The organism is Psychrobacter aestuarii (assembly GCF_904846035.1).
Lineage (GTDB): Bacteria > Pseudomonadota > Gammaproteobacteria > Pseudomonadales > Moraxellaceae > Psychrobacter > Psychrobacter aestuarii.
In genome coordinates, this window is sequence record NZ_CAJGYT010000001.1 from 2533946 (window position 1) to 2591616 (window position 57671).

Here is a 57671-nt window from a genome sequence, read left to right on the forward strand (position 1 = left end):
CAAGAAGGGCTGCCATTTAATCGTTTGGACACCGCTTATGTAAACACCATCGCGGTGGATGACGAGCCGATGTATCCAGGCGACTTGGGCATCGAGCGCAAAATCCGCGCCCTGATTCGCTACAATGCGCTTGCTATGGTAATGCGCGCCAACAAAAACGACGATGATTTGGGTGGTCACTTAGCCTCATTCGCCTCTAGTGCAACCTTATATGAGACAGGCTTTAACCATTTCTTCCGCGCTGCAAGCGACCACTTCGGTGGTGACATGATTTATTACCAAGGTCACTCAGCCCCTGGTATCTACGCCCGTTCTTATTTAGAAGGTCGTCTGACCGAAGATCAGCTCGACAACTTCCGCCGCGAAGTGGGCGGCAAGGGTCTATCAAGCTATCCGCATCCCTACCTGATGCCAGACTACTGGCAGTTCCCAACGGTCTCTATGGGTCTCGGTCCGATCATGTCGATCTACCATGCCCACGTCCACCGTTATATGGAAAACCGCAAACTGCTCGAAAAAGAAGACCGTAAAATCTGGGCATTCTTAGGCGATGGCGAAACCGATGAGCCAGAAAGCTTGGGTGCAATCTCACTGGCTGGTCGTGAAAAGCTAGACAACCTAATTTGGGTCATCAACTGTAACTTGCAGCGCCTTGACGGTCCTGTACGTGGTAACGGCAAAATCATTCAAGAGCTTGAGTCGGTATTCCGCGGTGCTGGCTGGCGCGTGATTAAAGTCATCTGGGGCGGCAACTGGGACAGTCTGCTTGCCAATGACGATACGGGCGTACTTAAGCATCGTATGGAAGAGGTCGTTGATGGTGAGTACCAGCTGTATGAAGCGCGTTCGCCTGAATTTATTCGTAAAGAGTTCTTTGGTAAATACCCAGAGCTTGAAGAAATGGCAGAGTCATTGACTGATGAAGACATCTCTCGTCTGAACCGTGGCGGTCATGACCCAAGAAAAGTCTATGCTGCCTTTAGTGAAGCGATGAAAACCAAAGGTCAGCCAACCGTAATCCTAGTCAAAACGGTTAAAGGCTATGGTCTGTCTGAGCAAGCACAATCGGTCAACAAAGCCCACCAAATCAAAAAGCTGGATCAAGAAGCCTTGATGTACTTCCGTGATCGCTTTGATTTGCCGTTTACCGATGAGCAACTAGACACCCTTCCGTTCTATCGTCCAGACGAAGATTCGGCAGAGATGAAATACCTAAAAGGTCGCCGTGAAGCCTTGGGTGGTCACATGCCAAATCGCCGCAGCGGGCACATTCCATTAAACATCCCTGAGCTGTCTATCTTTGATCGTGTATTAAAGGGCAGCAATGGTAAAGAGCAATCAACGACTATGGTGTTCGTACGCCTACTGTCAGCGATGCTAAAAAATAAAGACATCCAAGACCGCGTCGTGCCCATCGTTCCTGATGAAGCGCGTACCTTTGGTCTAGAAGGTATGTTCCGTCAGCTGGGTATTTACTCAGCAGCAGGTCAGACCTATACGCCTGAAGACAGCGAAGCCTTGATGGGTTATAAAGAAGCCATCGACGGTCACATGCTAGAAGAAGGCATCAACGAAGCAGGCGCGATGAGTACTTGGATTGCGCTAGCGACCAGCTACTCGGTCAATGCCTTACCGATGATTCCGATGTACATCTACTACTCAATGTTCGGTTTCCAGCGTATTGGTGACTTGGCGTGGGCGGCAGGTGACTGTCAGGCACAAGGCTTCTTACTTGGCGCAACCGCTGGTCGTACTACCCTAAACGGTGAAGGCTTGCAGCACCAAGATGGTCATTCGCAGATTCTGTTCAACGTTGTACCAAACTGCGTCACCTATGACCCATGCTACGGCTATGAACTAGCAGTCGTTGTGCATGATGGTTTGCGCCGTATGTATGGCGAAGGCGAGCGCGTATACTACTACCTTACCTTGATGAACGAAAACTACGATCAGCCTGCAATGCCAGAAGGCGCGGAAGAAGGCATCAAGCGTGGTATGTATCTGCTAGAAGACAATGGCTCAACCCAAGTACAGCTACTGGGTTCAGGCGTTATCTTACGCGAAGTACAAAAAGCGGCACGTATCCTAAAAGAAGAGTTTAACATCACCTCAAACGTCTGGAGTGTCACCAGCTTTAACGAGTTGACCCGTGACGGTATGGCGTGTGATGACTACAACCGCCTGCACCCCATGGAAGAAGAGCGTGTGCCTTGGGTCACCGAGCAGCTTGCGCCGCACGAAGGTATCGTGGTTGCCGCGACCGACTATATGCGCAACTACTCAGAGCAAATCCGTGCTTGGCTGCCTGACAACCGTCCATACACCACACTAGGTACTGACGGCTATGGTCGCTCGGACTCTCGTGAGCAGCTACGCAGCTTCTTTAACGTTGACGCAGCACACATCGTGGTCGCTACGCTAAAACGCTTGGCAGATGAAGGCGAAGTGGAAATGCGTTTGGTGAAAGATGCCATCTCAAGCTTTGAGATTGATGTGGATCATCCACCAGCATGGCAGCAGCAGCCTCATTATGACCACTTCCCAGATGCTCCAGCACCAGCACCTGAAAAGGTCAATCCAAATCCAGTACCTGAGTTTGTTGGCGAAGATGACGACGAAATCAGCAGTGAGGGTCGCGCCGAAGATCAAGCCGATGCTGCACTACTTAATGACGACGACATCAAAGAATAACCACAAATTAGGAGAAAATCATGGAAGTTAAAGCCCCCGATTTGGGCGTAGACAGTGCCGAAGTCAGCGAAATCATGGTCGCGGTCGGTGATGTCATCGAAAAAGACGACAACATCGTCTTGCTAGAGTCAGACAAAGCATCGGTCGAAGTACCCACTACTGCTGCTGGTAAAGTCACCAAAATCAGTGTCAGCGTTGGCGATCAAGTCAGCGAAGGCACCGTGCTGATTGAAGTAGACAGCGCGGACGCTAGCGATGACGCGGGTTCTGATGACAGCGCTGAAGACGCTGCTGAACCAGAACAAGCGGATGACAGTGCAGAAGAAGACACGGTAGAGGAAGAAGCGGCGGATGACGCAAGCGAAGGCGCATCAACCACTCATGCACTACCAGACCTTGGTGTTGACGAAGCGCAAGTGGCTGAAATCATGGTCAGCGTTGGTGATACTGTAGAAGCGGACGAATCACTATTACTGATTGAATCAGACAAAGCCTCAGTCGAAGTGCCTGCACCAGAGGCTGGCGTGATTGAAAAAATCTTGGTCAGCGCAGGTGATATGGTCGCCAATGGTCAAGACTTTATCGTGATTAAAGCGGCAGGCAGCGCGAAAGCAAAACCAAAAGCGGACACCGCGAAAAAAGAAGACAAGCCTGCACCAAAAGCAGACAGCAAGCCTGAAGCAAAAGCGCAACCAGCGCCAACGGGTGAGCCAAAGCAAGCACCAGCGCCAAGCACCAGTACTGCACCAGCAGGTAAAAAGCTAAGCGAAGCGGAAGTCAACGAAAAACTGACTGACGTATATGCAGGTCCTGCCGTACGTAAGCTGGCGCGTCAGCTTGGTGTCGACATCACGCAAGTGAGCGGCTCAGCACCGAATGAGCGTATTTTAAAAGAAGATTTGTTCGCCTACGTCAAAACCCGTCTGACCACCCAGCAAGCCGCGCCAGCGAGCGCACCTGCTGCTGCGGGCGCAAGCTTGCCAAAGCTGCCTGATATGAGCAACCAAGAGATTTGGGGTGAGACAGAAGTCCAAGACCTAAGCCGCCTACAAAAAGTCTCTATCCCGCAGCTGAACTACAATACCTTGCTACCGCAGGTAACGCAGTTCGATATGGCGGACATCACCGAGACCGAAGCGCTACGCGGCGAGCTCAAAGGTGGTATGAAAGCGCAAGGTATTGGCTTGACCATTCTTGCCTTTATCGTCAAAGCGACCGCATATGCGCTGACACAGCACCCACGCTTTAACAGTCATCTTAGCGATGACAATACGCAAATCATCGTGCGTAAGAGTGTGAATATGGGTATTGCGGTTGCGACTGATGACGGTCTGATTGTGCCTGTGATTAAAAACGCACAAGACAAAGGCATCAAGCAGCTGGCGATTGAAATCGGTGAATTGGCTGTTAAAGCACGTGATAAGAAACTGGGTGCCAAAGACTTGCAAGGCGCAAGCTTTACCATCTCAAGCCAAGGTGTCTTGGGCGGTACGGCATTCACGCCACTGGTTAACTGGCCACAAGTCGGTATCCTAGGCGCGTCAGAAGCGACCATGCAACCAAAATGGAACGCTAAAACGCAAAGCTTTGAGCCACGTTTGATGCTGCCATTGTCATTGTCGTATGACCACCGCGTGATTAATGGTGCGGATGCTGCGGTATTTACCCGTTATATCGCAACCTTACTGGCAGACCCACGCCGTATCCTGCTATAAGCCATATTGACGCTGCCTGATTGGGCAATCAAGCGCACGCAGCTTACACAACGGTCACGAAAAAGACTGCCTAAGGGCGGTCTTTTTTTATGTGGTGTTCTCGTGACAGGCATCAGATATCACGGGCAATGATAAAAAAGTGGCATAAAAAAAGTACCCATCAAATGACGGGTACCTTTATGAGCCAAAGGTTGTTGTTATTGCTGTTTTTCTTATTGTCTTAGCGTATGACCACAATCAGTGATAATACGGAATTAGAACTGCTTTACAAAGGCAACGCCGTACGCCCACGGGCTGATATCGACTTCACCGATGTCCATGCCATTTAGAGAGGCGTCTGTTTTGATGTCCATGTAGCGGGCATCGATGCGGAAAGACTCGGTTGGCGCGTATGGGAAATCAATACCCACGTGACCTGCAACGCCGACACTGTCATCAAACTCTAAATCTGCACCGTTAGAGACACGCTCTTTAAAGAAAGTGGTGTAGTTGACACCCACACCGACAAATGGCTTGACGTTCATTGGCATCATGTCGTTATCAAAGTGATACTGTAGTGACAATGTTGGTGGTAGGTGCTGCGTCTTACCAGTTAAGACGGTATTGCCAGTAGGGTCTTTGAGTTCAAAGTCATGATGAAAGGGCATAGCGGCAAGCAGCTCAACGCCGACATTGTCTGCGACGAAGTATTCACCGCTGATGGTAGGGCGAATGTCGTCATCAACATCAACAGAAAGCGTATCATTTAGCAGTTTGCCATTGTCGCTTTTTGGGTCAACCATGTGTGCGCCAGCCGCCACCGTCCACGTACCTGCAGGAACAGCAAAAGCAGAGGTCATGCCAAGGGCGGTGATGACAGCTAGAGTGATTGATTGTAATGTCATGGGGTGCTTCCTCACTATCGTAAATGATACTCGGCAAGCGCAGCGCTTTGCCCGAGCAATATACGAATCAATAAACATATGATGATTCGCTTACGAGTGATTATAATATAAATCCCATACAGTTAGTAGTGAGTTAGATAGAAATGAGCAATATTTTTATAGCAAAGAGACAACGCGCTTGGATTTTTAATATTTTTATACTGTTTTTCTTTTTATCTGCTTTTGGAGTAGAATTGACGTTCATATGATAAATGGCGATGGTTATGGCAGGTTATTGTAGCAATTCGCCAAGGCGCTGTGCGCTCGCACGCTCAATGGCTAAAATCGTACAAACAGATGGGATATGCCCAGAATGCGGCTGTGCCTTGATACCCATACCTGAGCCGATCAACAGCTCGCATATGGAGCGTCGCGTGTTGATGCTTGGGCTGAGTGTGACAGGATTGTTGCTACTGCTCTTGGCGTATATGCACTATACTTATGTGGCTTAGGGCGAGTCCGTCATCAACGCGACTCGACAATACGTGACCATCAGATTGGGGGCGACAGATTCAGTGAACACACACAAGATAGGCTCAACGCAGGATAGGCATGTTATCTGACTCCATACAACACGTGCGGCGTATGGTCTATGATGTCCTACAAAACGATGACCACGATACGGCGCTCAGCCGCTATGTGGATTACTTTCTGATTTTTTTAATCATGACCAACGTGGCGGCGGTGATTGCTGAGTCGGTAGATGAGTGGTATTACCCGCATCAGACGTATTTTACGTGGTTTGAAAACTTCTCCATCATTATCTTTTCTATTGAATACTTGTTGCGCTTTTGGAGTGTGGCTGAAGCCAAACCAAAAGACACCACGTGGCGTCAGCGCTTTGACTGGGTGCGCAGTCCTTCGGCCTTGGTCGATTTGATTGCCATTGCACCTGCCTTCTTTAACTTCTTTGTCACCATTGATTTGCGCTTTTTGCGTATTTTGCGCCTGTTTCGTATTTTAAAGCTGACCCGTTATTTTGCGTCGATGCGTATTTTGCTGGTGGTCATCAGTAAAGAGCGCGGCTCTTTTCAGGCGGTGATTTTTATTTTAATCATCATGATTGTGACGGCGTCGAGCGGTATTTATTTGGTTGAAAACCACGCGCAGCCTGAAGAGTTTGAGTCGATTCCCAAGGCGATGTGGTGGGCGGTGGTGACGCTGACCACCGTCGGTTATGGTGATGTGATACCCGTGACCATGGCGGGCAAGATATTGGGCGCGGTGATTACCATATTGGGCGTGGGTTTGGCGGCACTGCCTGCGGGTATTTTGGCAACAGGGCTTGCCAATGAGCTTAGCCAGCGACGTGAGGAGTTGGAGCAGCATTTTCGTGAGCAGCTGATTGATGGCGATTTTGACTTGGTACAAAACCAGCGCATGGTGGACAAAATCCGTCGCGAGCTGGGTCTGGATAGGGCGCAGGCGCAGGACATTGTGCTGCAAGTCCTACGCGAGCAAGAACTAGAGCGCCGCGAAAAAGAGGTCAATAAGAAAAACTTCTGCCCCCATTGCGGCGAGCCTTTAGAGTAGGGCGACTGTCTTAAACGCTCGGCAAGGTGCGTGCCAGCTCATACGCCACTTGTTCGGCGGCGGCGTCCAGCGCATGGTCACTCAGTGGTAGACTCTGCGCGGTCAGATACCAGCCGTCAATCTCACGGTGCAAACTTGCCACCCATAGCGATTGACAGTCTTTGGGCAGCTGCTTGAGGTTAATGTCTATCAAGTGGTTGCCTTCATCATCGCCTACGTGCAGCTCGCCTGCGTTGACGCCAGAAAAAGGCTGTCCATGATACGAGCTGACGAGTAAAGCAAGGTGCTTGATGTGCTTGGGCACGCTGGTCAAATATAGGCGAATCTGTTCTTGGTCAAAAGGCGCGTGGTACATTGCCTGCTCGCCACGGTCTTTGCCGTTTAGGCTGTCGCCTTGATGGCGCACCGACTCTGCCTTGTCGCGCAGCTGTTTAAACCACACCATCTCTTGGAGCTGACACTGCGCGTCGTACATGGCGCAGGCAATATCGATATCAATCATCCCTTGGTTTTGTTTAAAACGCTTTAATAATCCTTTGCTCTCTACCTTGTCGGCGTCATAATTCATGGCAAACAGTAGCAATTCTCTGTTCATACCGAGGGCGGTCAGATTGTCTGAAACCAAATTGGGGTCAGTGGCGATAGGCATAGTGGTCCTTATTATAATGGGGTCGATAAAGAGGCTGAGTCAGGCGTAGTCTTGAAGTGATGCCCGTTTAAGTGTCTGCGTCATTGAGTGACGGCGCATCGAGTACAGCGCGGTGCAATACCGTGGGTTTGACATCCAACAGTCCTTTGCCAAAGCCGCGCAGCCACCACACCAGCTGCAAAGTCATATTGACCGTCGCGCGAATGCGTAAGCTGCCGTCGTCCTCAACCGTGACTTGTTGGTCTTCGCTCAGCTTGCTTTCTGTCAAGCTCTTACCCGCCTGCGCTGTAAAATGCAGCTCGATAGGTATGTTTTTGCCATGATTGGGCAGTGATTTGCTGAGCTGTGAATGTGGAAAGCCCATCACCCCTGCGTCCAGATAACTGTCCAGCTCAAAGTCTTTGGGCGTCTTGGCCGCCGCTTCGAGCACTTCGACCGCCAAAAAACGATGCAAGGCAAAGGTGCGAATCACCTCGTCGGGGTCATCGGTACGCGTCGCCAATAAATAAATCACCACCCCGCGCTGAATGATGGCAATGGGATTTAAGACATAATCGCTGGGGTGCGGCTGATTGCTGCGCGTGTAGCTGGCGCGGATTTGCAGTTGATAAAACAGGGCGTGATAAATGTTGTCTTTGCTTTGCAAGTCAATATGCGGCGCGATTAGCGGCTGTGTGGCAGGCTCTATACGCACTCTATCGAGCCACGAGTGTGTGACCTTGCTGTTTTTGAGCTGTCTGCGCGCCAAGTCAAACCACGGGAACAGCTCATCTAAAATGGCAGGGGGCAACAGCTGCGTTAGGTTGGCCTCGACCATGTTAAAAGCGACTGCTTGTGATAAATTCATATGCGGCAAGCTCTGTAACGGCGCGTCGTCCTTCCAGCGCCAGCCTTGCGGGTTGGCATTGTTTTTTTCGATAGGAAAGCGCTTCGCCAAAGCGTTTAGGTCGCGCTGCACGGTACGCAAACTGATGTCAAATCCTGCCAATGCCAGCTGCTCATAAATGTGCGACGTGCCGACCCAGCGATTGCGCTGCAATTGTGACAAGACTTGCCATTGGCGCGCGGTGGTGGCAGCACCGTGGCGACTGGCTTTGTCGGTACTGTTGTCGGTCTTAGAGGCAAAATCAGCAGAATTGGACGCAGTCATGAAGATAACCTATAAAGATGCGGTGGACAGTGGTCAGATGACCATGGCGGGTACAAGGGCGCAAAAAGCGTTTGGTTATCATCGCAGAAAAGCGCGTGAGCGTCTAGGGAGGATTGTGGGTGCGTCGCGGCAATGCGTCGCTTGTCATGCTAAGGGTGTTCAAATATATGTCAGGGAGCATCGATGCGGGGCAAAAAGACGCAGCAATAAAAAACGAACGCCAGCCTAAGCGGTTAAGGTTTGCTTGGACTGGCGCAAGTTGGTTGTACGGTGTTCAAGGATATATGAGGGGAAGCGTATAAACACGGATACCCACATACCTTTTGAACCGTTTTTTTATTTCACCTTATAGCGTGCTTTGGTTGTTGTGGTGCTGGTTTCACCTTCTGATGGCACGGTCGCCTCTGGTACATCGCCTTTACTGGGCTTTTTCTTACGCTTCTTCTTTGCGGGTGCTTCTGTGGCAGCAGCAGGTTCAGCTTCGGCGGCGGCGGTCGGCTCTTGATTTTGCTCCCACAGCATGAGGCGGCGCAAGATTTTGCCGAACAAGGTGTTTTTGTGGTAGCGCTTTTTTTTGTTTAAAGTATCAATCGGTAAGCCTGTCATCAAGGTGAGTGCCTCGCGCAGGCTATTGACGCCATAAATGACAAAGCGCTGCTCACTGACCGCCTCGATGATGTCATCACGCAGCATCAGCTGTTTGGCATTGGCCATCGGAATGATAACGCCTTGCTCTCCTGTCAATCCTTGCTCGCGGCAGGCATCAAAAAAGCCTGCAATCTTTGAATTAATACCGCCGACTGCTTGGATTTCGCCGAGCTGGTTCATAGAGCCTGTGATGGCAAAGGACTGATTGATGGGCACATCAGCAAGGGCAGAGAGCAGGGCGCACGCCTCGCTCACGGTAGCGCTGTCGCCGTCGATATGCGCATAGCTTTGCTCAAAGGCGAGTGAGGCGCTAAAGTTTAGGGTATGGTGCTGGCTGAACAGCGCACGCAAGTAGCTGGTCATAATCAGCATGCCTTTAGCGTGGATGCTGCCGCCCAAGTCCACATCACGCTCGATGTCTAAAATCTCGCCTGCGCCGACATTGGGCTGAATCACAGCGGTCAAGCGGGCAGGCATGCCAAATTCGCTATCGGCGTAGCTGACCACGGTGAGCGCATTGACTTGCCCGACCGCCACGCCTTGAGTATTGATGAGCTGCTGCCCGTTTTTTAACTCATCCCAGTACAAATCACGCAAATAGCCTGAGCGCTCGTCCATATCGTCAATCGCTTGGGTGACGTGATTGGCGTCCACGACGGTTTTGCCCGCTAAGCGCGCATGGCGGTTGGACTCGTGGAGTAGCTTAATCAAACGGTCGCTGTGCAAGGTTAGGCGGTCTTGGTCTTCTGCTTGCAGGCTTAGATGCTCGAGCAATGTCGCTTGCGCGCTTTTATCAAATGGGTAGAGATGGGCATGATGGATGATGTCCGCCATTTTGGCGACCAGTGCCAGCTCGTGCGCGTCGGTACGTGACACGTCGTCATGAAAGTCGGCGCGTACCTTAAACACCGCGTCAAATTCAGGCTCTAATTCTAACAGCTCGTAATACAAATCGGCTTCACCGAGCAGTATCACTTTGACATCAAGGTCAATGGGTGCAGGTGCCAGTGACAAACTGCCCGTCAAGGTCAGCATCTGCTCAAGGCTGGACAGACGGATTTGCCGCGCTTGCAAGGCGCGTTTGAGCCCTTGCCAAGCATAGGGATGCTCTAGGACGTGGCTCGCCTCTAAGAGCAAAAAGCCGCCGTTGGCGCGGTGCAATGCGCCTGAGCGTATCATGCTGACGTCGGTGGTGACCGTACCGAGCTGGGTGATTTGCTCGACATGCCCAAGCAAGTTTAAATGCGTGGGCAAATCCTCGAACACCACAGGCGCACCGCTATCGGGCGTGTGACTGACCATCACATTGACCGCATAGCGGCTTGGCGTGGTCGCAAGCATCGAAGCGACAAACTCTTCATCGTCGGCATTGACGATGCGCTCAACATGACTGACCATGTCTTTGAACATAGCGTCCAAATGAGCAATGACGCTTGCCTGCGCGGCAAAATGCTGACGTAAGGGCGCAAAAACAGGGGTCAGCGTGCGCTCAGCGATGCTGCGGTGCAAGGCTTCAATCGCGTCATTTGCCTCATCTTCGAGCTGCTCTAAAGTAATGGTCAGCTGATTGAGGCGTTTTTGCATGTGATTTTTTTGTGCAAAGTTGCGGCGCTGTTGCCCATCATTGCTGCTCTCAGGCGCTTTGTTGTCTGGTGTATTGTCATCATCGCTTGGCAACTGGCTGGGATGCACAAAGACCGCTTTGTTGTCTGAGGGGCGAAAGGTCAGCGCAAGGTTGTATTCTAAGCCTTCAGCACTTAATGCGTCATAGGCGCTGCTTTCTTTTTGGTGCGCGCTGTTTTTAATCGCTTCGATTTCGCTTTGATAATGGTCGCTACGAAAACGCTGGCTGAGGCGTTTTTTGGTGGTCTGCCATAAGGCTTCAACAAAGCCTTGTAACACCAGACCTTCACCTGCTGGCAAGGATAAGGCAATCGGCGCGCGCGGGTCATCAAAATTATGCACATATACCCAATCGTTTGGGGTTGGCGCAGTTTTGGCGCTGCGTTTTAACAGGCGGCTGATGATGGTGCGCTTGCCCAGTCCATTTTCGCCTGCGGCAAACACGTGATAGCCATTGGCATTGATATCCAGCGCCGTTTTTAGCGCTTTTAATGCACGCTCTTGACCAAAGCCGATGTCCAGCTCTGGGGCAGTGCTGGTGTCTTTTGGTAAGTGGCGTGTGTGGCTGTAGCGCTTTAGCTGGTCGACCGTCAGGCGGCAGTGTGCTTGGACACGTGCCAGATTAACCTCAGGAGTGATGTCCGCTGGCGTCAACAAAGGGGTGGCCGAAGCGGGAGAATTGGGCATGGTTTTTGTCATAAGTGTGGGGTCGATATCGCTCGTTGGTGTCAGATTAGCCGCCATTATCGGGCATGGTACGCTAGCATCTCAATGGATAATGATAGGCCGATAGTACAAGATGCCCGATAATCGCGCAATCTGCAACTATTCAACATCGAGGCTGCATGATAAAATAGTCGGTTCACATGCCAAATTTGGTATTTTTTTGTCTGTCAGCATCAGCCGTAGCGTCTATTACCATGACTCATTTTGACCAAAAGCCCTTGTCCGTTCCGACCATCAGCCCAGACGGGTTTGCCAAATTAGGCAACCAGTTGCCAGCATTGACCCAGATACTCGCGCAAGCGGTGGCAGAGTTGGGGCTTGAATTGAGTGACGCGCAGCTGCGTGCCTTATTGCTGTATTTAGACCAGCTGCTATTGTGGACCAAGGCGTATAACCTAACGGCGATTACTGAGCCAAAAGAAGCACTGATTAAGCATATTATTGATTGCTTGGCGATTTTGCCGCATTTGCCCAAAGGCAGCCTTCTGGATATCGGTACAGGAGCAGGTCTGCCTGCGGTGATTATTGCCATTTGTCAGCCTGAGCGCCTGTGTACCGCGCTCGACAGTAACCAAAAAAAGATACGCTTTATTAAGCAAGTGGCAAGCCAGCTGGGTTTAAACAATTTAACGCCCATCGCCAGCCGTATTGAAGCGCACGATGGCAGCTATGAGGTGGTGACCTCGCGCGCCTTTGCCAGTCTTGATGATTTTGTGGCGGTGGCAAGCATACGTTTGGCGGCAGGCGGCTATTTGTCAGCCATGAAAGGCAAAGCGCCAACCGATGAGGAGCTGCAAAGCTTGTCTGGCGCATGGGACATCAAAACCATTCCTTTGACCGTACCAAGATTGCATGACAGTCGGCATTTGATTGAATTATCAGCGAAAAATGACTAAGCTTAGGCATCAAAGCGGTAGGGTGCATCGTCGACCCATGCGGTAAGACGTGCACGCAATACGCATATAGACTGCGCAAAATAAGCGTCAAAGTGGTACTATCAGCGACGACAACACAATACAATACGCCCCAAGCGCCTTTGGCTGCTGGCACGGTATTCGATTAATCAACTTGAGTGAGTGTATGGAAATCCTAGCAATTGCGAATCAAAAAGGTGGGGTTGGTAAAACCACAACGGCGGTCAACCTCGCCGCAAGCCTTAGCGCGAAACGCAAGCGTGTACTGCTGATTGATTTAGACCCGCAAGGCAATGCCACCACAGGCACAGGGCTGCACAAAAACGAGCTGGCATTGACTGCCGCTGACGTGCTGCTCGATGGGGTATCGATTGCCGAAGCCACGGTGATGAGTCCTGCAGGCTTTGATGTGGTCGGTGCCAATAAAGAGCTTGCGGGTATGGACATCACCTTGATGGGACAAGAAAACAGCCATACCTTGCTGGCAGATGCGCTCGATGTGTTGATGGAAGATCAGCAAAACAGCAAGAAAAAAGGCTATGACTATATCGTCATGGACTGCGCGCCGAGTCTGAACCTATTGACCATTAATGCTTTAGTCGCCACCGATGGCGTCATCATCCCCATGCAGTGCGAATACTACGCGCTAGAGGGCTTGGCGGATTTGTCACAGACCATTGAGCGCTTGACGGAACTGAATCCCAAACTGCACATCAAAGGGGTGGTGCGTACCTTGTTCGATGCGCGTAATACCCTAGCCAATGATGTGTCGCAAGAGCTTGAGGCGCATTTTGGTGATATCATGTACCGCACGCACATTCCTAGAAATGTGCGTTTGGCAGAAGCCCCTGCGCATGGCATGCCTGTACTGGCGTTTGAAAAAAACTCCAAAGGCGCACAAGCGTATTTACAGCTGGCGGCTGAGGTGATTAAGCAAAGCCGTGCTGCCAAAAAGCAAGCATAACGGCTTACTCTAGGTCGCCTTATCGGTGATCTGACACCAAGCGCGACGTACCGCGCAGTTTTTTATCATTTGGCTTTTATTTTTGCGTTAGAGGATAGGTAATCATGGCGAAAAAACGAGGATTGGCTGCCAATCGAGGTTTAGATGCCTTATTAGGGTCAATTAAGAAAGAAAAGCAAATTACCGCCTCTGCCTTACAAGACGATACCGATGCTGCTGAAACGGCAGCCGCCATTGCTGCGCCAAAAAGTGCGGCACGTACCCCGCGTAGCCCGCGCCAAGCCAGCAAAGTCAAAAATGCGGCGATAGCACAAGAGGGCAGCGAAGACCAAATCAGCTTGGTACAGATTGATGTGACCCGCTTGCAGGCGGGTAAATACCAGCCGCGCCGCGACATGAGCGAGACGGCACTCTCTGAGCTGGCATCCTCCATTCGTCAGCATGGCGTCATGCAGCCCATCGTCATCCGTCCGTTACTTGCTCGTGAAGACAAAAGCAGTGACGAAGTTACGCACGAGATTATCGCAGGTGAGCGCCGCTGGCGCGCTGCAAAACTGGCGGGCAAAACAGAAATCCCAGCGATTGAGCGCGCACTCTCTGATGAGTTGGCGATTGCGCTGGCACTGATTGAAAACATTCAGCGCGAAGACTTGTCCGTCATCGAGCAAGCCGCCGCCTTACAGCGCTTTCATACCGAGTTTGGCATGAGTCATGCGATGATTGCCGAAGTGGTGGGTAAAGCGCGTACCACGGTGTCAAACTTGCTGCGTTTAAACCAGCTACACGACACGGTCAAAGACCACTTGGCGACGGGCGAGCTGGACATGGGACACGCGCGCCCGCTGTTGTCATTATCTGCCGAGCAGCAGCCGATTATTGCCAAAAAAATCATCGACGGCGGCATGACCGTACGCGATGCTGAAAAACTGGTCAAATCCATTCTGACGCCCAATGAAGATAAGCCCAAAATTGCGCCCAATCAAAATGCAGAAGTGGCGCGCCTCACGCAGCAGCTGACCGAAGCGCTCGGCGCAGAAGTCAAGCTCAAGCACAAACGCGGCGGCAAGGGCAGTGTCGAGATATTCTTCCAAAACAACGATGAGCTGACCGCCTTAATCGCACAACTGGGCGCTTCGGTATAAGTCATCGTCTACTGAGACAGGCTGCCCTGTGCAAGATGGGTACGCCTTTAGCAGCATCGGTACTGTCTACCTTTCGCTGCTGATTTTCTATTTTTATTCAATCTGAGTCTTTTATGAGCCAAGCTGATGTATCATCGCCTCCTATGACGCCGCCAGCAAAGCATAAAACACTACTGCGCTTGCTGGGCTATCTCAAGCCCTACTGGTGGGCGCTGGTGCTTATCATTGTGGGTTTTGCCATCAATGCGGGTACTGAGATTTGGATTGCCAAGCTGCTCCAGTACATCACCGACGCCATTAACCAAGGCGACCAAAGCAAACAGAACCTGTTTCCGCTGTTGATTATTGCGCTGTTTTTTGTGCGCGGTGTGGGCAGCTTTTTGGGTAATTATTATTCCGCTCTGGTATCGCGCAACTTGGTCTATGAGCTGCGCGTGCAGGTATTTAATAAGCTGCTGCGCCTGCCGAGTGCCTTTTATTTACAAAACCCTGCAGGTACGATTTCATCCAAGCTGATCTTTGATGTCGAGCAGGTGACGGCTGCCAGTACCGAGTCGATGAAGACGCTATTGCGAGACGGCTTGACGGTACTTGGTTTGATTGGTTTTTTATTTTATAGCAACTGGCGTTTGACGCTGATTTTATTTGTGGTGTTGCCGCCGATTTTGTGGCTGATACGCATCGCGTCTAAACGTTATTTAAAATTGTCCAAGGGCATTCAAGAGACCATGGGCGATGTCAGTCACATCACCAATGAGGTGATTGGCGGCTATCAGGTGGTCAAAAACTACGGCGGACAAGCCTATGAAGCTGCCCGGTTTGATAGCGCCTCACAAAAGAACTTGCGCCAAGGTATGAAGGTGGTGGTCACCAACAGCATCAACACACCCGCCGTTCAGCTATTAATGGCAATGGCGATGTCGGTGGTAGTGTGGCTGGCACTGCGCCCCTCGGTAATCAACAACATCTCCGCAGGCGAGTTTATCTCGTATATCGCTGCGGCAGGTCTGCTCAGCAAACCCGTACGCTCGCTGACCGACGTCAATCAAAAGCTGCAAAAAGGCATCGCCGCAGGGGAGTCTATTTTTGCGCTGCTCGACGAGCCAGAAGAGCGCGACTCAGGCACTCAGCGCCCAAGCATCGCTGGGGAGATTGTGTTTGATAAGGTGGGCTTGGTCTATCCTGATGACACCACCGCGCTGCAAGAGTTTAGCCTGTCGATACGCGCAGGTGAGACCATTGCCTTGGTCGGGCGCAGTGGGGCGGGCAAGTCAACCTTGGTCAATTTGCTGACGCGCAGTTTAAATGCTTCCTCAGGGCGCATCTTAATAGATGGGCTGCCGATTGATGACATCACGCTTGACAGCTTGCGTGCGCAAATTGCGATGGTCAATCAGCAAGTGGTGCTGTTTAACACCACGGTGCGCAATAACATTGCTTATGGCAGCTTGATGGAAAAATCACAAAGAGAGGTTGAAGCGGCGGCAAAAGACGCCTTTGCCCATGATTTTATTATGGACATGCCCGCAGGCTACGACAGCCAGATTGGTGCAGAGGGGTTGCAGCTCTCAGGCGGTCAGCGTCAGCGCTTATCTATCGCGCGCGCGCTGCTCAAAGACGCGCCGATTTTAATCCTCGATGAGGCGACCAGTGCGCTGGACAATGAGTCGGAGTTTTATATCCAAAAGGCACTCGATAATGTGATGCAAGACCGTACCACGTTGGTCATTGCGCACCGCTTGACCACCATTGAGTCGGCAGACCGTATCGCAGTGATGGACAAAGGGCGCATCGTTGAGCTGGGTACGCATCAGGAATTGATGGCGCAGCAAGGTCACTACGCGCAGATGTATGCCCGCGACTTTGTATAGTAGAGCCATAGGAGCGGGTGCTTATGAGTCTTGAGACCACCATCACACGCGCATGGCAACGACAGGCCGCTTGGTTGTGGTTTTTATTGCCGCTCAGCTGGCTGTATGCCGCGATATTGCACGTGCGCCAATGGCTGTATAAAAGTGGCATCAAAAAAAGCTACCGCGCGCCCATACCAGTATTGGTGATTGGTAACATCACGGTGGGCGGCAGTGGTAAGACGCCATTGATTATCCGTTTGGTGCATCATTTGCAGCAGCAGGGTATTGAGGTTGGGGTCATCAGTCGCGGCTATGGCGGTGATACCAGCGCCATGCCCGCACTCGTCACGCCAACCAGCAGCCCTGATACAGTCGGCGACGAGCCGTGCTTGATTGTCGGTATGACAGGCGTACCGATGGCGGTCTGCCCAAATCGTCAGCAGGCGATAGAGACGTTATTGACCGCCGTGCCGACACTGCAGCTTATCATCGCGGACGATGGCTTGCAGCATTATGCCTTAGCGCGTGATATGGAATGGATTGTGGTCGATAGTGCGCGTGGCTTTGGCAATCGCCAGCTGTTGCCAACTGGTTTTTTGCGCGAGCCGTTATCGCGGTTAAAGGGCGCGGTCGTGATGCAGCATCATAAGCCTGATGCGCCGCCCAGTCCTGAGATAGGCGCAGCGCTTAGCATGTATTTGCAGCCCGATGCCTTGCAGCCACTCATCGCGCTTGGCGACAGCACCGCGACGCTTTCGCCGCCACAAGCGAGCGATACCGTACATGCGGTCAGTGGTATTGGCTATCCGCAGCGCTTTTTTGATACGTTGAGTGATTTGGGCTTTGAGACAGTGGCGCACCCTTATCCTGACCACCATCCGTTTCGTTTAGAAGAATTGCTCGCTTACGACACGTATCCGATTGTGGTCACAGCAAAGGATGCGATAAAGATTCGCCCGTTATTGCTCGCGGCATTAGAAACGGCACCTGCTAACAGTAGCGTGCATCACTTGGCACAAAGGCTTTGGGTATTGCCCGTCAATGCGGTATTAAGTGCGCAAAGCTACCAGACCTTACATCAGCAGCTATCTGCGCTTAAGGTGCTGCCAAAATAATGACAAACGGCATGATGCCGTGCGAAAAAACACCGCCATACCATTGATACGCCAATGCGCGCATGAAAAGGAGTCATCCATGTCCACGGCATATACAGAAAGCAAAACCCATATCGTCATTCCCGCACGCTATCAAAGCACCCGCTTACCGGGTAAGCCTTTATTGAACATTCATGGCAAGCCAATGATACTGTGGGTTGCAGAAAAGGCGCGCGCGGCTGATTTCGCCGATGATATGTGTATTGCTACCGATGATGCGCGTATCGCTACCGTGTGCCGTGACGCAGGGTTTGAGGTCGTCATGACTGATGCCAGTCACGCCTCAGGCACTGACCGTCTGGCAGAAGTGGCAAAAATAAAAGGCTGGGGCGCAGATGATATTGTGATTAACATGCAAGGCGATGAGCCCCTTGTACCACCAAGCTTACTCGCGCAGGTCAAAGACTTGCTGGTTAGTGATGAAGGCAGCGTGATGGCGACTTTATACGAGCCGATTGATGATTATCAAAGCTTTTTGCGCCCCTCAGTGGTCAAAGTCGTGGCACGTGATGCAGGCACCTATCAGCGCGCATTATATTTTAGCCGAGCGCCCATTCCTTGTGAGCGTGATGTAGTGCTGGCAGAGGCGCCGACCGACAATCATGTGCCAAAGCTCGCTTTTCGTCATTTGGGGCTGTATGCGTATCGAGTGTCGCTATTGCAAGCATTCGTTCAATGGCCGCAAAGCCCGCTTGAGCAGTTAGAGAGCCTCGAGCAGCTGCGCGTCCTCGAAAATGGCGAACATATTGCTATTACCCAAGCGTGTGAGCAGTTGCCTGCGGGCGTCGATACCCCTGAGGACTTGGCGCGTATGAATGCCATGAGTCTCGATGCGCTACAATCATTGCATGTATTAAAACCATAAGGCAGTACAACGCTATGCATCACCACCCAAACCAAGTAAGCAAACGATGACTGCCCCTATCAATAGCGATGCGGTTTATTTTGCGCCCTTACTGCCATGGCAAACGGCGCTGTGGGCACAGCTGACCTCGCGGGTACTGACGCCGCCTCACCAACTGCCGCATGCCTTATTGGCGGCAGGGACGTCAGGATTGGGTAAGCGCGCGTTCGTTTGGCGTTTGGTGGCATGGTTGCTGTGCCGTGAGCGTGAGACGCATCTGCGCGGGGCGTGCGGTGTCTGCGAAAGTTGCCAATGGCTAAAGTCAGGCACGCATCCCAGCCTTGCCGTCTTGCCGCAGCAGCAAATGCCGATTGCCATCGACAGCCAAGACACCGCACTAAAAACCCGCGACAAAAAAAGCAAAAGCAGTAAAGCGAGTACAGAAACGCTGCAGCGCATTAAAGTCGATGACATCCGTGAGCTGCAGCCGTTTATCTATCAAGGCGGGCAGGGGCTGCGTATTTGCGTATTAGAGCATGCCGAGACCATGACCGTCGCTGCCAGCAATGCGCTATTAAAGACGCTTGAAGAGCCGCAATCGCAAGTGCACGTTATTTTAATCAGTGACCATCCAGCGCAGATACTGCCGACCATCAAAAGCCGTGTCCAGCAGCTGCCGTTGTACCGCATCGAGACGCGCCTTGCGCTTGACTATGTGACCACAGCGCTTGGTGGGGTGGTCAACCACGAGCGGGTAAGCAGCGATGAGATTGCGCAGCTGTTGACGCTGGCAGAGGGCGCGCCTATGGCGGCTATTGGGCTTGCCCAGTCAGACTGGTATGGCAAGCGGGCGCTGTGGCTGACCACATGGCAAGCGCTGCGCGCGCACAAGCGTAGCAGCACCGCCGCCAGTGACTATTGGCAATCCCAGCTGGATATTGATGCGTTTATTGCGCTCTCAGAGCTGATGCTGACCGACATTCAGCGCTTGGTGCTGGGGCTGAACATGCGCCAGACCGACCTTGACATGAGTGCGATAAAGGACTCAATGTTGCCCGATACGCTGAGCATTGCCGACTTTGCCCAAAAGATGCAGCAGATAAAAGCCGCTCGGTTACAAAATGTGCAAGACAAATTTGCCTATGATTCGCTGATGCAGGCGCTATCTGTGCTATAACTACAGCATAAAGACGGCACAAAGCGTGTAGGGCTTTTATGGATTTGATATAAGGAGTGTATTATGGCCATGCCAGGACGTGGGGGCATCTTAACTTGTCATATCGCAGATATGGCGACGTTGTACGCCAGCTATCTGTCGTTCGTGACCAATGGCGCTTTGTTTATTCCCACAGAGCGTAAGCAAAGCTTGGGCGATGAAGTGTTCGTCGCGGTCACGTTACCAAATTCTAGCGAGCGTTTGCCTATGAATGGCAAGGTGGTATGGATTAATGAGCGCGCCCAAAGCCATCGTCCCGCAGGGTTTGCCATACAGATTGGCAACGATGTGGCAGGTCAAAAAATCAAAAATGAGATTGAGCGTCTGTTGGCAGGAAAAATCGACAGCCAGCAACCAACTTATACGATGTAGATGAGTAATAAAGTAGCTGAGCCACAAAATAGAATGGATGCGGCTTAAAGGTATACTGACATAGCTGTATAAAAAAGCGCCCAAACGTGATGGTTTTGGGCGCTTTTTTTATGATAACAGCGATTATGATAACCGTACCTAGTACAGCGCAGGCTTATAGTCATAGGCGGTTAGTAGCGCGGCGGCACGTACATATCATCAGGGATAGGCTCGCGGTAGTACTCATCGTCGCGTTTACGCTCAGGCAGCTCGACCTCGTCACGCGGCACTTCTTTGTATGGGATTTGCTCAAGCAAATGCGCAATACAGTTCAGACGCGCGCGTTTTTTGCTGTTGCCCTCGACCACCCACCATGGCGCTTCAGGAATGTGCGTGCGCTCAAACATGGTCTCTTTTGCTTTGGTGTAATCTTCCCAGCGCCGCCGCGATTGCAAATCCATGGGCGAGAGCTTCCACTGTTTTAGCGGGTCGTGAATACGGCTCAAAAAGCGCGCGTGCTGCTCATCATCGGTGATAGAAAACCAGTATTTTACCAAGCGAATGCCCGAGCGCACCAGCATACGCTCAAACGCAGGTACCGATTGAAAAAATTCCTCATATTGCGCGTCAGTACAAAAGCCCATCACGCGCTCAACGCCTGCGCGGTTGTACCAGCTTCTATCAAACAGCACAATCTCGCCAGCGGCAGGCAAGTGCGCCACGTAACGCTGAAAATACCACTGCGTCTGCTCACGCTCGGTTGGTGCAGGCAGGGCAGCCACACGGCATACGCGAGGGTTTAGACGCTGGGTGATACGCTTAATCGCGCCGCCTTTCCCGGCAGAGTCTCGACCCTCAAAAATCACCACGATGCGCTCACCATTTGCCATCACCCAATCTTGCAGCTTTATCAGCTCGCGTTGTAGGCGTACCAGCTCCTGAAAATAGGTGCGGCGGTCGAGCTTTTCTTTGGCGCTCATCTCTCGACCATCAAAGCGAAAATCACGCAGATAATCATCAATCTCGTTTTCTAGCTCTTCATCGTGCGTGTCTATTAGGTCTTGATGCATTTTGCGGCGCAGCTCGTCGTCATAGACCTCTTTGTCCATACGGATAATAAAATTGTCACGCTCCGCTTGCGTCATCTCCTCGTATTCTTTGGGCGTCAAGCAATCGGGGTTGATTATTGAAGGAATATTGGCCATGAATGTGTCCTACTGATGTTCTATTAATTTACTATTGTTTTTTCTTACTGTAGCACAGTTGCATGTGATTTCTATGACAGTAAGCGCAGGATACGTATACTTTTTGCCGATCATAGAGCGCGAACAACAAAAATGCCCCTCAATCAAATCAAGGGGCATTATTAAGTGAAGCGCTCATTTATTTGTAGGTAATAAAGGCATGACGCCCCATCATACAAGCGTTATTTTTCTAAAATACAAGTCACGCCTTGACCACCTGCCGCGCAGATAGAAATCAGGGCACGACCTGAGCCTTTTTGGTCCAACAGCTTGGCTGCCGTGGCCAAAATGCGTCCGCCAGTGGCAGCAAACGGATGCCCTGCGGCAAGCGATGAGCCATTCACGTTCAGCTTGCTGCGGTCAATCGTACCAAGCGGCGCATCAAGTCCTAAGCGCTCTTTACAAAAGGTCTCATCTTCCCATGCGGTAAGGGTCGACAGCACTTGTGAGGCAAAGGCTTCGTGAATCTCATAAAAATCAAAATCTTGCAAGCTCAGACCAGCGCGCTCTAGCATACGTGGCACGGCATAAGTCGGCGCCATCAATAGCCCTTCTTTTTCACCATTTTTACCGATAAAGTCAACTGCGGCGGTCTCTTGATGCACCAAGTAGGCAAGTGGTTTTAGCCCATGAGCGTCCGCCCAATCATCAGAGGCGAGCAGCACACAAGACGCACCATCGGTCAATGGGGTTGAGTTGGCAGCGGTCATGGTAGGGTTGGCACCTTTTTTACCAAAGGTGGGTTTTAGCGTGCCCATTTTTTCAAGCGTGGTGTCAGGGCGTAGGTTGTTATCACGGGTCAATCCCTTGTATGGCGTCATGAGGTCATCAAAAAAGCCGTCATCATAAGCGCGTGCCAAGTTTTTGTGGCTATTAAAGGCCAACTCGTCTTGCGCTTCGCGGCTGACGTTCCACTCTAAAGTGGTAATCGCCTGATGCTCACCCATTGACAGCCCTGTACGCGGCTCGCCATTTTGCGGGGCATCGATAAGGTCTTTTGGATTAAGACCCATCAAGGCTTTTAGGCGTTGTTTGTTGGTCTTGGCAGCGCCCAATTTGAGCAAGACTTTACGCAGACCATCACCGATGGCAATCGGCGCATCAGATGTGGTATCCACGCCGCCTGCGATGGCAGAATCAATCAGTCCCAAAGCGATTTTGTTCGCTGAGGCAAAGGCAGATTGTAGACCTGTGGCACAGGCTTGTGAGACGTCATAGGCAGGGGTGCGCGGGTCGAGTGCGGTGTTGAATGCCGCCTCACGCGTTAGGTTCAAATCGCGGCTCAGCTTAAGCACAGCACCTGCCACCACTTCACCGAGCAGCTCGTCTTGTAGGTTGTAGCGCTCAATCAGACCATTTAAGGCGGCGCTTAGCATATCGATGTTGCTTGCGTCCATATAAGCGCCGTTTGAGCGCGCAAAAGGAATGCGGTTACCACCGATGATGGCCACGCGTTTTAGACCGTCGGCTGTTTGTTTTTTGCTGGCGCTGTTTTTGCTGCTTGTAGGTTTCGTCACAGGCGCTTTATCCTGCGCAGCGTCTTTAGCGTCTTTAGCGTCTTTAGCGTCTTTAGCGTCTTTAGCGTCTTCGTTTTTGGCAGGTGCTTTTACGGTGTCTGCTTTGTCGCTTTTATTGTCTTTATCATCAGCCTTATCATTGGCGTCGGTTTTTGGTGCGTCTTTGATGGCTGTGCTTGCCACATCAGCAAGGCTTTTTGACTCAGTAGCATCAACGTCTGCTGGCGCAGCGGCGTCTTTATTGACGACGGTACTGTCGATAACGGGGCTGTCGGCGTGGGTATTTTTATTGCTCATGTTATTATCCTTATCATGAATATAATAGGTAGACAAACAAAGGAAAAACACTGACGCGTGGTCAGTCTATTGTCCAAGTGGGGTGTCATTATGTTATGGTATAAAGGTCATCAACAAGACGATGCCGTATGTCGCCATGGTTTTATTGATGCGTTTTTTATTTACAGGCCATGGTAATTTTCCATTATTGGCAATATAGAGCAGATGAGTACGGGGCAGCAACTGTTTTTTTATACTGTGCATTACTGTATCAGAATCGCATGGGCATAACGTGCCTGCACAGTTACTGTTTTGTTGCTTTACTTAGGTTTATTTTGTAAATAGATGTTCGCTTTTGGACTTCACTTGAGCGCCTGTGTAATAATGAATTTTAGACGCGCTGTTTGTCTTATTGATAAACGGCGATTACTAATGACGTGCCAAAGGTTTGGTCACGCATTTTTTATCTTTATGCATTTTTATAATTAATATACTTAAAGACAACAGGAGTGTTTTTATGTCGGACCGTTATGGTGATTTTGTGCAATCTTCAATCGGAAAAAAGGTTGCCAAAAATTTGGGACTACCGATGCCCGTACAACTAGACCGCTTTGAAAGTGGCGAGCGTATGGTACGCGGCAGTACTTTGGTAGGCTCTGCAAAAGGCGATGACAAGCGCGTCAGCGAATCGATTGCACGTATTGTGTCTGAGCTGCACACCGAAGTGTTCGTCAACAGCCGCGATGGTATCAAAGACGCCCTCGCAGGTGCCGATATCGCTGCCAAGTCCAATACAGGCGGCGACAAATATTTTAAAGCGGTCGTTTTTGATGCCAGCAATGTCAAAAACGCTGACGAATTAAAAGAAGTCTATGAGTTTTTCCATTTTGTGGTGCGCTGTATTGAGCGCTCAGGTCGCGTTATTATTATCGGTCGCCCACCAGAAGAATTAGAGGACGTGGATGCTGCATTGGCACAGCGCGCGCTTGAAGGCTTTGTCAAATCATTGGGCAAAGAGCTAAAACGCGGTATCAGCACGCAGCTCTTGTACGTGTCAGAAGGCGCAGAAGCCAATCTGGATTCTAGCTTGCGTTTCTTTACCTCAGCGCGTTCAGCGTATGTGTCAGGTCAAGTGGTGCGTATCGGTGCTGGCAAGTCGGTCGATGTCGATTGGGCGCAATCACTTGGTGGCAAGACCATGCTGGTGACGGGCGCAAGCCGCGGTATCGGCGAAGCCATCGCCCGTGTACTGGCTCGTGAAGGCGCACATGTGATTTGCTTAGACGTGCCGCAGCAACAAAGCGCGCTACAGCAAGTGGTCAGCGAAATCAGTGGTTCACTATTGACCATCGATATCACTGATGACAATGCTGGCGCACAGATTACCGAAGAAGTGCAAAAACGCGGTGGTCTAGACGCTATCATTCACAATGCAGGCATCACGCGCGATAAAACCTTGGCGAAGATGGATGAGCAAAAATGGGATTCTGTCATTAATGTCAATTTGAGCAGCATCGTTAAGCTAAACCGTTACTTGCTTGATAACAATGTCTTAAACGATGACGCGCGTATCGTTTGCGTCTCATCAATCTCAGGCATCGCAGGCAATATGGGTCAGACCAACTATGCCACCTCAAAAGCTGGGGTAATCGGACTGGTTGACGCCACGGCCAAAAAGCTAGAAAAAGACGGTAAAGGCATGACCATCAATGCGGTCGCGCCAGGCTTCATTGAGACGCAAATGACCGATGCCATTCCTTTTGCCATCCGCGAAGCAGGTCGCCGCATGAACTCAATGAGTCAAGCGGGTCTGCCAGTAGACGTCGCTGAAACCATCGCGTGGTTGGCATCACCTGCCTCAGGTGGTCTAAACGGCAACACCGTGCGCGTCTGTGGTCAGAGCCTACTGGGCGCATAATACCGCACGCGACGCTGACGTATTTGTCTTAGGAAGTATTGATATAACCATAAGCCAATCCGCTTATGGTTATTCTATGTGAATTGATAGACAATATATCCGCGATATGGATATATACGCCAGCAAGACCATGATAAACCGCGCTTTTCACATTTTATTACTAAAAAAGTGCGTCAATGGATAAGAAAGCTGCCCACGGGTGGCTTTTTTATGATAAAAACAAAAGATTCAACATTAAAATATGTTCGTATTGGATGACTAGATGGACATATGTTTTGCAAAATCGCCGTATAAGAGCATCCGCAAGACACAAAAGACCATTCGCTTTAACACAGTGACATACCATACAATATTAATTTAATCTTAATAGCATAAGACGCGCCACGACCAGCGTTGCTGTCTGTGCGCATGATACCTATTGCCAAGTAAACCTATTTTGCTCATTTGCCCAGCCTTATTTAGGAATGATTTATGTCAGATAAACACTACGACGCTCTGCCAAAAGCGCACACCACGTATGCCAATATTGTCAAAAGTTTATTGCCCATTGGTGACAATCCAAAAGTGGGTAAAGACGAGTTGCCAAGTGCCACATACTACGTTGACAATCTGCACATAGATCAAGGCAACTTGGACGATTATCGCAAGATTTGCGGCTTTATGGATGACGGCAAAGTGCCTGTCACCTATTTTGCCGTGCTCTCGCAAGCATTGCAGATGAATATGATGGTCAAAGAGCCTTTTCCCTTTACCATGCTGGGTCTGGTGCATGTTGACAATAGCGTCACCCAGTACCGCAGTGTCGGTGAGCGTGAGACCATCGATATGGCGGTCAAGTTCGCCAATCTGCGCGACCATGCACAAGGTCAGCAGTTTGATTTTGTGACCACGGTCAGCTCGCACGGGGAGGTCATCTGGGAAGGCACTTCAACGTATCTTGCGCGCGGCAAAAAACCTGAACGTCCAACGGGCGATAAAAGCAAGCCGCGTACGGTTCACGCCAAGCCTGCGGTGAATGAAAAAGGCACGCATCAAGTCTTTGAAGTGCCTGAAGATATCGGTCGCCGCTATGCGTTTGTGTCTGGGGATTTTAACCTCATCCACCTGCACCCCCTCTCAGCGCGTGCCTTTGGTTTTCCAAAAGCCATTGCTCATGGCATGTGGTCAAAAGCCAAATGCTTGGCGCTTATCGGTGAGCTGCCAGAAGCCTGCCGCGTGGATGTTTCGTTTAAACTGCCTATCTTCTTACCATCAGAGGTTGAGATGATTGCTGAACCCATTGCACCCGCTGATGACACACACAATGTGGCGGAGCAAGTATGCGCAAACTTTGGGCTATATAGCGCCAAAAATGACCGCCCGCATTTGATTGGGCACATTACGCGTATTTTAAAGAACGACGCGAGCAAATGAGTGCTGTGCTAAGACAAAACAAAAAAGTGTCATCGCATAATTCAGTAAGATAAGCAAAGTAAGCAAGGATAGGAGCCGTCAATATGAGTGAAGATACAGCCACGACTGATAGTGGTGTGGTACTGTCTGAGGTGCTGTCGCCTTATTATCGCCCTGCCGACAACACCATCGTCTGCGGCGCACTCGACAAAGACAAAGTACAAGCGCTCGCTGATGCGGGTGTAGAGCTGGTGATTAACCTACAGCCAGAAGATGAGCTGACCTTTGATGAAGCCGCTGCGGTGCAAGAGGCGGGCATGATTTATGCTGCGCTGCCCATTCGCGGTGAGGACGATTTAAAACAAGTGGTTATGCTAGAGTTTGATAAGCTGCTGCGTCAGTATCATGACAAAAAAATGGTACTGCACTGCAAATCAGGCAACCGCGTCGGTGCCGCCATTGCGCTACGCGCGGGCTGGCTACGCGGGCGCAAGATAGAGACGGCATTAGAGCGCGGGCAGCAGCATGGACTGACAGGCTTGCAAGAGGTGGTGCATCAGCGCTTACTGGTACCTCGGTAAGTATCTGGACGATATATATTGCATAATAGGCAGCCGCGCTTTGTCCTCACCAACATGGACAGGTCAAAGGCGGCTGTTTTGACATAAAGGGAATGTTGTCATCTAACAAGGACGGGGTGCTGGATACCTCATATAGTAAGTGTCTGTGCAGTATCTGGTCTGGTGCCAAGGCTGCCCATAGGCTTTTATATGACTCAAGTACAAGCGGCTATAGCCAATCACATATCACGCTCACCCCATGACTGAATTGTCGTAATGAGGAACGCATGTCGCAACACACATCACACATCGACCCCGATTTGCAGCAGCACTTGCAGCAAATATTGACCCGTTTGCAACTGGACGACGCCCCCGCAGGCGGCGCGCTCGTTGTGTACCAAGCAGGCGAGTGCATCGCGAGAGCCAGCGTCGGCATGGCGCGTCAAGACCGCGCATGGCAGGCAGACACCCTGTCGCTCAATTTTTCAACGGGCAAGGCTGTGGTCGCAACCTTGATTCATGTCTTGGCATCACGTGGCTTATTGGCGTATGACACGCCGATTGCGCACTACTGGCCTGCATTTGGCAGTAATGGCAAATCTGACATTACCTTGCATCACGTGCTGTCACATCAAGCCAATCTGTTCGCCATTACCTCCATTGAGACGGACAATGACGTGCTGCTCGACTGGGATACCATGCTCGATAAAGTGGCGGCTATAGCACCAAGCGCCCCCAATAAAGCGGAGCAGTACGACAGTGCTTATAGTGCGCTGGTATCGGGCTGGATACTCGGCGGGGTGATTGAGGCGGTAACTGAGATGTCTTTTGCCGATGCACTACGTCATTACTTGACTGAGCCACTTGGCATCACTGACAGCTGCTATTTTGGTGTACCCAGTGAGCGCCTCGATGAGATTGCGCGTTTGGCACAAGATTTTGGCACACCGACTGTGCCTGTCATTGATACTGACAATAAACCCAAACGCCGCCGCAAGCCTGTGCTCAAGCCCGAATCTCCAGCCAGTTTAGAGGCGTATGCGGCATTGCCCAGCTATGCTTGCTGGCAGCAACTGGCTGATAATGAGGATGCGCCGCTGACCGCCGCGACCATCAATAAGCTGTACTTTGATCACTCGCGTCTGAACCTAAAAAACTATAAAGCCGCGCTCATTCCTGAAGGGCAAGAGCCGATTGAATACCGCAAAGCCAGTACGCTACAAGCCATCATACCTGCCGCTAATGGCATCGCCTCAGCAGAAGCGCTCGCTATACTCTATGCGATGATTGCCTGTGGTGGTGTCTGGCAAGGCAAACGGTTGATTGACGACGCTATTGTGCAGCAGTTTTCACAGTCTTTGGTCACAGGCTTTGATGCCATCATGCCTGCCAAGATGGCGTGGCGCTATGGCTATCATCAAATTTTTCATCATTGTGCGCTCAGTGATGCCCAAGTGCAGGACGCGCCGCGCTTTGGACATATGGGTTACAATGGCTCAGTGGCGTGGTGTGAGCCTACGCGCCAGCTGTCGTTTGCCTTTGTACACAACTTTGATGTGACCATGCTCAACGATGTGCGCCAGTTTGCATTGACCGAAGCGGTCTTGATGGCGCTTGATACCGAGCTTGCCTGAGTCTACGCTATGACAAAAAAGCCCTGCTTTGGACATCAAAGCAGGGCTTTTTTTATGGTGGCATCAATAAAACGGGAAAAAGTCGTTAGTTTAGCGGCTTAGGTTTGGGGGTCATTTTTAGCAGCTTTGGTGCGCTTAACCCATGCATAAAGATGGACGCCAAAATCACAATCGAGCAGACCACCCACAGTTTGATGGCTTCATCTTCGGCGAAATACCCCTGATTAAGCGCGTATGATAAATAATACAAGGTCCCGATGCCGCGAATACCGAGCGCGGAGATGGCGTATTTTTCATTACGGTGCATACCAAGTCCTGATAGCGCAATCAAGCCGCCGATAGGGCGTATCAGCAATAAGAAAACAAAGCTCACGATGTACACTTTCCACGTCAGCTCAACGCCAGACTCCAGCCCTTGACCAATAAAAATACCAAAGGTCACAAGCACCAATGACATCAGCAAACCTTCAGACTGCTCGGCAAAATCATGCAGTTTTTGATGATACTCGTGCTCGCACTCCGAGCGGCGAAATGCAAAGGCGGCAACAAAGACGGCAATAAAGCCATAGCTGTCCACGTACTCCGCAAGCCCATACGCCATCAAGGTCAGTGCAATAATCACATAGCCTTGCGATAGTGTGGTGTCACAAGTGTGCTTGGAGAACACAATCTTTGCCAAAAACTTGCCCACGAGCACACCGACCAAGACACCAACGCCAATCTTCCACAGCACATCATGGCTGAACCATGACCAAAACAGCGCGCTATCAAAGCGCTCGCCTTCGCTGTGCGCTTCTGCCATTTTTATTGCCAAATAGACAAAAGGGAACGCCAAGCCATCATTCAATCCTGCCTCCGAAGTTAAGGTAAAGCGGGAGGTGTCCTCTGTGCCCGTATTGGGTGGTCCGACTTGGATAGAGGCGGCGAGTACGGGGTCGGTCGGCGCAAGCACGGCACCGAGCAAAATGGCGGCACCCATTGTCAAGCCAAAGGCGTAATAACCCAAAAATGCCATCGCAAAAATGCCGATAGGCATGGTAATCAGTAGCAAGCGCGCGGTGGTGCGCCAATTTTGCCATTTCAGCGGTGTGTCAATCTTGATACCTGCACCGACCAAAGAGACGAGCACCACAATCTCGGTCAGTTTTTCGATAATAAAACCATTATCAATAGGGTCCAAAAAAGACAGGCTCGTCCACCAATAGCCCATACAAATGCCAAAGGTCACTTGCAGCATGGGTAAAGAGACGGGCAGTCGCCTGAAAATCACAGGGAACAGCGCCCCGAACAAAAAGGCAATCCCGCAGACTAATAAAAAGACATTATAGTTTTCAATCATGAGTGGTCATCTGTGTCATCAAAAGGCGTACTGTGTACTGCACAAAGCGGCAGCATAGGCCTCTATGATGACAACAAAACAGCCATCACTTCGCAAAAAATCGTTATCACCACCGATACCGCGTTGTGTTTTGGTGAAAAAAAAGCCAGCGCGAGGCTGACTTTTTATTTATTGCACATAAGTTTTAAATATTTAGCACAATTAACGCTCGACTTGACTCACATCACGCACCGCACCTGTATCGGCACTGGTGGTCATGGCGGCATAGGCGCGTAGTGCAGGGGAGACCACGCGGGTACGCGAGACAGGTTTCCATGCTTGATTGCCACGGCTTTCCATCGCTTCACGGCGCGCTGCGAGGTCGGCATCGCTGATATCGATGTTGATGGTACGGTTCGGGATGTCGATGTGGATGGTATCGCCTTCTTCTACCAAGCCAATCGCACCGCCTTCAGCCGCTTCTGGGCTGGCATGACCGATAGACAGACCCGAGGTGCCGCCTGAGAAGCGACCATCCGTCAGTAGTGCACAGGCTTTGCCCAAACCTTTTGATTTTAGATAGGTGGTTGGGTAGAGCATCTCTTGCATACCTGGGCCGCCTTTTGGTCCTTCATAGCGGATGATGACCACATCACCTGCGACGATTTGGTCATCGAGGATAGAGGCGACGGCGGCATCTTGCGATTCAAAGATACGCGCGCGACCCGTAAAAGTCAGGATGCTCTCATCCACGCCTGCGGTTTTGACCACGCAGCCACGCTCAGCGATGTTGCCGTAAAGCACGGCCAAGCCGCCATCGGTAGAGTAGGCATTATCAGCGCTGCGGATACAACCTGACTCGCGGTTGACGTCGAGGTTCGGCCATTCTTTATCTTGCGAAAAGGCTTCTGTGGTACGTACGCCACCCGGTGCGGCGATATACAGCGCGCGCGCCTCGGTGTTGTCTGGGTTCATGATGTCCCATTTTTCAAGCGCCGCTTGCATGGTATCGCTGTGGATGGTCGGTACTGAGGTATCGAGCAGATTGGCGCGGTTCAATTCAGCGAGCAGTGCCATCACGCCGCCTGCGCGGTGCACGTCTTCCATATGGTATTTTTGCGTGGCGGGTGCGACTTTTGACAGGCAAGGCACGCGGCGGCTTAGACGGTCGATATCTGCCATTTTAAAATCAACTTCGGCTTCATTGGCAGCAGCGAGCAAATGCAAGATGGTGTTGGTCGAGCCGCCCATCGCGATATCAAGGCTCATGGCGTTTTCAAACGCCGCTTTGGTGGCGATGTTACGCGGTAGAATTGAATCGTCATCGCCTTCGTAGCGACGTTTTGCTAATGATACGATGGTGCGACCCGCTTCTAAGAACAGCTCACGGCGCAGCGCATGGGTGGCAAGTAGTGAGCCATTACCTGGTAGTGACAGACCCAAGGCTTCGGTCAAGCAGTTCATTGAGTTGGCGGTGAACATGCCTGAGCATGAGCCGCAAGTTGGGCACGCTGAGACTTCAATCGCTGCCACATCTTCATCGCTGATGCTGTCGTCTGCCGCGTCCATCATCGCATCGACCAAGTCCAGCTTACGGATGGTGCTGCCTGCGCTGTCTTCATTGTTGTGGCTTTTACCAACGGTGCTGGCGATGACTTTGCCCGCTTCCATCGGACCGCCTGAGACGAATACCGTTGGGATGTTTAGGCGCATTGCTGCCATCAGCATACCTGGGGTGATTTTGTCACAGTTTGAAATACACACCAGCGCATCGGCGCAGTGGGCGTTGACCATGTACTCGACCGAATCGGCAATCAAATCACGGCTCGGCAAGGAATACAGCATACCGCTGTGACCCATCGCAATACCATCATCGACCGCAATGGTGTTGAATTCTTTGGCGACACCGCCCGCCGCTTCAATCTCGCGTGCGACCAGTTGACCCAAGTCTTTTAGATGTACGTGACCTGGCACAAACTGGGTGAATGAGTTGGCAATGGCGATGATTGGCTTTTCAAAGTCACCATCTTTCATGCCAGTTGCGCGCCATAGCGCTCGCGCACCTGCCATATTACGACCCGCAGTAGAGGTTTTTGAGCGATAGTCCATACAAGCTTCCTTAAATAGGCGGTAGTGTGAAATTGTCGTTGCGAAACCCTAAATGATGCCATGCAACGGGCAAAATCACTATCTATGAATGATGAAAGTTAATTATGATAACAACAAATATTGTGCATACGTGCTGATATTATTGAATACGCGCTAGAATTACCGCCTCAAACCACGGCAACTGCGCTTTGTCCGCTTCGAGTGCCGCAATCAAGCTGATGGCGTGCGCGGCGGGCAGCTGCTGATAAGCGGTGGTCGGCGCAATCGTGATTGGCTCAGCAAGTTCGCTGTCATCAATACTGATGAGCGTCGCTTCTTTTTTATACAAGACATCGACACGCCCCAAAAACTGCCATTCTTTAAACGCCAGCGTCACCGCTTCTTCGGCGTCTTTGGTATAAATAGGCTGCGTCTCTTTGATGGTATTGCTAAAATTCAAGCGGCAGGCGAGCTGTAGCGCCTCGCTAAACACCACCAGCGTGCCGCTGATTTTGACATGCCACGGCGCAGCAATCAGTGCGCTATCAATACCGAGCAGGGCAGCAGCCTCAGCGGGCAGCATTGGTGTGTCAAACTTTGCCAATAGTGCAGGCGTTAACGGCAGCGTTTCTTTGAGCGCCTCATTCAAGCTATCATAGTGATACAAAAACGGCAATGGCTGCTCACGGGTCACGATATGCTGCTGGATTTTACAATTATGAATCTGCCAAGGTAGCGCGGCGTCAGTAAGCACCTCTGAGAGTATCAGTGGCGCGGCATCCATGCGTTTGGTATCGACAGCGGCAGGTGAAGGATTGGGGTCAGACGGTAGCGACAAAACAGCCTCCAAAGCGCGCAGTGAGCGTAAAAATAAGGCATCAATATACCATTGAATGCCCATCTGCCGCCAATATTTTGTCCCACGACGGGGGCGCTACCGCATCATGGTTAAAATGAAGAATTGGGCGTTGCCAAAAACGCCTTTTCCGCTTCGCTAGATTCGCGCCCCAGCACCTCATTGCGGTGCGGATAACGCCCAAACTCATCAATAATCGCCTTATGCTGCTTGGCAAAATCGAGTATCACCGCATCGCCCAAAGCTTTAAAGTAATGAAAATAATGGGCATGAATATCAGCGGACTCAGAATGCATGATGGGCATGATTAAAAACTGCTGCCACGCGGTCGGCAGCATCTCATAGCCCGCCTGCGGCAATGCTTCTTGCGTGAGTACCAGCGCCATAGAGTCATGCGCAAAGGCCGCGTCCTCATCGCGGCACAGATTGCGCGAAAACTGGTCAATCACGATAATCTCAGCCAAGCGCCCTGCTAGATTCGCCAGCGCGTTGTGCGTGCAGTGTCTGCGCCAGTGGGCGCATTCGCCTTGGCAAGCGGCGCGCCACAACTCGCCGAAATTGTCTGCAATATTTTGGTCAAAGTCGTCACTTTTGGCAAACCAGCAGTCGTGATGCGCGGCATCAAACCAAAACGATAATACCGCATGGGCATCGGGGTGCGCTTCTTGAACATCGATGTTGTCCAAAAACTGCGCATAATCGGGTAAAGTGCTCATAAGCTATTCTAATTGTCATGGGTTTGTACTACTATAGCCAAAATCTTGAGACCTGTCATAAAGGGGTGCTGCGCCATCGCAACCGCTTTGTGATAATGATGTAACCTGATGGAAGAGATTATGACGACTGACCACACCAAGACGCCGCTGTCCGTGCCTACGCCGTACTATTTGCTCGATGAAAGTGCTATCGTTGCCAATGTACAAATCATTCATCGTCTGTGTGAGCAGTCGGGCGCGAAGGCATTGCTCGCGCTAAAATGCTTTGCCACGTGGGGCGTGTTTGACGCGATGGCGCCTTATTTACACGGCACGACTTCGTCTTCATTGAACGAAGTGCGCTTGGGTCGCGAGACGTTTGGCAAGCACGACGACAAAGAAACGCACGCCTACAGCGTTGCCTACAGTCAAGATGAGATTGATGAGGTGCTGAGCTACGCGGACAAAATTATCTTTAATTCCATCTCGCAACTAAATGCTTTTAAAGACAAGGCAAAAGCGCAAAATATTCCTGTTGGTTTACGTTTGAACCCTAAGACCAGTAATTCGTCTTTTGTTATCGCCGACCCAGCGCGTCCGTTTAGCCGTTTGGGCGAGCATGACAAAGCGCGTATCGAAGCGGTGCTGCCTGACATTACGGGCGTGATGATTCATAACAACTGCGAAAACGACGATTTTGATGCCTTTAGCGCTAGCCTTGCTGACATCGAAGCGCGCTTTGGCGACATTTTAGCGCAGCTTGAGTGGGTGAGCTTGGGCGGCGGCATTCACTTTATCGCTCCTGATTATCCTGTCGATAAACTTGCCGAGCGTCTAAAAACCTTTAGCGAAACCTATGGCGTACAAGTGTATCTTGAGCCAGGCGAGGCCAGCATTCATGGCGCGGGCACGCTGGTGACGACCGTGCTGGATACCATGCATAATGACAAGCCGTTAGCCGTCGTTGACGCCTCTATCGAAGCGCACATGCTCGACTTGTTGATTTACCGCGAAGCTGCCCCCATTGAAGCTATCAATGACGAGGGTTTGCGCCTGTCACCTGTTGCAGACAGTGACAAAAGCAGCGAATCGACCATCATTTATGGGCGCTCGTGCTTGGCGGGGGATATCTTTGGCGAGTATACACTGCCAGCTGCCCTAAATATTGGCGACACCATTGCCTTTGGTAATGCCGCAGGGTATACCATGGTCAAGAAAAACTGGTTCAATGGGGTCAACATGCCCGCTATCGTCATCCGCCGTTTGGATGGCAGCATCGATGTGCAGCGCCAGTTTAATTATGACGACTACAAGGCGAGCCTGTCTTAACGACCAAACGCTTGTTTATAGCGCTTTTGCCTGCCGTTTTATGACGGTAAAAAAAGCAGTCATCAGGCGTTTAAGAATGTGCGAATTGTTGTCGAAATACCGCAAAAACTTGTTATAATCGCCACGGGCAGCGATGGGGTCATCACTGCCTGACGGGTGCGTGGGTTTTCCTCGGTCTTCCTTTTTAATTCACGCATATCATTCACTCGCTACTGTTTTGAACAGCCGTTCGCTAAGGCGCTAACAGCAGCACAAAGGAGGATTTCTCATTGAATAAAGCTCAAAGCAAAAAAGACGTATTGATTATCGGTGCAGGCGGCGTGGCACAAGTGGTCGCCCACAAGTGTGCCATGAACAATGACGTGCTGGGCAACCTACACATTGCCTCACGTACCAAAGACAAGTGCGATGCCATCGCTGATAGCGTGGCAGAAAAAGGCAGCTTTAAAGTACCTGCCAGCTTGCAGACGCATGAATTAAACGCACTCGATACCCAAGCAGTCATCGCGCTGATTGAATCTACGGGCGTCAACATCGTCATCAATGTCGGCTCAGCCTTCATCAACATGAGTGTGCTGGAAGCCTGTATCGAGACGGGCGCAGCCTATATCGACACCGCTATCCATGAAGACCCACGCAAAATCTGTGAGACGCCGCCATGGTACGGCAACTATGAATGGAAGCGTAAAGCGCGCTGCGAAAAGCACAACATCACCGCGATTTTGGGTGCAGGCTTTGACCCAGGTGTGGTCAATGCGTATGCCAAGATTGGCTATGACATGATGGACAAAGGCTCTGTGACCGATATCGACATCATTGATATCAATGCAGGCAGCCACGGCAAATACTTCGCCACCAACTTTGACCCTGAGATTAACTTTCGCGAGTTCACAGGCACGGTGTATTCTTGGCAAGACAGCCAGTGGCAGTCAAACAAGATGTTCGAAGTCAAGCGTACCGATGATTTGCCTGTCGTTGGCGTACAAAACAGCTATTTGAGTGGACACGATGAGATTCATTCACTATCAGCGAACCTTGATGTGCCAAACATCCGCTTTTGGATGGGCTTTGGTGAGCATTACATGAATGTCTTTACCGTCTTGCAAAATTTGGGTCTGCTGTCAGAGCAGCCTGTTAAGACCGCAGAAGGTCAAGAAGTTGTGCCATTAAAAGTGGTCAAAGCTGTCCTACCAGACCCAAGCTCGCTGGCGCCGAACTATACCGGCAAGACCTGTATCGGTGATAAAGTCAAAGGCAAGCAAAATGGTGAAGACGCAGAAGTATTCGTTTATAACGTCTCAGACCACAAAGAAGCGTACAACGAAGTCGGCAGCCAAGGCATCTCGTATACCGCTGGTGTACCGCCTGTTGCTGCGGCAATGCTGGTCGCGACTGGCGAATGGGACGCAGGCAAGATGGTCAACGTCGAAGAGCTTGACCCACGTCCGTTCATTAACCTATTGAACAAAATCGGTCTACCAACCCGCATCCAAGATGCCAATGGCGACCGTGAATTGTCCTTTGATATCTAAGTATTTTGTTCTGAGTCGATTGATTTAAATATCTATTCATTGACTTAGTGTTTCATAAAAAAAGCCCATCTGTTATCAGGTGGGCTTTTTTTTGGTGTTATAGCATTTTTTGTTATTTCATTTTGCATGAACATCCGACCAACGCACCAACTTGACATGATATTTAGCTAACAGCTCGCCAAATGCTGTGCTGGTCAGCCACTGATATTCGACCTCACGCGCTGCCTTAATCTCATCCTGCCAGTTGTTTTGCGCGACGGAAGGGTGACACATTATCAGCGTCATGGGCGTATGGTTATCAGTTAAGCCGCCTTTGGTCATGACAGGCGCACGCGTAAGCCACGTGTCCCACAATGTCGCCAGCTGCGCCAAGTTTGCATCAAAATCATAGACCCCGCCAAAGCGGTCATTGGTCTTAATACCTTGACGTTGACACGCCGCGTGCCATGCCCGCCCGCCGAGCAAGTAGATAATCCAAGACTTAATATCAGGCAGTAGAGGGGTGCTGGTACGTGCCGCAATGTCAATGCGCGCGCCGTCTTGATAGCGCTTTTGTAGCGCCTTAAGCAGACTGTGCCGCACGACTGGCAGCTGATGAATGTGCTGATGCCCATCAATAAACACAGGCGCGTGCCCAAAGCGCGTCTCAAAGGCATCAAGCTGCGAATGAATCAGCGTGTCTAGCTCAGCGCGTTTAAACTTACGCAAATAGCTGTTTAATAACACGGTTTTTAGCGGTGCGCGCAAGTGGGAATCGATAATGCCTGTCATGTCCAAATGCAGACCGATATCTATACGCTGGCGCTGTAATTCGGCAATATCTGTTTGCGTGATTGAGCCGCCCACCATATAGCTGGTGGCGCTGATGCGCTGCTGGCTGGCAAGTTCAACTACTGCTGCATTGACCGCCGAAGACAATCCGAGGTCATCGACATTAATCATTACAGCGCGCGTGGTGTCGTTATGTATCGTCATGATTTAAATGCCCACAGTTTGCCCAGCGTAAAGCTCATCAGTGTCACTAAGGCGGTGACGATAAACCATACTAAAAGATAATAACGCTCGCCCAGTACATGTAGCCCCAGCACGAATAAGCCTTGATTGATGGCAAAGCCTGCGACCGAGCTGGCAAACCACTTTAACAAAGACGTAAGTAGAGTGTTCTTTGATGCCGTTTGCGCGTGTTGCGGGCGAAAGGTCACATAAAAATGACCCAAAAAACTGACCACGAATGCCACCAAAAATGCCCAGACGTTCGCCCATGCAGGAGTAACAGCAAACTGACTGACCAGCAGCCACAGTATAATAAAGTGGGTGAGTGCCGCTGCGCCGCCAACGATAACGAAAAACAGCGCTTGTGATGAGGCAGAGTGGGAGGATGTCATAAAGGATAGTGCCTTAACGCTTATACAAGTTCGCGCTCAGGCGCAGGGACAGTTGTGCTCGTGGCGGGATAATCATCGCTATCGACAGTTTTATCCACCAAGTACATGGGACGCTGTTTGACCTCTTCGTATAAGCGCCCGACATATTCGCCAATCACGCCAATACACACCAGCTGAATGCCTGTCGAAAACATAATACCCGCTGCAACCGTCGCCCAGCCTGCTACATCGTTACCGAACAGTAGCGTCTCAAAGACGATATATAAGCCGTATAAGAAGGACAGCGCCGAGACCACAAAGCCAATGCGCGAAATCAAACGCAGCGGCTTTTGTGAAAACGACGTGATGCCAACGAGTGCCAGCTCAAATAAGCTGCCGTAATTAAACTTACTCTCGCCTGTACCGCGTGATGGCGCAGTAAATGGCAGATAGACGGTATTAAAGCCGACCCATGCATACAGCCCCTTCATAAAGCGTTGACGCTCAGGCAGGGCGCACAAGGCATCGACCACCTTGCGGTTCATGACTCGAAAGTCGCCCGCATTGGGACGTATCTCGTAGCGCTGACTGTCTTGAATGAATAAATAAAAGCTGCGTTTTAAGGTCTTTGCCAATTGGCTTTCACTTGGGCGATTGGCTTGGATTGCCGCCACCATATCCACATCGGTTTGCTGCACCATGGTGAGCATTTGCTCTAGTACGGTGATAGGATGCTGCCCGTCCGCATCTAGCATGGCGACCAGCTCACCGCGCGCGTGCATAAGCCCCGCACTGAGTGCAGGCTCTTTGCCAAAGTTGCGCGATAAATGAATCAAGCGAATGTGCGTATTGTCCGCGCGGGTCGGCATCAATGCCGTGACCACATCACTTAACGCATCGCGACTACCATCATCAACGATGATAATCTCACACGCTCGCTGTGCGTCCCTAAGCGTTCCTGCAAAGCTGAGCACTTCGGGCAAAAAGGCATGTATTGCCTCAGCATCATTATACGCAGGCATGATTATGGACAAATACGGACGATGTTGGGACATGAATACACCCATCAGCTTAATTTATAACAGTGAGGACAAATAATGCTGCCCATCATAGCGCATCTTGTGCCGTCTGGCAGTTTTTTGGCACATAAAGCGTCCAATCAATGATGAGCGGCGCAATCTCGGCATCGCGCCACGCAATCTGCCATTGACCTTGATGCTTGATGAAGTCGCCTTTATTGACCACTTGGTCTAATAGTGGCAGCTCAACCTCAGCATCGGCTTCTTTGACGACCAGTGTGCCGTGCGTACGCAGGCGCTCAGCCGTCATCCATGGTGAATGGCTGGCAGGTCCTGATATCATCTGCGAGGGGAAGTCATTATTCATCGCAATCAATGCGCCCAGCCAGCGGTCACCCGACACGCTATCAAGCGGACAGCTGCTATAATCTTGCCACGTTTGGGCGGCGTTGTCCGCGATGGCTTGCTCAGGCCACTGCATACGTGATGGCTTATGCCGCAGATAGTCACCTGCGCCGACATAGACCATGCTCAGCACCGTCGCGATACTTAACCAAACGATTAATCTGCGCTGCATACGTTTATTAGCGATGGCAAAATATTCAGGTTTAATAAAAGAGGCAACCAGTAGCCCAGACAATGCCCACATCGGCATGCCCCACATATCGCGCAGACCAATACCAAAGATAAGGCTTAATACTACCAGTAGCGCCAGCGGTGCGGCCCAAATGTACCACAGCAGCTTAATATTTGACTTGGCGCTAGTTAGTTGCTCACGATAAGCATTTGGTTTAAATAATGACTTACGATTGATAAAAGCAAGAATCAATAGCGGAATGTGCGCTACCAACTGCGCCACGAAGAAACCAAGCCAGCTGGTATGGCGACTGAGCGTATCCGCGCCCTCTGCCACATCGTGCGAGCGTCCACTGGCATAGCCAAATGGCAGCCAGTCGTGCGTGGCGAGCCAATACACATGCGGTACAAACAGTGCTACCATCAGTGCCAATGCCGCCCAAGGACCCACACGCTTGAGATGATGCCATTGACTGGGCAGCAATAAATACAGTGCCATCGGTATCAACAAAAACGCTACGCTGTATTTGGTGAGCATGCCCAAACCACCGAGCACCCCAAGCCACAGCCAATCGCCAATCCGTTCCCGCGTGATGCAATGATAAAACGCTAAAGACAGTCCTGCCCAAATTGGGAACTGCGCCACATTGTGATTAAACTCAAGACTCGGGTATACGTAGTAGACCACTGCGAGCGTCAGGACACTGCCGAGTATTGCGGTTGCCTGATTGAATACTGTCTTGCCCAAGCGATACACCAAGTAAAGGGTAAGCAGTACACACAGCTGACTGAGCACGTAGGGACCGATGTGTCCAAAGAGCTGATAAAAGCTGTATAATATCCAAGACGATAAAGGAGGGTGTTTATAGTAGCCCCATTGCCATTCGCTGCCCCAATTGATACCCTCACTGACGTCTAAAGCCACGCTGCTGGCCAGAAAGGCGGGTAGGATGGACCAAAGCACAAAGTAGGCTATCAGGCACAGCACGAACCAAAGATAAGGCGTGCGGGTTGGATGGTCGGGCGTATGCTTTACAGTCATAAGGGCACTCGTCAGATGGCAACTGCGCTAGAAAATAAACAATCACAATGCGCAACGCACACATCATAATCGGCAGTGCTGCACATTATAGAGACTATTGACGCACTGTCATAGTCGCAGTCGGCGCTTGTCTGGCTATAGCGCCCAGTATTTAACAAAATCAATTATTATCGGCAGGCGTGATTGTCGCCACAGTTATCTTAGGAAATCTGCCATGAGTAACGATGTAGTAAAAGTATTTGTCGGGTGTGACCCCAACAATTGCGACCTTGAACAAATGATGGTGCTTGAATACAGCATAAAAAAGCACAGCAGCCTACCTGTGGACATCACTTGGATGCAGCTTTCTCGAGACGAGCACAGCACGTGGTATGCCAACCCAAAACAAAAAGAAGGGTGGAACACCAAAAAGTGGGCGACCCCCTTTTCAGGGTTTCGCTGGGCGATTCCTGAATACTGCGATTATCAAGGTCGCGCCATCTATATGGACGCTGATGTGGTGGTATTGTCGGATATCAAAGCGCTGTGGCAGCATCCCATGAATGAAGGCACCATTGTTGCTGCCAAGACCGACGCCGATATGACTCGGCTATGTACCTGCGTTTGGGACTGTGCGGCTGCCAAAGAGTGGCTGCTGCCGATATCGCAGCTGACCACGGATCCAGATGCGCATCAGAGCATGATGGATACGATTAAAAACAATCCGCAACTCATCACCCCTTATGTAGACAGCTATAACTGCGTCGATGGTGAAGATTTGCCTATCGATGACATCAAAATCTTGCACTATTCCGACATGGGAACGCAATTTAGCCACCGCTATGCCTTACCGCGCGTTGAAAAAGAAGGCTTTTCTCATTGGTTTGACGGTCAGGTGATGCCCCATCCACGTCCAGAGTTGGACGCGCTGTTTGATCGTTATTATCAAGAAGCCCTCGCAGCAGGCTATACGCTCGATGACTACCGTATCCCTGCCTTCGGGACGTTTCCTAAAAAGACGCATAAGCGTTATAAGGGCAACAACATCACTCGTTCGAATAAGCCAAAATCATTATTTGCACGACTGTTTAATCGATAAGACCAAACATACACCGTTTTACATTTGGATTGATATTTATCATAGGGACATTATGCCAACTGCTACCGCTAAACAACCAGAGCGTATCGTATTAGTCATCAATTCTTTGCAAGGAGCAGGCGCGGAGCGTTTTGTATTGACCATTGGCAGTGCTTTTGATGCGCTGGGCTTTGATGTTCACGTGGTACGGTTTGACCCCAAAGTTGAATTTGCCTTGCCCGAGAATCTAAAATATCACTTGATTGATTATCAAGGCTACCGCTGGTTGCCAAAAGGCGCTATCCGTTATCGTATGTTTGCGCGTAGCATCGATAACTATATTTTAAAGCATATTGGCACGCCTGCCTTGGTACTTTCTAATTTAGAGCGCGCTGACAGCACCTTGCGCTACAGTCGATTGCCAAATATCATTCATGTAATACACAACACTTTGTCCTTGTACTATCACATTGCCGACCAGCCCAATCCTGCCAAACGCACTGCTGAACTACAGAACGTTTATGGTACACACCCCTGCGTTTGCGTTAGTGAAGGCGTCGAGACGGACTTTATCCAATCATTTGGAAATATCACAAAAGTCACGACAGTGCATAATCCTATTGATCAGGTCTATATCCGTCAGCTTGCAGAGGCTTTTGTTCCTGAATATAAAGACTATCTTATCCATGTGGGTAGCTTTAAAAAAGCCAAGCGACACGACATCTTGATTCAGGCTTATGCCAAGACCAGTCAGCGCGTGCCTTTGTTATTAGCAGGGCAAGGTAAGCTGGAACAAGAAATCAAGACGCTGATAACGCAATTGGGATTAGAGGACAAAGTTATCATGCTTGGATTTTGTGAAAACGTTTTTCCTTATCTAAAGCATGCCAAGTGTAAAGTGCTTACCTCGGAAAGAGAGGGGTTTGCTTTGGTATTGGCAGAGGCATTAGCGCTTGATGTGCCTGTCATCAGCACAGACTGCCAGTCGGGACCTCGTGAGATTCTTGGCGCACATCAGCTGATGCCCGTTAATGATATCGATGCGATTGCTGCCAAGCTGGAGCAAGCCATGCAGCAGCCTGAACAGTTTGCCCATCCGTTTAACACCAAATTTTTACCGCATAATATCGCTAAAGCCTATTTGCGCTTTGCCAACGTGGCAATACCTGATGTTGCCTAAGCGTCTAGGCAAATAGCTTTAGCTCAATATCTGCCAGACAAGCGCGACTGCAAGCACAATAACTGCCCCGCCAATAAGACGGTTGCGCCAGCGGATTTGTTGTCGTTTTAGCTTGGTTTGACCACGACTGGCTTGGTACTGCTCAATATAAATCTCACCATCATAATCTTTATCAAATATTTTGATATACCCTGGGCTAAGTGGCGTCACTGTGATGCTGTCGCCCATCTTTTCCATAGCCACATCGAGACTGTCTTGGTCGACTTGCGTGCGTTTGCCATCGACCTGTTCAGCAATCCACTGCTTCACCAGCGTGACCGTGGCAGGCGTGTTACGAAAAAACAACGTGCTCGCCAAGTAATCATGTGACATACCCGCCATGCCCTTGGTTTTATAAAACGCAACATCACCGTCGATATGATTAAAGTAGTCCAAAGGTTTTTTGACCAGCGCATCCGCGTCCAAATACAGCACATCTTTATCCGGAAACTGCTGAAGACAGTCTAAAATAAAATGCGGCTTGATTCGCGTATTGGCTTCCCAGTAGCCTGCATCGTCCACTTTTTTGAACACATAATTTAGCCCAAAAGCATCTAGCGAGTCTTTGAGTGACAGCGCATGGCTTAAATAACTGTCCGTATAAAAGCAGCAGACAAAAAATCGGTCATCAGCGGACATGCTTTGATAAGTGGGTGTTTGTGGGATCAAGGTCATACAATTACTCAATAATAGTGAAACTCAATAAACGAATAAGCGGACAAGGCTAGGGCGTGGTCGTCCACCATGCCGACTTATCATCTTGGTGCAAGGACTGCATGGTCACAAACGCACTGTCTGCATGATGCAGTCTGTCAAAAACGCCTAGCAGCATACGTCCTGCAAGCTCATCTCTCGCTTGAAAGCGCTGATAACGTTGGCGCATATTTTTAAGCGTGTCATCTGTACCGATACGGAACAGCGTCAATCCTTCATACAGGGGCAAATGGGTTTGGTACAATGACGCAGTGCGTTTGGGGCACAGTGGCGCGTCTGCTGGCAAGGCATAAAGATAGCGCTGGGTTTCATACACCTTCAAGGTATTGATTAAGGTAGCGACATTCATCAGTGTCGCCGCGCGCACAGGGCAGGCGCTATAATCCACAAAGCTGTCGCAAGCGGACACCAGCCAGCGTAGAGACAAAGTATCTAGCAAATAATCGCTCTGCGTTTTCCATAAGGATTCGAATGCGGCAAAGGTCTGTTCAGGCTGATAGTGGCGGCGCAGCAATACCACCAGCACCGCGTGATAAAAGCACAGCTCAGAACTACCAATAAACTGATGCCGCAAGTTGTCTATATGCGCAGGCAAGGCTTTGGTGCGTGGTCTGTCCGTTAATGCGGCGTCATCACACATGGCGTGAGTAATCGTCACCGCCTTCATATCAGCAAACGTCTTGTCCGCAAATGCCTGCAAAATCACGTCTGCATGCCGCGTTTTTTCACTGGTAAAGACGTTCATCAATCGCTGGGATAAAGACGGCTGAGACATAGGAGCGGGCGACCTCAAGCTTATGAGTGGATAAAACGGTAGGGGACGATGCGGCGTTTTAGGATACAGGCATTATGATGGCATATTATCAGTCGCACCAAACAATCCTTTTGACACTGGCGAATGATTGATGACCGTCACACCACGAGCCGCATAGCGCACGCACAGTAAGGCAAACGAGGGCACAATACGCTCCATCACGGCCTTGTCCAATTTGCACGGCGCACGATTGTCCTCATTCTCATAAAAACGCGGCTGGGCACTGTTTAACAAATCAATGCCATACAAATGAATACTCGATGCGCCAAGCGTATACGCCAGCTGGGCGGCAGCATAGGCGACCGTGCCTGCCTCCACAAAACCTTGCGTCACATCGAATGAGACGCCAATCGCTTGCGGGGCATGCTGAGTATCGATAATAAAGGCGGGGTGTTGCTGATAATCTGCCAGCTTGGGCTTTTTTTGTAGCCATTTTAGATAACGCGGCAGCGCTGACGTACTCGGTGGTCTGTCCACGGCAAAAATCAGGCGCATGGCATAATGATACTGCTCGATAATGTCAGGCATCTGCTCAGCCATGGCTTGGAACACCGCTTGCGTGGCATAAAGCGGCTGCCCATGATAATGCGTGCGAATCATCTCGGGCTGATGGGCGATAAAGCGTGCATCAGTAATCACATAACCTGCGACTTCGGCAAACGCATATTGCCCAAGTAAGCCAATGCTGCCATTCACAAAAAATGTCGGACGCGGCAGTAACGGTGCAAAGTCCACATCTTGCATAGACGGACCAGACGCCACAATGTTGACCGAACCAAGCGTTGACGCTTTGGCTTCTGCCTGCGTTAGTGGCGCAATAGTGATAGGGTTACCTGCAATGATGACGGTGATGCTGTGCTCGGATGATGTGGCTGTATGCATAATGACCCCTAACGATAACGGCGGACATTAGCGCCAATACTTTGTAAGCCACGGGCTGTGCCTGACAGGGCGATATCACTTACCGCCCATTCGATGACAACGTCTATGCCTTTCTCATCAGGTTGCTTCATGAGTGATCCCATTTTCTATGAATAGAGGTCTGTGGCAGTTACACAAGTAATTCAAATACGAACACCATCTAGGCCTGCTATGATATTTACTGATACCCGTATTAGCAAGGGTTAACTGAGTTATAAAATCAGTAATGCGCATGATTTTGCTATCGGCAAGGTGGTAAGCTAAGACTGTACGCTGGCGCGTGAAGCAAATGAGACTAGCATAAAACGTCAAAATGCTGCAAACATTAAGAACATACGTACCGTCCATCACTGTCATTCAAAAACCAAATTGAGATATCCATGCCCACAACGTTATTTATTTTAAAAGCGCTTGAAGGTCGAGGTGCTGAGCGGATGGTGACCACACTAGCCAGCGCATATGTAAAAATGGGGCATAGCGTGCATGTCTTATGTTTGGAAGCCACACAAGACATGCCACTGGATGCCAATATTCACTATCACCTCGTACCCTATGATGAAGTGTTTACTGAGCAGAACTTTGCGTCAGAATCTAAGCAGGCGCAGGCTTACAAGGCAGTCGCTCAGCGTATCGATAGCTATGTGCTGAGTCACATAGGCACGCCAGATCTGATATTGGCAAATATTTATAAAGTAAACTGGATTATGGCGTACAGCCGATTGCCCAATATCATAAATGTGCTGCATACCGCGCTGTCTAAGCAGTTCGAGCAGCAGTTATTAGATATGCCAGCCCAGACAATACATCACTTACGCATGGTGTATGGCGCGCATCCTTGTAGCTGCGTCAGCGATGGTGCGCGCAACGATTTACTGGCGCTATTAGGGAACATCACACAAACAACGACCATTTATAACCCTTGCGATGCTGCTTGGATTCAAAGCCAAGCTTTACTAACACCGCGTATCGAACCGTTTGGCTTGAGAGACAAACAATATATTGTCCACGTGGCGTCATTCGATACTATGAAAGGTCATCGAGATTTGCTGCACGCTTATGCAAAGACAGCGCGCAAGTTGCCATTGGTATTGATAGGTAAGGGCAGACTAGAAGCAGAAATAAAGGCGCTTGTACGCCAGCTAAATATCAGTCGCGATGTGATATTTTTGGGTTTTCAGAGCAATCCTTATCCCTTTATGGCGTCAGCGGCATTGTTGGTACTGACGTCCAAATTTGAAGGTTTTGGTTATGTCATCGTCGAGGCGCAAGCGCTTGGCGTTCCCGTCATCAGTACCGATTGCCCCTTTGGTCCAAGAGAGCTGTTACCAAATGAGAACCTAGTGGCGGTCGGGGATATTGATGGTTTGGCGCGGCTTATAGATAAGGCAGTGAACGCGCGCAGTCGTCATACTGTGCCACTCAATCAACAGCTATTGCCGACGGTCATCGCGCAGCAATATGCCGCGTTTGCTCTATCAGCGAAGGCATCGGGTAGCAAAGACTAAATAGTATCAAAAAGTGTTTTTGAGACAGGCGAGTGGTTGATGACATCGACGCCATGCGCCTTATACGTTTTGCCCAATAAATTAAAAGAAGGCACGATACGCTCGTTCATGACGTTATTGAGCGTCGTCGGAATACGGTTGCTGTTATTTTCATAAAACCTTGGTTGATCACTGTTCAGTAAATCAATGCCGTATAGATGAATGGTGGCGGCGCGGCGAGAGAAAGCAAGCTGCGTGGCGACGTAGGCTACCGTGCCTGCCTCTACAAACCCATGCGTAATATTAAGAGACACGCCAATCTCCGCAGCACGATGACGGCTTTCGATAATAAAATTCGGATGATTGATAAAATAAGACAGCGGCTTTTTTTTATTGAGCCGTTTTTTGTTAAATATCAGTCTATTGAATGAAAACTTATTTGCTTTCACGCCCCACGGTCGATCCACGGGATACAGCACCCGCATGGCATGATGATAGGTACGCATCACATCAGGACAAGTGGTTGCCATCGCTTCAAAAACCGCAAGCGTGGCATATAAAGGTTGACCATAATAATGCTGACGCAAAATCTTAGGTTGGTGATGGATAAAGTGCGCATCACTGATGACATAACCTGCAATATGTTCAAAATCGTGATGCTCAGTCAGGCTGATGCTGCCATTGACAAAAATAGTGGGCGTGTCTAATAGGTCTGACAATGGCAGTTGTTTTATCGAGGGACCTGAGGCGATGATATTGACGTGTTGTCCAAATAAGCTTTGCTCGGCTTCGTTGGCATTAAACGCTTTGATGACAATAATCTCATCATCAATATGGAATCCAGCAGTGGCTGGTAATCTTAAATATGACGCCATAGCCTATTCCACTCGTCAATCTCAAATAGTCAACACCTTAATACCTTACCTTTATCTATTCTAACTGCTTTCTTAATTATCTAAACACAACCAGATACTTATTGCCAGTATTCTTTAAGCCATGGGCTGGGCTTGACATGGCGATACCACTTGCCGCCGCCACCTTCGATGGCATCGGGTGGGTTGATTTCTCCATGAAAAATCACAATCTTAGCGCCTGCTGGCAGTTTTGGCGCTTGTACAAAATTCAGCGGCGTTGGTGGCAGGCATTGGTACTTAAAGCTGACGCACCACGTTTTGTCCCAGTATTCTAAGTGATGATGCTCACGCAAATAGTTCGATAGATAGGCTTGCTCATGGCGCACTTGCGTGCGAATGGTAGTAAAGTTTTCTTCAAAATTAGACAGCAAATTCGGATACGTATTCATACCGATGTTAAAGCGGTACACCGAGCTGTTACCAATCATGCGCCACGGCTTTTTCCAGTCGCGGATAATGACCACACTGTCATCATGCTCGGCTTGGTAAGTAAAAAAGCAATCGATATTATCCGTAATGACGATATCAATGTCTAAAAACAGCGCCACGCCTTTCAAATCGTACAATTCAGGCTTAAAGGTGGTCAGTTTTTTCCAGCCGCGCTCAGGACCTGCAGGTAAATCCATCTCAGGGATAGGGTAGCACTGCACATGCTCATCGATGCCGCTGCTGTCATCGGTTAGGCACACCATCTGAAAATCGAGCGTTAGATGACGGCTGACCATGTGATACAGTCTGTTGACGTATTCTGCGCCGTATTTGGTACCCCATTTCATACAGATGACGTAGCGCTGGGTGTCGCTTGGGTGGATCGATTCAGAGGTTGGGGAATGGGTTGCCATGATACTCTCGTATTGCTGTCGTAATGCCAAAAATAATGGCTAAGCTTACCACGGCTGTATCAGAATATACAGCACCCGCGCGGTTACGATGGTTGGTGTGACTTACGCTGTTTTTTAATAAATGCTTCTAGCTTGTCGGAATCAGCGCGATACGGGTTGCCAAGCTCAGGCACCTGCTTAAAACGGCGATAGCCCCACATATAATGGTTAAAATGCGGCTCGATGATTTGCTGCATGGCGGTATTTAGTGCCGCGGTAGAGACATTGGCATCGCGTGCATATAAATCAGGGTCGGTGAGCTCATAGCAATAAATATCAAAGCCTTGAGCGTCTTCACGGCGAATACAGGCCAAGCCAACCAACGCGCACTTGGTTTTGCTGGCAAGTTTGGACGCAAGGGTGCTGGTCAGTGTCTCAACCCCAAAAAACGGCACAATAACGCCACCTGAAGGGTCGGGCACATGGTCAGGCAAAATAATACTAAAGCCGCCTGCTTTTAAGGTCTTAAAAATGGCTTTGACGCCGCTGCTGTCGGTTGGGACGAGCGTTGCATTAAGCTGACTGCGCCCATGCAGCATAAATTCGTCCATCTTACCGCTTTTGGCGGGTTTATACAGAATGGTCGGTGCGCCAAATTGGTTCAGCCACGCGTTCATTATCTCCCACGTACCGAGGTGCGGGACGATGGCGAGCATGCCGTGTGGGTTGTCTAAGGCGTCTTTGAGGAGGTGCTCATTATGCACGGTATGGATTTGGGCGATGCTCCACTGTGGGGGCATTGCCCAGCTTTTGATAGATTCGACGGTACTTAAGCATTGATTTTGAACAATCTCACGTACGCGTCTATTGGACGTATCGGCATGTAGGCTATCGATGAGGCGCATGTTTAGGCGAATGCTACGCACCAAACTGACCTCAGGCAGCCAAACAATCAGTAAGGCGACCAGTCGCGCCACTGCCTGCAATACAGACAGTGGCACATATTTAAACCAATGATAGCCATTCATGCGAATCGTACTTGCGCCAATTACTGGGCAGGACGGTTGCTGTCCGCTTGTGCTTTTTCGCGCACACGGATGCCCAGCTCACGCAGCTGCTTGGTATCGACTTCGGCAGGGGCTTGGGTCAATGGGCAGTCGGCGGTTTTGGTTTTTGGGAACGCAATTACGTCACGGATAGAGCTTGCGCCAACCATCAACATAATCAGACGATCCAAACCAAATGCCAAGCCACCGTGCGGCGGCGCACCGAATTTTAGCGCGTCAAGCAAGAAGCTGAACTTGTCAGCGGCTTCTTGTTCATCAATGCCTAGCGCATCGAATACCGCTTGCTGCATGTCAATGGTGTTGATACGCAAGCTACCACCGCCAATTTCTGTACCGTTTAGTACCATATCGTAGGCGATAGATAAGGCTCCGGCTGGGTTGTTTTTCAGCTCATCGACCGAACCTTTTGGCTTGGTGAACGGATGGTGCATTGAGGTCCACTGACCGTCGTCCGTTTCTTCAAACATTGGGAAGTCAGTCACCCATAGCGGTGCCCACTCGCAGTCAACCATATCTAAGTCAAGACCGATTTTTTGGCGTAGTGCGCCCATTGCGTCGTTGACAATACGTGCTTTGTCCGCGCCAAAGAAGATGATGTCGCCATCGGTCGCTTCGGTACGCTCAACAAGGCTGACCAGTACGTCATCGCTCATGTTTTTGATGATGGGCGACTGTAGACCTGAGTCTTTGTCCACGCCATTGTTGATGTTGCTTGCGTCATTGACTTTAATGTATGCCAAGCCGCGTGCGCCATAGATGCCCACAAACTTGGTGTACTCGTCGATTTGCTTACGGCTCAAGGCGCTGCCACCTGGAATACGTAGCGCCGCAACACGACCTTTTGCATCGTTTGCAGGACCAGCAAAGACTTTAAAGTCCACATCTTTCATCAAGTCAGCGACGTCAATCAGCTTTAGCGGAATACGCAAATCAGGCTTGTCAGACGCATAGTCACGCATTGCTTCGGCATAAGTCATGCGTGGGAAGCTATCAAGCTCAACGTTCAGCATGGTCTTAAACAAATGCTTAATCAAGCCTTCGTTAATGTCCATGATTTCTTCTTCATTTAAGAAAGACGTCTCGATATCCACCTGCGTGAACTCTGGCTGACGGTCAGCGCGCAAGTCTTCGTCACGGAAGCACTTAGCGATTTGGTAATAACGGTCAAAGCCTGACACCATAAGTAGCTGCTTGAACAGCTGTGGCGACTGAGGTAGGGCAAAGAAGTTGCCTGGACGGGTACGTGATGGTACGAGATAATCACGCGCACCTTCTGGCGTCGCACGCGTCAAAATCGGCGTCTCAACGTCCAAGAAGCCGTGGTCGTCTAAGTAACGACGAATTGCCGATGTTGCCTTGGCGCGGAATACCATACGCTCTTGCATTTGCGGACGGCGCATATCGAGATAGCGGTATTTTAGGCGCAAATCTTCAGAGTAGGTCGCATTGTCATCATTGAGTGGGAACGGCGGCGTTTCTGATTTTGCCAGCACTTCGATGTCTTTACCGAGCAGTTCAACTTGACCACTGGTCATATTTGCGTTTTCAGTTCCTTCATAACGGCGACGCACGCGACCTGTGATTTTTAGTACGTATTCAGGACGTGCCGCATCGGCAGTGGCGAATGCTTCGGGCGTGTCTGGGTCAACCACCACCTGCAAGATGCCAGCGCGGTCACGCATATCTAAAAAAATCACCCCACCGTGGTCACGGCGACGGTGTACCCAGCCGACGATAGTAATGGTTTGTTCTAGCAAGCTTTCGGTTACAGCTCCGCAGTATTCGTCTCGGTATTCACTGTGCATCATAGGAGTATCCAGTTCTTGGCCCAATTCAAAGTATTAAAATGTAACAATTTGACTCAATGTCTAAATGCAGACCTGAGCGCTGTGGTTATTGGTCATTGCGCTGGTGTCCTTGACCACAGGGCAGTTGGTCACCATCGCTATATTGACATCATTGACATGCTTGCTTTACTGTGGCGTATTGCCCGAATAAATAGGCAGTACCAACAGAGGCAACCGACAAAACAATAACGCACAAAACGCGATGATGACTCAACCTCACCGCGTTCGCTGCATAAAAAATTGTGTAAAGGCACATTATGCCTAATGTGCTTTTGTTATACAACTCTCCGCGCACAATCCTAGGACAATAAGCCTGCAATTATCATGACCGAGCGCCAAGCATCGGTTTAAGTCACGATAATGACGCGATCAATGATAATAAAGGCAAAGCGCGCCGAGTCTATAACCGCCAATCGCGGCACATAGATGATAATTAAGGAACATTCATGCTTTTTCAACCCGCAAAAACGCCAACCGAGCTAAAAATCAAGCACCTAAACAAAGCGCAAGACGAGCGCCGTCACGCACTGCTTGAGGCAACCCAAGGCAAAGCCGCCATCAAACAGCTCAAAAAACGCATGGCAAAAAAAGCCAAAAAAGTGCTCAAAGACAGCAGTAAAAGTAAACATAAAGACCAGCAAGTCTTCGTCCTAGACTTTGATGGCGATATCAAAGCCAGCGGCGTCAAGCACCTGCGCGAAGAGATCAGCAGTATCATCAGTAGCGCCAACAAAGGCGATGAAGTCGTCATTCGCCTAGAGTCTCCAGGCGGCATGGTACATGGCTACGGACTTGCCGCAGCGCAGCTGGTGCGCCTAAAAGACGCAGGTCTGACCCTGACCGTCTGCGTGGACAAAGTCGCTGCCAGTGGCGGGTATATGATGGCGTGCGTGGCGGATAACATCATCGCCGCACCCTTTGCTGTCGTTGGCTCTATCGGCGTGGTGTCGCAGCTGCCCAACTTTCATAAATGGCTAAAAAAACATGACGTGGACTACGAAATGTTTACCGCAGGCGACTACAAACGCACCGTGACCATGTTCGGCGAAAATGATGACGAAGACCGCGCCAAATATCAGTCTGAGATTGAGCAGACGCACCAGCTGTTTAAGCACTTTGTCACCACCTACCGCCCGCAGCTGAACTTGGATAAAGTCGCTACAGGCGAGCATTGGTATGGTGAAGACGCGCTGAAGCTCAAACTGGTCGATACCTTGCAAACCTCGGACAGCTATATTCTATCGCGCATGGCATCTAACCAAGTCTACGCGCTCTACTCACAGAAAAAGCCCACCCTCGCTGAAAAGCTGGGACTGACACAAGCCGCAGAAGCCACGCTACAGATGGCGACGGACAAACTGCCTGACCTGTTGGCGCAGATTGAATCAAAGCGTTTGGATAAATTGTTGAAGTAAATGTAGTAGATAGTAGGTAATAAAAAAGCCTTACTGTAGAGTAGGGCTTTTTTTATGTGGTTGATATTGTTTAAGAATAAAGATTGCATTTATTGCTAGATACTAAGAAATATTAGCTAGGCTTTGTCACAGATGCTTATACTGCAAGTCTAGCTGATATTTATATTAAGGCTCAAGTAATATAGAAGTCAGTGACAGAGGTAGTGCGAACCACGCCACCACCTGAGCCGAGGGTTATTTCTTATCCTATTATTATTAATAAATGATTGTTCTAATCTAAAAAAAATAACGCTTGTTATATGCTAGAATTCGCAGATTGGGTGAAGCTTACAACACCTAACCTAAGTACTTGACTCGTAGGTCTTATTTTAGCCCAACCCTAAGAGTATAACTTGGAAATAATGGCTCCATTAGGACCTCTTCATTAAAAATCAGTACTTTAGGAGATAAAGCAGACACATCATAAATGTTCTCGATTATGAGTTCCAAATTAGACTTAAAGACTGGCATATTATGACTATCAGCTATGACATATAAGGACTTGTTATGCAAAACTGATAGATCGCTAATTAGATCTTCCATACATTCATAGTCTCTATATTCAATTTCCGACCACGTTATATAATTGTTGTTTACAGGGAAGCTATTCAAAATTGTTATAGCTTTATGCTCATCGTCTAAAATAGAAAAATCATCCTTAAGCGCTTCTCTACATTCTTCAAATAATGTCATTAGTTATTACCTATTTAAATGTTTTAGTAAACTGATATAGTCTTTTTCGGTTTCATCAAATGGAATAACAAATTTCTCATCTTTTCCAGGACCTTTACCTTTAGTGTAGTCCCAAGTATTAATATGTGTTCCTTTCTCAGGATCATAGTCCAATCGCCAACCTCTTTTGCCATCGAGTGACTCCCTACCAATAACCTTACCATATCCTGCAGTTGATGGCAGACGACCTATGGTTGGTCTAGAGTTTATCCCAAGATCACCTATCTGAGAGAGACCTATATTTCTAGCAATCTCCCAACTATTTGTTTTAGGTAAATATTTTTCAATTTTATTAGGGTTTACGATATTTGAATGCTTGACTTGCTCTATATAACTTTATACTCCAAACAATGTATAGTGATATTTTCTTCAATTGGTTCAAGTTCAATCTTATAGTAGTCACTAACTTTCTCAATAATAACACAGCCTATGAAAGAAGCGAAAAAACCTTTATCTATTTCAGATAAACTAGCATCAATATATTGTCTATAAGGATCTGAGTATTTAAATAAAATAATATCGCGGCATAGAAGACTGCCAATATGCTCTCCGTTATAGGAGCTGTTAAATTTTACTAACAGATCCTTACCGAAATTAATAAACTGAATTTCTTGGAGACCACAGTCATTAAAAGTAGTTATGTCTTTCATTTCTCTAAGTTTCCTGTTTTATAAGAATTGAGCAAGCAAGTATAGGTAAGTCGGAGTTTACGAATTCTAGAAAATCATAGCTGTTCCTATATAACCCACTTATTTCTATAGAAAAAGTTTTTATTTTCTATGATTTTAGCTCTATAGGAGTTTATACTGCCACCATTTACACTACTAATTTTGTCTAAGTCGGATGTACCGTCATCTTCCCACTGACAGTATCTACATATATCATAACCTGTACCTTGTTGAATATTATAAATTTCAAAGAGAGTATTAAAGCCACAGCATGGGCAAGTAAATAATTTCTGAGTGTCACCAACTACTTCAACTACTTCTCCAGTTAATGTTTGATAAAACTCAGACAAAAACCCATTAGTACAACCCTCTAGCTCTTGTTTTATAGTGTCAAAAAGTGCTGATGCTGTATCCTTTGTTTCACAGTCCAAGGTGTCTATCAGATCGCGCTGAGATATTAATTTCATTCGATATTGACAAATAGTAGTAATAACATCATTTCTTAAGACTTTTTTTATCATAATAGTTCAAATTATTTAAGCGGATTGATTATGACAAACATAAGTTAAAAGGAAATTACGGCTCCCAAAATCTATAATTATATTCGTATAAGCTGATAATACAGGTATATTGGATTACAGTATATAAAATCTATAAGTTCTACTAGCTGAAAAATCTAGAATTAACATAACGGGCAGAAGCCACGCTACAGATGGCGGCGGACAAACTGCCTGACCTGTTGGCACAGATTGAATCAAAGCGTTTGGATAAGTTGTTAAAGTAAAGGTAGTGGATAGCAGATAATAAAAAAGCCTTACCGTGGGGTAAGGCTTTTTCTATCTTACCGATATAAAGCTATTTACTATTTTCCGCATGTTCTTGCATAGTTTTAAGAACAGGTACCAGCTTATCATTTGTTAGGCTATGTTCTGTTACGCCCTCTAGTATGGTTTCATAACCATTATAAAAATGAACATCACCACCTTTATCGAGCATCAACTTTAACAAATCAAGTTCCTCAGGCTGTCCGTTGATGTAAGCTAAAGGAATAATGTTTTTTAAATTTGCTGCGTTTGGGTTAGCTCCAACTTCAAGCAAAGCCATAGCAGCACCTACATTTTTCTTGCGCATTGCATAATGTAGCGGAGTCATGCAATAACAGTCCTGAGCATTAACATCAACACCTTTGTCGATAAGATACTCGATACTTTCACGTGGTGGCATTTCTTTATTGAAATCCATTAAAGAAATATGTAACCAATTCCAATTCTCTACTGGAGTTACTCTACTAAAACTACATATGCCAGAATCAACAAGCTTTTCGATTTTATTGAAATCAGCTCGGTAGAGTGCATCTAAAAATTCGATTGCTTGTTCTGTTTTCTTGTCTATACTCATTTTATATTCCTTACTTGTATGTCCGCATATCATTTTTTATATATTTAAAATCATCATTTCTAGGCTTTCCCCTTTGTGGCTGAGGTTGTCAGTAAGCATAGATTAGGAGAAGTTTACGGTTCCTAAAAACTATAGTTATTTTCATATAAGACGGCAATATACGTATATTAAGTAGCAGAATGTAAAGTCTACTTGTACAGACAAGCGGCAGAAGCCACGCTACAGATGGCGGCGGACAATCTGCCTAACTTGTTGGCGCAAATTAAATCGAAGCGCTTGGATAGGTTTTTTTATTGGTAATGCTTATTTACTAAAGTAAAATAATATTTCTCTCTGGAAGTAGTGAGATTAAGATAAAGGCGACTATGATTATATATGGTGCTTTTTTTTAAGAAAATACAACAAATTTTAGCATTCTGTCGTTGGAGTCAATATTTGGGAACATTGATGTGTCCCATTTTAAGTTAGACAGCGCTTTACGGCTGCTAAATACTTTATATTGAAAGTCATAGAAAGACTCAAATACTCTTGCGCGAAATAATATCCCAAACGTACATATGATGGTAAAAATTATATACATTAAAAATATGAGAAAAAATATGTCTCTGATGCTCATTTTTTGTATACTTTAACAATTTTTGGAAGTGTATAATGTATTTATTAAAAATTATTTTTGGTCATCGAACATTCTTAACTGACAATAGCTTTCTCTAAACCAATAAACGTATATTGTTAAAGTGTTTTTGTTTTTGCTGTTTGGTGTCGATATCGCTAGTGTTTTTTCTTTGTTGCAGTATTTTTTGAATTTATCATTATCTCCTTCAGTAGATGGATCAATTTCCTGCCATTCTGGCTGTGCTTCAATGTTACGAATTACCTTATTTACTAGATTTGAATCTGCATTAGCATAGCTGTAGAATGCAGACACATAACCTGTTGTGGTAGAGACACGATCTATATCATTGGGTTTACCAATATCCTTAGTAATATCTTCCATTAAATAATCATAATTCTTTTGCATTCTCTTTACGTCTTCCTGATTAAGTTTAATTCTAGATGCAGGGTTAGTAATGTAATTATGTACATTAAATGCGATGATTAGAGTGGACATGATAATAAATAGAATTGTTGATATCTTCATGGTTTAACGTCTCGTTGTTTAACTGGTTCCTTTGTTTTATATAAAAAATATAGATAAAAAAACGATACAATGGTGTTGTGATCTAGTGTCTTGCTACGTATAAGTGACAAAAAATTCATCTGTAAATTTAAAACCATTAGAAATGTAAGTAATATAAGTGGCTATTATGGCGTGTGCTAAAGAGAAGTTAATCGTTAGTTTGTTGACAGGCAGTAAGTATTTTCTATTATTATCGCAGTAGTGAAAAAACCACTCGCTTCTCTCTAAGCTTTCAAAATTGCAAGGTAAATCTAAGTCTTCAGGTGCTAAAGAAACAATGCGTTTAAGTTGGTTTTCTGCTATCTCAAGAAGCTTATATTTTTTATCGTTCATTTAGGAAATCCTAGCATCACATTAGTTTGATATGAGCAAGTACATATCAATATTGGCTTGCGATTTTTAAACACTGAAGCTAAATAGCTCTACCGTGCTCCCTAACAAAATCAAATGCATCCACTTCATTATTGCTAGCCTCTCTATAAAAGGTAGAATCCTCGAATATCAAAATATCATTCAGATTGCCTTGTATCTTGACGGGCAGACTACCTGAAATAGCAATCTTACCATCTACGGTATATCGCGATATAAGAGCCAGTGTCTCCATCTGAAATTGAGCATAATCACCAAAATAGAGAAATAGCCTTGTGAATTTTCTGTCTCTATATACAGTTACATAGTTACTGCCACCGCCAACGCCTATTTTATTTTGTACGACAATATCAATACAGGTGTCATCGACACAATAGTGAGCTACAGACTTTGGATGAAACATAAAGTATATGACGGTGCAAAGAGCAATTAAAACGACCGAAACACTTATAGCCATATATTTCATATTGCCTCTAATGTGGAATTTTGATATTTTAGGTTTTAATGGTTTCAAAAAGTGTGATGCGCTTGTATATAAGCATACAAAGATTTAATT

51 protein-coding genes (1 of these 51 cut by a window edge) are annotated in these 57671 nt (G+C 48.9%); 22 read left to right on the top strand and 29 right to left on the bottom strand.

Annotated features, from left to right (window positions below; genetic code table 11):
- Together aceE and JMW05_RS10840 are read left to right on the top strand one after the other, a co-directional pair.
- Positions 1-2691 carry the 3' portion of a pyruvate dehydrogenase (acetyl-transferring), homodimeric type gene (aceE, locus tag JMW05_RS10835; protein ID WP_201505255.1) on the top strand. The gene continues 129 nt to the left of window position 1, outside the view, so only the last 2691 of its 2820 coding nucleotides appear in the window; its start codon lies off the left edge, out of view; the stop codon is at positions 2689-2691.
- A gap of 20 nt (positions 2692-2711) precedes the next feature.
- The gene (locus JMW05_RS10840) at positions 2712-4406 is read left to right on the top strand and encodes a 2-oxo acid dehydrogenase subunit E2 (RefSeq protein WP_201505256.1); all 1695 of its coding nucleotides are present in this window, start codon (positions 2712-2714) and stop codon (positions 4404-4406) included.
- A gap of 254 nt (positions 4407-4660) precedes the next feature.
- Here JMW05_RS10840 and JMW05_RS10845 read toward each other — a convergent pair whose 3' ends face one another.
- Positions 4661-5290, bottom strand: coding sequence for an OmpW/AlkL family protein (locus JMW05_RS10845; RefSeq protein WP_201505257.1), 630 nt, complete (start codon positions 5288-5290; stop codon positions 4661-4663).
- A gap of 263 nt (positions 5291-5553) precedes the next feature.
- Between JMW05_RS10845 and JMW05_RS10850 the strand changes: the two genes are divergently transcribed.
- Complete coding sequence (locus tag JMW05_RS10850; protein WP_201505258.1) at positions 5554-5781, top strand: hypothetical protein; 228 nt, start codon at positions 5554-5556, stop codon at positions 5779-5781.
- Between the two features lie 100 nt (positions 5782-5881).
- Complete coding sequence (locus JMW05_RS10855) at positions 5882-6862, top strand: ion transporter (protein ID WP_201505259.1); 981 nt, start codon at positions 5882-5884, stop codon at positions 6860-6862.
- Between the two features lie 10 nt (positions 6863-6872).
- Here JMW05_RS10855 and JMW05_RS10860 read toward each other — a convergent pair whose 3' ends face one another.
- The 3 genes from JMW05_RS10860 to JMW05_RS10870 all read right to left on the bottom strand — a co-directional run bounded on the left by JMW05_RS10860 (position 6873) and on the right by JMW05_RS10870 (position 11619).
- Entirely contained in the window at positions 6873-7511 is a 639-nt protein-coding gene (locus JMW05_RS10860; protein WP_201505260.1) for a TerD family protein, read from the bottom strand.
- Between the two features lie 67 nt (positions 7512-7578).
- Positions 7579-8661, bottom strand: coding sequence for a helix-turn-helix transcriptional regulator (locus JMW05_RS10865; RefSeq protein WP_201505261.1), 1083 nt, complete (start codon positions 8659-8661; stop codon positions 7579-7581).
- Between the two features lie 336 nt (positions 8662-8997).
- On the bottom strand, positions 8998-11619 hold the full coding sequence (locus JMW05_RS10870) for an ATP-binding protein (RefSeq protein ID WP_201505262.1): 2622 nt from the start codon (positions 11617-11619) through the stop codon (positions 8998-9000).
- A gap of 233 nt (positions 11620-11852) precedes the next feature.
- On the opposite strand from JMW05_RS10870, the gene rsmG reads away from it, so the two are divergent.
- From rsmG to JMW05_RS10910, 8 genes are all read left to right on the top strand, one after another.
- Positions 11853-12554 (top strand): 16S rRNA (guanine(527)-N(7))-methyltransferase RsmG, encoded by a 702-nt coding sequence (rsmG, locus tag JMW05_RS10875; protein WP_201505263.1) that lies wholly within the window; start codon positions 11853-11855, stop codon positions 12552-12554.
- Between the two features lie 184 nt (positions 12555-12738).
- Positions 12739-13536, top strand: a complete 798-nt coding sequence (locus tag JMW05_RS10880; protein ID WP_201505264.1) for a ParA family protein — start codon at positions 12739-12741, stop codon at positions 13534-13536.
- Positions 13537-13640: 104 nt separating this feature from the next.
- Positions 13641-14678 (top strand): ParB/RepB/Spo0J family partition protein, encoded by a 1038-nt coding sequence (locus JMW05_RS10885; RefSeq protein ID WP_201505265.1) that lies wholly within the window; start codon positions 13641-13643, stop codon positions 14676-14678.
- Positions 14679-14791: 113 nt separating this feature from the next.
- Positions 14792-16549, top strand: coding sequence for a lipid A export permease/ATP-binding protein MsbA (msbA, locus tag JMW05_RS10890; RefSeq protein WP_227691518.1), 1758 nt, complete (start codon positions 14792-14794; stop codon positions 16547-16549).
- A 23-nt stretch (positions 16550-16572) separates the two neighbouring features.
- On the top strand, positions 16573-17646 hold the full coding sequence (gene lpxK, locus JMW05_RS10895) for a tetraacyldisaccharide 4'-kinase (protein ID WP_201505266.1): 1074 nt from the start codon (positions 16573-16575) through the stop codon (positions 17644-17646).
- A gap of 79 nt (positions 17647-17725) precedes the next feature.
- Positions 17726-18550, top strand: coding sequence for a 3-deoxy-manno-octulosonate cytidylyltransferase (kdsB, locus tag JMW05_RS10900; protein WP_201505267.1), 825 nt, complete (start codon positions 17726-17728; stop codon positions 18548-18550).
- A 46-nt stretch (positions 18551-18596) separates the two neighbouring features.
- Positions 18597-19706 carry a DNA polymerase III subunit delta' gene (locus JMW05_RS10905; RefSeq protein ID WP_201505268.1) on the top strand — a complete coding sequence of 370 codons (1110 nt, stop codon included), beginning with the start codon at positions 18597-18599 and terminating at the stop codon, positions 19704-19706.
- A gap of 63 nt (positions 19707-19769) precedes the next feature.
- The gene (locus JMW05_RS10910; protein WP_201505269.1) at positions 19770-20117 is read left to right on the top strand and encodes a PilZ domain-containing protein; all 348 of its coding nucleotides are present in this window, start codon (positions 19770-19772) and stop codon (positions 20115-20117) included.
- 170 nt (positions 20118-20287) lie between these two features.
- Here the strand turns inward: JMW05_RS10910 and ppk2 are convergent, their stop codons facing one another.
- Together ppk2 and JMW05_RS10920 are read right to left on the bottom strand one after the other, a co-directional pair.
- Entirely contained in the window at positions 20288-21301 is a 1014-nt protein-coding gene (gene ppk2 / locus JMW05_RS10915) for a polyphosphate kinase 2 (RefSeq protein WP_265090602.1), read from the bottom strand.
- 221 nt (positions 21302-21522) lie between these two features.
- Complete coding sequence (locus JMW05_RS10920) at positions 21523-23040, bottom strand: acetyl-CoA C-acetyltransferase (RefSeq protein WP_455233753.1); 1518 nt, start codon at positions 23038-23040, stop codon at positions 21523-21525.
- 610 nt (positions 23041-23650) lie between these two features.
- On the opposite strand from JMW05_RS10920, the gene JMW05_RS10925 reads away from it, so the two are divergent.
- From JMW05_RS10925 to JMW05_RS10940, 4 genes are all read left to right on the top strand, one after another.
- Positions 23651-25051: a 3-oxoacyl-ACP reductase gene (locus JMW05_RS10925; protein WP_201505270.1), complete on the top strand. Its 1401-nt coding sequence runs from the start codon at positions 23651-23653 to the stop codon at positions 25049-25051.
- A gap of 471 nt (positions 25052-25522) precedes the next feature.
- Positions 25523-26464 (top strand): MaoC family dehydratase, encoded by a 942-nt coding sequence (locus JMW05_RS10930; RefSeq protein ID WP_201505271.1) that lies wholly within the window; start codon positions 25523-25525, stop codon positions 26462-26464.
- An 83-nt stretch (positions 26465-26547) separates the two neighbouring features.
- Complete coding sequence (locus JMW05_RS10935; RefSeq protein ID WP_201505272.1) at positions 26548-27024, top strand: beta-lactamase hydrolase domain-containing protein; 477 nt, start codon at positions 26548-26550, stop codon at positions 27022-27024.
- A gap of 266 nt (positions 27025-27290) precedes the next feature.
- Positions 27291-28637, top strand: coding sequence for a serine hydrolase domain-containing protein (locus JMW05_RS10940; protein ID WP_201505273.1), 1347 nt, complete (start codon positions 27291-27293; stop codon positions 28635-28637).
- A gap of 85 nt (positions 28638-28722) precedes the next feature.
- Here JMW05_RS10940 and JMW05_RS10945 read toward each other — a convergent pair whose 3' ends face one another.
- The 4 genes from JMW05_RS10945 to JMW05_RS10960 form a co-directional block, all read right to left on the bottom strand.
- Entirely contained in the window at positions 28723-29976 is a 1254-nt protein-coding gene (locus JMW05_RS10945) for a cation:proton antiporter (RefSeq protein ID WP_201505274.1), read from the bottom strand.
- A 201-nt stretch (positions 29977-30177) separates the two neighbouring features.
- A complete protein-coding gene (gene ilvD, locus JMW05_RS10950) occupies positions 30178-32064 on the bottom strand; it encodes a dihydroxy-acid dehydratase (RefSeq protein WP_201505275.1) in 1887 nt (628 codons plus the stop codon).
- A gap of 139 nt (positions 32065-32203) precedes the next feature.
- Positions 32204-32881 carry a hypothetical protein gene (locus JMW05_RS10955; protein ID WP_201505276.1) on the bottom strand — a complete coding sequence of 226 codons (678 nt, stop codon included), beginning with the start codon at positions 32879-32881 and terminating at the stop codon, positions 32204-32206.
- 110 nt (positions 32882-32991) lie between these two features.
- A complete protein-coding gene (locus JMW05_RS10960; RefSeq protein WP_201505277.1) occupies positions 32992-33615 on the bottom strand; it encodes a DUF924 family protein in 624 nt (207 codons plus the stop codon).
- A 120-nt stretch (positions 33616-33735) separates the two neighbouring features.
- Between JMW05_RS10960 and nspC the strand changes: the two genes are divergently transcribed.
- Both nspC and JMW05_RS10970 read left to right on the top strand, forming a co-directional pair.
- Positions 33736-34923 (top strand): carboxynorspermidine decarboxylase, encoded by a 1188-nt coding sequence (gene nspC, locus JMW05_RS10965; RefSeq protein ID WP_201505278.1) that lies wholly within the window; start codon positions 33736-33738, stop codon positions 34921-34923.
- 269 nt (positions 34924-35192) lie between these two features.
- Positions 35193-36455 carry a saccharopine dehydrogenase family protein gene (locus JMW05_RS10970; RefSeq protein WP_201505279.1) on the top strand — a complete coding sequence of 421 codons (1263 nt, stop codon included), beginning with the start codon at positions 35193-35195 and terminating at the stop codon, positions 36453-36455.
- A gap of 117 nt (positions 36456-36572) precedes the next feature.
- Here JMW05_RS10970 and JMW05_RS10975 read toward each other — a convergent pair whose 3' ends face one another.
- Genes JMW05_RS10975 through JMW05_RS10990 form a run of 4 tightly spaced genes read right to left on the bottom strand, consistent with a single transcriptional unit; the run spans position 36573 to position 40456 of the window.
- A complete protein-coding gene (locus JMW05_RS10975) occupies positions 36573-37430 on the bottom strand; it encodes a ChbG/HpnK family deacetylase (RefSeq protein WP_201505280.1) in 858 nt (285 codons plus the stop codon).
- On the bottom strand, positions 37427-37840 hold the full coding sequence (locus tag JMW05_RS10980) for a GtrA family protein (protein WP_201505281.1): 414 nt from the start codon (positions 37838-37840) through the stop codon (positions 37427-37429). The genes JMW05_RS10975 and JMW05_RS10980 overlap by 4 nt, the downstream gene beginning before the upstream one ends.
- 20 nt (positions 37841-37860) lie before the next feature.
- Entirely contained in the window at positions 37861-38874 is a 1014-nt protein-coding gene (locus JMW05_RS10985) for a glycosyltransferase family 2 protein (RefSeq protein WP_201505282.1), read from the bottom strand.
- A 52-nt stretch (positions 38875-38926) separates the two neighbouring features.
- Complete coding sequence (locus JMW05_RS10990; protein WP_201505283.1) at positions 38927-40456, bottom strand: glycosyltransferase family 39 protein; 1530 nt, start codon at positions 40454-40456, stop codon at positions 38927-38929.
- Between the two features lie 214 nt (positions 40457-40670).
- On the opposite strand from JMW05_RS10990, the gene JMW05_RS10995 reads away from it, so the two are divergent.
- Both JMW05_RS10995 and JMW05_RS11000 read left to right on the top strand, forming a co-directional pair.
- Positions 40671-41534 carry a glycosyltransferase gene (locus JMW05_RS10995; RefSeq protein WP_201505284.1) on the top strand — a complete coding sequence of 288 codons (864 nt, stop codon included), beginning with the start codon at positions 40671-40673 and terminating at the stop codon, positions 41532-41534.
- 52 nt (positions 41535-41586) lie between these two features.
- Entirely contained in the window at positions 41587-42693 is a 1107-nt protein-coding gene (locus tag JMW05_RS11000) for a glycosyltransferase (RefSeq protein WP_201505285.1), read from the top strand.
- 18 nt (positions 42694-42711) lie between these two features.
- Here the strand turns inward: JMW05_RS11000 and JMW05_RS11005 are convergent, their stop codons facing one another.
- The 4 genes from JMW05_RS11005 to JMW05_RS12115 all read right to left on the bottom strand — a co-directional run bounded on the left by JMW05_RS11005 (position 42712) and on the right by JMW05_RS12115 (position 45273).
- Positions 42712-43407 carry a putative nucleotide-diphospho-sugar transferase gene (locus JMW05_RS11005; RefSeq protein WP_201505286.1) on the bottom strand — a complete coding sequence of 232 codons (696 nt, stop codon included), beginning with the start codon at positions 43405-43407 and terminating at the stop codon, positions 42712-42714.
- 49 nt (positions 43408-43456) lie between these two features.
- Positions 43457-44221: a hypothetical protein gene (locus JMW05_RS11010; RefSeq protein WP_201505287.1), complete on the bottom strand. Its 765-nt coding sequence runs from the start codon at positions 44219-44221 to the stop codon at positions 43457-43459.
- Between the two features lie 72 nt (positions 44222-44293).
- Entirely contained in the window at positions 44294-45142 is an 849-nt protein-coding gene (locus tag JMW05_RS11015) for a hypothetical protein (RefSeq protein ID WP_201505288.1), read from the bottom strand.
- Positions 45143-45150: 8 nt separating this feature from the next.
- Positions 45151-45273: a hypothetical protein gene (locus JMW05_RS12115; protein ID WP_265090603.1), complete on the bottom strand. Its 123-nt coding sequence runs from the start codon at positions 45271-45273 to the stop codon at positions 45151-45153.
- A gap of 288 nt (positions 45274-45561) precedes the next feature.
- Between JMW05_RS12115 and JMW05_RS11020 the strand changes: the two genes are divergently transcribed.
- On the top strand, positions 45562-46686 hold the full coding sequence (locus JMW05_RS11020; RefSeq protein ID WP_201505289.1) for a glycosyltransferase: 1125 nt from the start codon (positions 45562-45564) through the stop codon (positions 46684-46686).
- On the opposite strand, the gene JMW05_RS11025 is transcribed toward JMW05_RS11020, so the two are convergent.
- From JMW05_RS11025 to aspS, 4 genes are all read right to left on the bottom strand, one after another.
- Positions 46683-47540: a hypothetical protein gene (locus JMW05_RS11025; protein ID WP_201505290.1), complete on the bottom strand. Its 858-nt coding sequence runs from the start codon at positions 47538-47540 to the stop codon at positions 46683-46685. The two genes, JMW05_RS11020 and JMW05_RS11025, sit on opposite strands and share 4 nt — an antisense overlap.
- Before the next feature lie 98 nt (positions 47541-47638).
- Positions 47639-48421, bottom strand: a complete 783-nt coding sequence (locus JMW05_RS11030; RefSeq protein ID WP_201505291.1) for a glycosyltransferase — start codon at positions 48419-48421, stop codon at positions 47639-47641.
- Between the two features lie 83 nt (positions 48422-48504).
- Positions 48505-49428, bottom strand: a complete 924-nt coding sequence (locus tag JMW05_RS11035; protein WP_201505292.1) for a lysophospholipid acyltransferase family protein — start codon at positions 49426-49428, stop codon at positions 48505-48507.
- 20 nt (positions 49429-49448) lie between these two features.
- Positions 49449-51275, bottom strand: a complete 1827-nt coding sequence (gene aspS / locus JMW05_RS11040) for an aspartate--tRNA ligase (protein ID WP_201505293.1) — start codon at positions 51273-51275, stop codon at positions 49449-49451.
- Positions 51276-51760: 485 nt separating this feature from the next.
- Here aspS and sohB point away from each other — a divergent pair, with 485 nt between their 5' ends.
- Positions 51761-52729, top strand: a complete 969-nt coding sequence (gene sohB, locus JMW05_RS11045; RefSeq protein WP_201505294.1) for a protease SohB — start codon at positions 51761-51763, stop codon at positions 52727-52729.
- A 363-nt stretch (positions 52730-53092) separates the two neighbouring features.
- Here the strand turns inward: sohB and JMW05_RS11050 are convergent, their stop codons facing one another.
- From JMW05_RS11050 to JMW05_RS11080, 7 genes are all read right to left on the bottom strand, one after another.
- Complete coding sequence (locus JMW05_RS11050; RefSeq protein WP_201505295.1) at positions 53093-53461, bottom strand: CDI toxin immunity protein; 369 nt, start codon at positions 53459-53461, stop codon at positions 53093-53095.
- Between the two features lie 365 nt (positions 53462-53826).
- Positions 53827-54150, bottom strand: coding sequence for a hypothetical protein (locus JMW05_RS11055; protein ID WP_201505296.1), 324 nt, complete (start codon positions 54148-54150; stop codon positions 53827-53829).
- Between the two features lie 86 nt (positions 54151-54236).
- The gene (locus tag JMW05_RS11060; RefSeq protein WP_201505297.1) at positions 54237-54689 is read right to left on the bottom strand and encodes a CPCC family cysteine-rich protein; all 453 of its coding nucleotides are present in this window, start codon (positions 54687-54689) and stop codon (positions 54237-54239) included.
- Positions 54690-55023: 334 nt separating this feature from the next.
- Positions 55024-55566, bottom strand: coding sequence for an ankyrin repeat domain-containing protein (locus JMW05_RS11065; protein ID WP_201505298.1), 543 nt, complete (start codon positions 55564-55566; stop codon positions 55024-55026).
- Between the two features lie 667 nt (positions 55567-56233).
- Positions 56234-56563, bottom strand: coding sequence for a hypothetical protein (locus JMW05_RS11070; protein ID WP_201505299.1), 330 nt, complete (start codon positions 56561-56563; stop codon positions 56234-56236).
- 237 nt (positions 56564-56800) lie between these two features.
- Entirely contained in the window at positions 56801-57079 is a 279-nt protein-coding gene (locus JMW05_RS11075) for a hypothetical protein (protein ID WP_201505300.1), read from the bottom strand.
- 79 nt (positions 57080-57158) lie between these two features.
- Entirely contained in the window at positions 57159-57581 is a 423-nt protein-coding gene (locus tag JMW05_RS11080; RefSeq protein ID WP_201505301.1) for a hypothetical protein, read from the bottom strand.
- Positions 57582-57671 lie beyond the last annotated feature (90 nt).

Excerpts from the sequence above, each read along its gene's own strand:
- JMW05_RS10840 (WP_201505256.1), top strand. The coding sequence starts at position 2,712 with ATGGAAGTTAAAGCCCCCGATTTGGGCGTAGACAGTGCCGAAGTCAGC.
- JMW05_RS10845 (WP_201505257.1), bottom strand. The coding sequence starts at position 5,290 with ATGACATTACAATCAATCACTCTAGCTGTCATCACCGCCCTTGGCATG.
- JMW05_RS10850 (WP_201505258.1), top strand. The coding sequence starts at position 5,554 with ATGGCAGGTTATTGTAGCAATTCGCCAAGGCGCTGTGCGCTCGCACGC.
- JMW05_RS10855 (WP_201505259.1), top strand. The coding sequence starts at position 5,882 with ATGTTATCTGACTCCATACAACACGTGCGGCGTATGGTCTATGATGTC.
- JMW05_RS10860 (WP_201505260.1), bottom strand. The coding sequence starts at position 7,511 with ATGCCTATCGCCACTGACCCCAATTTGGTTTCAGACAATCTGACCGCC.
- JMW05_RS10865 (WP_201505261.1), bottom strand. The coding sequence starts at position 8,661 with ATGACTGCGTCCAATTCTGCTGATTTTGCCTCTAAGACCGACAACAGT.
- JMW05_RS10870 (WP_201505262.1), bottom strand. The coding sequence starts at position 11,619 with ATGCCCAATTCTCCCGCTTCGGCCACCCCTTTGTTGACGCCAGCGGAC.
- rsmG (WP_201505263.1), top strand. The coding sequence starts at position 11,853 with ATGACTCATTTTGACCAAAAGCCCTTGTCCGTTCCGACCATCAGCCCA.
- JMW05_RS10880 (WP_201505264.1), top strand. The coding sequence starts at position 12,739 with ATGGAAATCCTAGCAATTGCGAATCAAAAAGGTGGGGTTGGTAAAACC.
- JMW05_RS10885 (WP_201505265.1), top strand. The coding sequence starts at position 13,641 with ATGGCGAAAAAACGAGGATTGGCTGCCAATCGAGGTTTAGATGCCTTA.
- msbA (WP_227691518.1), top strand. The coding sequence starts at position 14,792 with ATGAGCCAAGCTGATGTATCATCGCCTCCTATGACGCCGCCAGCAAAG.
- lpxK (WP_201505266.1), top strand. The coding sequence starts at position 16,573 with ATGAGTCTTGAGACCACCATCACACGCGCATGGCAACGACAGGCCGCT.
- kdsB (WP_201505267.1), top strand. The coding sequence starts at position 17,726 with ATGTCCACGGCATATACAGAAAGCAAAACCCATATCGTCATTCCCGCA.
- JMW05_RS10905 (WP_201505268.1), top strand. The coding sequence starts at position 18,597 with ATGACTGCCCCTATCAATAGCGATGCGGTTTATTTTGCGCCCTTACTG.
- JMW05_RS10910 (WP_201505269.1), top strand. The coding sequence starts at position 19,770 with ATGGCCATGCCAGGACGTGGGGGCATCTTAACTTGTCATATCGCAGAT.
- ppk2 (WP_265090602.1), bottom strand. The coding sequence starts at position 21,301 with ATGGCCAATATTCCTTCAATAATCAACCCCGATTGCTTGACGCCCAAA.
- JMW05_RS10925 (WP_201505270.1), top strand. The coding sequence starts at position 23,651 with ATGTCGGACCGTTATGGTGATTTTGTGCAATCTTCAATCGGAAAAAAG.
- JMW05_RS10930 (WP_201505271.1), top strand. The coding sequence starts at position 25,523 with ATGTCAGATAAACACTACGACGCTCTGCCAAAAGCGCACACCACGTAT.
- JMW05_RS10935 (WP_201505272.1), top strand. The coding sequence starts at position 26,548 with ATGAGTGAAGATACAGCCACGACTGATAGTGGTGTGGTACTGTCTGAG.
- JMW05_RS10940 (WP_201505273.1), top strand. The coding sequence starts at position 27,291 with ATGTCGCAACACACATCACACATCGACCCCGATTTGCAGCAGCACTTG.
- JMW05_RS10945 (WP_201505274.1), bottom strand. The coding sequence starts at position 29,976 with ATGATTGAAAACTATAATGTCTTTTTATTAGTCTGCGGGATTGCCTTT.
- ilvD (WP_201505275.1), bottom strand. The coding sequence starts at position 32,064 with ATGGACTATCGCTCAAAAACCTCTACTGCGGGTCGTAATATGGCAGGT.
- JMW05_RS10960 (WP_201505277.1), bottom strand. The coding sequence starts at position 33,615 with ATGAGCACTTTACCCGATTATGCGCAGTTTTTGGACAACATCGATGTT.
- nspC (WP_201505278.1), top strand. The coding sequence starts at position 33,736 with ATGACGACTGACCACACCAAGACGCCGCTGTCCGTGCCTACGCCGTAC.
- JMW05_RS10975 (WP_201505280.1), bottom strand. The coding sequence starts at position 37,430 with ATGACGATACATAACGACACCACGCGCGCTGTAATGATTAATGTCGAT.
- JMW05_RS10980 (WP_201505281.1), bottom strand. The coding sequence starts at position 37,840 with ATGACATCCTCCCACTCTGCCTCATCACAAGCGCTGTTTTTCGTTATC.
- JMW05_RS10985 (WP_201505282.1), bottom strand. The coding sequence starts at position 38,874 with ATGTCCCAACATCGTCCGTATTTGTCCATAATCATGCCTGCGTATAAT.
- JMW05_RS10990 (WP_201505283.1), bottom strand. The coding sequence starts at position 40,456 with ATGACTGTAAAGCATACGCCCGACCATCCAACCCGCACGCCTTATCTT.
- JMW05_RS10995 (WP_201505284.1), top strand. The coding sequence starts at position 40,671 with ATGAGTAACGATGTAGTAAAAGTATTTGTCGGGTGTGACCCCAACAAT.
- JMW05_RS11000 (WP_201505285.1), top strand. The coding sequence starts at position 41,587 with ATGCCAACTGCTACCGCTAAACAACCAGAGCGTATCGTATTAGTCATC.
- JMW05_RS11005 (WP_201505286.1), bottom strand. The coding sequence starts at position 43,407 with ATGACCTTGATCCCACAAACACCCACTTATCAAAGCATGTCCGCTGAT.
- JMW05_RS11010 (WP_201505287.1), bottom strand. The coding sequence starts at position 44,221 with ATGTCTCAGCCGTCTTTATCCCAGCGATTGATGAACGTCTTTACCAGT.
- JMW05_RS11015 (WP_201505288.1), bottom strand. The coding sequence starts at position 45,142 with ATGCATACAGCCACATCATCCGAGCACAGCATCACCGTCATCATTGCA.
- JMW05_RS12115 (WP_265090603.1), bottom strand. The coding sequence starts at position 45,273 with ATGAAGCAACCTGATGAGAAAGGCATAGACGTTGTCATCGAATGGGCG.
- JMW05_RS11020 (WP_201505289.1), top strand. The coding sequence starts at position 45,562 with ATGCCCACAACGTTATTTATTTTAAAAGCGCTTGAAGGTCGAGGTGCT.
- JMW05_RS11025 (WP_201505290.1), bottom strand. The coding sequence starts at position 47,540 with ATGGCGTCATATTTAAGATTACCAGCCACTGCTGGATTCCATATTGAT.
- JMW05_RS11030 (WP_201505291.1), bottom strand. The coding sequence starts at position 48,421 with ATGGCAACCCATTCCCCAACCTCTGAATCGATCCACCCAAGCGACACC.
- JMW05_RS11035 (WP_201505292.1), bottom strand. The coding sequence starts at position 49,428 with ATGAATGGCTATCATTGGTTTAAATATGTGCCACTGTCTGTATTGCAG.
- aspS (WP_201505293.1), bottom strand. The coding sequence starts at position 51,275 with ATGATGCACAGTGAATACCGAGACGAATACTGCGGAGCTGTAACCGAA.
- sohB (WP_201505294.1), top strand. The coding sequence starts at position 51,761 with ATGCTTTTTCAACCCGCAAAAACGCCAACCGAGCTAAAAATCAAGCAC.
- JMW05_RS11050 (WP_201505295.1), bottom strand. The coding sequence starts at position 53,461 with ATGACATTATTTGAAGAATGTAGAGAAGCGCTTAAGGATGATTTTTCT.
- JMW05_RS11055 (WP_201505296.1), bottom strand. The coding sequence starts at position 54,150 with ATGAAAGACATAACTACTTTTAATGACTGTGGTCTCCAAGAAATTCAG.
- JMW05_RS11060 (WP_201505297.1), bottom strand. The coding sequence starts at position 54,689 with ATGATAAAAAAAGTCTTAAGAAATGATGTTATTACTACTATTTGTCAA.
- JMW05_RS11065 (WP_201505298.1), bottom strand. The coding sequence starts at position 55,566 with ATGAGTATAGACAAGAAAACAGAACAAGCAATCGAATTTTTAGATGCA.
- JMW05_RS11070 (WP_201505299.1), bottom strand. The coding sequence starts at position 56,563 with ATGGAAGATATTACTAAGGATATTGGTAAACCCAATGATATAGATCGT.
- JMW05_RS11075 (WP_201505300.1), bottom strand. The coding sequence starts at position 57,079 with ATGAACGATAAAAAATATAAGCTTCTTGAGATAGCAGAAAACCAACTT.
- JMW05_RS11080 (WP_201505301.1), bottom strand. The coding sequence starts at position 57,581 with ATGAAATATATGGCTATAAGTGTTTCGGTCGTTTTAATTGCTCTTTGC.